Origin of the sequence: Photorhabdus akhurstii (assembly GCF_018448925.1) — a bacterium.
In the GTDB taxonomy this organism is placed as follows: Bacteria; Pseudomonadota; Gammaproteobacteria; order Enterobacterales; family Enterobacteriaceae; genus Photorhabdus; species Photorhabdus akhurstii.
Genome location: NZ_RCWE01000013.1, coordinates 57,672 through 115,342, shown reverse-complemented (window position 1 = coordinate 115,342; position 57,671 = coordinate 57,672). Strand labels below are relative to the sequence as shown.

Genomic DNA, 57,671 nt, shown 5'->3' with positions numbered 1-57,671 from the left:
AGAAGCGGCAAAATGTTCCACCTCAAATTGCCACTTCCCCTGATGAATATTCAATATCAGATCCCGGAAATCCAACTCTGCCAGCGTTTCACCAATTAATGGATGTTGATTGAGTAAATCAATAATCGGCTGTCCATACTCCGTACCATGACAACAGTAATAAATCACACTCTTTCGCCGAAATATTCCCTTTACCTTAGCTCTAATAATGATTTTTTCCTTAAGTGAAGTATTCCCCTGCAAACGAAAACAACAACTGACAATATAGGCCAAAAACAACGCTTTCGGCTTTTCACAAACTTCAATCTGCAATCCATCAGGTAACGTCACTTGCAAACTTTCTGCTGATAAACGCTCACAACAGTAAGGCGATAAATTCTGTTCCAACCGGTTTAGCGTTATACCTGCCTGATAACCAGTAGGATAGCGGGGTTTATTCAACCGCCGCCAAATACTGTCAATCAAGGGAACGAAGTGGCTCAAGTTGCACCTCCCGCAATTCACCCTTAGTGAAAGTATGCGAAAGTACCTGCTCAACGGGTACTGGCTTAAACGGATTCACCCGTTGTACACATAGCGTCCAAAACAGGGCATAGCTGGCGGTCAGACCCAATATAATGGCAAATGGAATATACACATCACCGGGATTCATTCCCGGAGGCGTGATGTTAATGATCGCCAAAATAATGCCTACACTAGAGACAATTTGAGGTAATGGGAAAAAGGGTGATTTATAGGCACGATGTAAATCAGGTCTGCGGATACGCAGTAATATCACAGAACATGTCACCAGCAAATAAGCAACGCACCAGGCACATACAGCGGCTAATACCAAAGGCATAATCCGGTTCAAATCACCTTGAATAATAAAGGTATGTAAACAGGGGATCATTACCGCAACCAAAATCCCAAATATTGGCGTTTTAAAACGTGGATGTAGATAAGCAAAAATACGCGGTAATGCGCCATCCAATGCCATACCATAGAGAATACGCGGCACCGCCGCCATCAGGGTATTAATCGTTGCCGCTCCCGCCAGTAATAGCCCAATACCAATCCAATATTTACCAAAATCCCCCATCACCTGACCGGCAAAAGCGGGAATTGCCATTGGCGTTTCTAGCAAGCGAACGTTATTTTCTACATCCACCAGCACATTTTCTACCTGATGGCTGATTGACGCGCCATATAACCCCATGCAAAAAGCCACCCCACACAGGCCGGTTATCATTGCTCGCGGAAGAACTCTGGCGGAATTTTTAATTTCAGGCGCCATTGGCGTCACCAGTTCACAGCCGACAAACATAAACATCGCCATTCCCACCAGACTCAGTACCGCCAAAGGATCGCTCAGATTAAGCCCTTCACCAAACCAACTCTCCAGCGGCACAGAAAACGGCATTAATAATCCACAAATACTGAAAATAACCAAAGTACTCCACATGCAGAATGTCAGCACAATTTCGACTTTACCAAACGCTTCAATACCCAACGCATTAAGTAACCCGAACGTAATCACTAACCCAACACCGACCATCCATGAAGCGTTATAACTTTCCACCATCGTATTAAGGCTGTCAAAATTCACTAATGCCATAACACCGGAGAGAATCGTTTCTGCTGTACCCGCAAAAATATGAACAATCAGATAAGCCGAAAGCGCACCGGTAATCGCCCAGAATCGCCCCATTCCACAAGAGATATAGTCATAGACAGAGCCAGAAGTAGGCAAAATAGCCGCCGCCTCAGCAAATGTCGTCACTTGGGCCTGCATCATGATAAAACTGATCAGCATTGCCAGTACGAAAGTATCACCACCAATCCCAAAACCACTGGTCACAGTCAGAATAACCGGGCTTGCCATAATCACCCCGACAGAACTTGCCAGTGCGGTAGGAAACCCCACCACTCCCTTTTCAATATGCGAAGTCAGTCGTGTTGACATATTCATTTATCTTCCCTCTTAACTTCTAGTCGTAAAAATAATGCTCACGGCGATTCATTTGTGAATTTTTTGTAAACTTTATTGAGGATAAATACACTATAGAAAGTGAAGAGGAATACCGACCATCGTCCTAAAGAACGATACCTAAAGAGGGATTAATAACTGAAAAGATGTAACGAAAAATACCAGAAAACAGAAAAAATCAAAAATAATTACTTAAATATCAATCAATAAAAATAAAATCGCTTAATTAATGCATTAAGAAATTATTTCAGATATATACCAAAAAACCTGTTCTTAGCCAGTGATCATCACGTTGAGAAATTTCATTTATTGCAATCCATATCACGTTATTAATATGTTTGTTTTGTGTTAATTTTGCATTTTAATTAGTATTTGATTAATTTTCAGTATTGATTTATCCAATTAGATATTATTCTAAAGGGAGAACCTTCTTGTCTACTGTACTACCGAATAGCCGTGAAAATGCTTTAATCTACAGTTGCTTAAATACCATTGCACATCTGGTTCCTATCTCGGCCGCAGCATTCTATCTGGTGAATAATGAATTACGCCCCGAAAATTACATCCTGTACGGCATTTCAGACGAAACCCATCAGAATTATCTGGCTCATTTTCAGCATTTAGATCCATTAAGACCGGATAATTACCAACAAGATGATATTAATATGGTTGGCATGGATCAGAAAACACTTACTAAACATAATAAGTATTACCATGAATTTATGCAGCCAAATAATATACAGGACATCGCCGAAATATTTATCCGTCAACACAGCCGAATTATTGCCGGTGTCTCTTTATTACGAGATATTCCATTTACACCAAAAGACTTTAATCGCCTCAGTGCTATTCTGCCATTAATTGAATTAGCCGTCAGAGACTTGCTTCCTGAAACCCCCACTATTTTGACAGCTAAAGAGCAAGAAATTATTAATTTGATAAGGGAAGGATCAAGTAACAAACGTATTGCACAGATACTTAATATTTCCCTGTCTACCGTCAAAACCCACCTGCGCAATATCTTTGCCAAAACCAAAGTGACTAACCGCACTGAATTAGTTTCTAACGGGTTTATTACTCGGCATTTGTGATTTACAGGATTATTTTGTGCAATCCAATCGCCGATTTCTTCAAGGTCGTATTCTGCCAGAGGCGAAATACTCAGTTTCATTTACCCTGACTACCTTCGGCCATATTCTTGTATTTTTGCGTAAGGCGGTCAAAAACATCTCCCGCATCTCTACTTTCACCGCTTTGGATGCCAGCCATTATAGCGCTTTTGAGTGATTCAACTTTTACCTGCTGCTCTCGCTCTTCTAACGCACGAAGACCGGCGCGAATGACTTCGCTTGTATTGTTATAACGACCGCTATCAATCTGATTACGGATAAATGCTTCAAAATAAGGGCTTAGTGCTACACTTGTTGGCATAGTCATTCCTCCAGTGTTTTTAATATCTATTAATAACTATTAGTATAATTTAGAGGCATCATTTCGGCAATATTTTGACAGGCAATTGGACTAGTGGGAGTATTCGATCAAAAACTTATTGTTTCATCGTTTATCCAAACCGTAAGTCTCTGCTTAAATTCCCCTGCCAGTCCGAGTTGAAGTGGCCCATAACTATATACCCGTCATCTTCAAGTTGCCTCTTTATTGGCTACACTCGCTCACCCCGGTCACATAGTTTGCTATGCTCCCGGGGATTCACTCCCTTGCCGTCACGAAGCATCTTGAAATCCATAGGGTATAAAACAAATTAAATAGTTATATCGTCATTAACCATTAACGGTCATCTTTAATTAAGCAATTCTCACGCTTGACGCTTATTCTGATCGCTAAAGAACAAGCACACAGAGACTTAATTATTTCCCGATATTGGTGATTTCACCCCACGCTAACAAAATACAAGGCGAAAAACCCAGAATGAGTCAAATAAAATCACTATTCGCCTCATTTTGTGAGTAGAATAGAGCAGTTATTTGACTCACGGGTGACGCAAATGTGGATATGGGAACAACCGAACTGGCCTGCATTTCATTGGAACACCGATACTATTGCACCATTACTGCGAGATGTGCATTTCAATCAGGGACTGTTATTAGGCAAATCTGATTATGAAGACACCAAGCAGGCAACGCTTGATAGCCTTCTATCTAACATACTCTATTCAAGTGAAATTGAAGGAGAAAGACTGAATGCAGCTTCAATACGTTCATCATTGGCAAACAGATTAGGTATTACGGAAGAAAAACCTTATCCAATCGTAGAGAAGAGTGACGGCATTACAGAGGTCGCCCTTGATGTGATAGAAAATAGCCACTCCGATTTAACCCTTGAACGCATACTCAAGTGGCATCAGTTGATATTCCCCGAAGGCTATACCATGTTCAATCCGATACAAGGAGGAAAATTACGCGAAGGGATGATAGAAGTGGTATCCGGTCGTTTAGATAAGCCAACTGTTCACCTTGAAGCACCACCGCCAGAAAGAGTAGTCGACGAAATACCCCAATTTATAACGTGGTTCAATCAATCCCGAACAGATACTTGTCTCGATCCCATTATTAGAGCAGCAATTGTCCATTTATGGTTTGTAACAATCCATCCTTTAGAAGACGGAAACGGGCGCATTACCCGATTTTTAACAGACCTTGCACTTGCTCAAGCCGAAAACCGCTCAATTCGTTTCTATGCAATGTCGGTAAGTATTTGTCATCATCGTAAAGCGTATTACGAAATCCTTGAAAGTACTCAGCGTGGCGGCTTGGATATTACTGATTGGTTGGTTTGGTTTCTGAAAATACTGAATGAGACCTTAACAAATAAATTGAAAGAAATTAATCAGGTTGTGCAAAAAGCTAAATTTTGGCGCCGGATAGATCAGACTCAACTTACCGCAGAGCAAACCAAGGTGCTAAACCGTATGCTGGACGGCAATTTTGAGCAAGGCATTAGTAGCAGCCAATATCAAAAAGTGGCGAAGGTAAGTCGTGCCACTGCGACCAGACACCTGGCACATTTGGTTGAGCTAGGTTGTTTAGAAAGTACTGGCGCGGGTGGTCGTAGCACTCGTTACCTTATTAATCACGAATATTGAATTATAGTGGTGAACAGTACACAATCAACCTGCCGCCCTGAGAAGCCCTCTCTTGGATAAAATGCCAGTGATGACCTTAGGTTTGACAATGGCCCCTTCAATCAAGGGGCCTTGCTTATTTTGATCCGAATATCAAATCAATAGCGAACCATAACGGATTTCAATTCAGTATAGTGCTCAATAAAAGCGCTACCGAATTCACGACCAATGCCTGAGGATTTGGTACCGCCAAATGGTAATGCCGGATCAAGGAATGTATGCATATTGACCCAAACGGTCCCCGCTTCGATACGCGGGATCATGCGCATGGCTTTGCTGAGATCATTGGTCCACAAACTCGCCGCTAAACCAAATGGAGTGCTGTTCATCAAGCCAATCAGCTCTTCTTCATCGTTATAGCTGAGGAACGTCCCAACAGGACCAAATGTCTCTTCCTTCATCAATGAATCTTCTGGGCTGTTAGCACGAATCACCGTCGGCGCCACAAAGAAGCCCGGCCCGGCCAGAGCATGACCACCGTAAACAATCTCACTGCCTTCTTGACGCGCTTGCTCAAACAGGGACAGGATCTTGTTATAGTGCGCTTTGTTTGCCAACGGCCCCATTTCTGTTGATTCATCCAGAGGAGAGCCAATCTTCATTGTCGCGAGTCTTTCAGACAACAATTTCAACACGTCATCCATATGGCTTGCAGGAATATAGAAACGTTCCGCCGCCGCACAAATCTGCCCTTGATTGAGATAACCGGCCTCTAAAATACCATCGACAATTTTTTCAACCGACATATCCGCTAAAAACGCCGCGCCGTTCTTGCCGCCCAATTCCAGCGTAGCACGAGTCAATCCCTGTTCCATTGCTGATTTACCAACAGCAATACCCGTTGGCACTGAACCGGTGAAAGTCACCTTAGCACACAATGGATGACCTATCAGCGCCGGACCAAGCACCGAACCTGAACCATTAATCACATTAATGACACCATCAGGAATACCCGCTTCCTTGGCTAATTCAGCCACTCTGAGCATGGTCAGCGGAGTGTATTCACTGGGTTTCAATACAATGGTACAGCCACACGTCAGTGCAGCCGCTATTTTCCAGATGGCAACCATGATGGAAAAATTCCACGGAATAATCCCCACCACAACACCGACCGGCTCACGACGGGTAAACGCCGTGTATTGCTCACCTTTAAAAGAGGGCAAAGAGACATTCAGGGTTTCACCGCTGATCTTACTTGACCATCCGGCAAAATAACGCAGGAACTGAGCGGAGGAATCAATTTCCAGCATGCGGGATAGCTGGATGGTTTTACCGGAGCAGAGAGTTTCTAGCTGCGCCAACTCTTCCCGATGCGCCAGTAATAGATCTGCCAGACGATTCAGGCAGTGACCGCGCTCCATCGGCGAAGTCTGTGCCCACACCCCATGAAATGCCGCCTGCGCCGCTTGCATAGCAACATTGACTTCCGCTTCACTACCTTGATTAACCGTTGCAATAACTTCATCAGTCGCAGGGTTTATGACAGAAAGTGTTTCACTCCCCTGACCACTGACTGGCTGACCATTAATATAATGTCCATGATTATGCTGCAAAAAGGCCGTAACTGACTGTAATAAGTTAATATCACTCATTTTTTACCTCTAACAAACAAGTGTTTTTTAACCTTTAATACAAGACAGATAATGCTTCACAAAACGGTCAGCGGTGATTTCCCACAGTACTTCCGTTCCTTTCGGCGCAAACCAGGAATCCCCCGGATGATATTCAACGGTTTCCCCGCTCTTCACATCGGTCAATTTTACCGAACCTTCTGTCACGGTTGCGTGCTCATCAAACGGGTACACCATACTGAACTTGCCACGAGTACAAGCGAAAATACCACATGTCAGGTTATCCGTTGGTTCACCAAATATCATTGCCATACTGGCCTGCGGATCGCCTTCCAACACAGTCGCTCCCAGATTGCTTACGCTACCAATGTCCAATAATTCAGGCAGGGATTTGTTCAGTAAAAATGATTTAATCATAATGTCCTCGTTCCAAATAAAATAATTTATGAATTTTCGATGAATACTAATGATATCAATAAATTAACGACGTCCTTTCCAATATCCAGACGCTTGATGCCAAATCTTGCCCGCAGACACCATTAAATGTCGTAACTTATCTTTACCAATAATATTTACATGAGGAATTGAACTCATCAGGTCATAACGCTCAGATCCTTCGCTCATCCCTTCGGCCAATACTTTACAAACGATATGGCTTGGCGTGACCCCGAAACCGGAATAGCCCTGCACATAGAACACATTATTGTGCTGCGGCAAAGAGCCAATCTGTGGGAACAAGTTCGCACTGCAACACAACGGCCCTCCCCATGCCAGTTCAACTTTCACATCTTTCAGATAAGGGAAAACTTTCAGCATCAAGTGACGATTCCAGGCTTTCAAATCAGATGGGATATGTTCAATGAAAGGGGTTGCACTACCGAACAAGAGACGGTTTTCTTTCGTCACACGGAAGTAATCAATAACCGGACGAATATCACTGTATGCACCGCGAATCGGGCTGATTTTCTCAATCAAATCATCGGGCAATGCCTCCGTCATTAACTGGAAAGCATAAGTGTTGACCACCTTTTTATAAATATATGGCTCCAAGCCACTATTAAGAAAGGCGTTACAGGCCCACAGCATCTTATTAGCGCGAACCGATCCCATCGCGGTACGAACCGTTACTCTGGAACCATATTCAATGTCCAGCACCTCGCTGTTCTCAAAGATTTTTACGCCCAAATCTGTCGCGGCTTTCGCTTCACCTAGCAATAGGTTTAGGGAGTGAACATGACCGCCTCCCATATGCTTCAACGCACAAGTATAAACATCAGAACTGATCACTTTTTTCACATCAGGACCGGTGTAAAGCTCAATATCTTCATCAGGAGAGACTGCCCGAAAATCTTTCAGCCAGCTATGTAATGTCTTTTCCTGTCTCTTATTCATGCCGAGATAGCTATAACCACGGCAGAGATCAGCATCAATATTATATTTTGCAATACGATCACGAATGATGCCTGCACCCAAATTGCTGATCTGAAAGATCGTTTCGAGCCCTCTCTCGCCAATATGGCGTTTGATCACTGCCAGATCATGACCGATACCTGCCATAACCTGACCACCATTACGACCTGTACTGCCATAGCCAAGATAACGACTTTCCAAAATTGCAATCTTGGTGATACCCTTCTCAGCCAATTCAAGGGCAGTATTGATACCAGAAAATCCACCACCGATAATGACGACATCCACATCCAGATCTTCTTGTAATGTGGGAAAACGAAGATCATATTTCTTAGTCGCAGCGTAATAAGTTAATGAATCAAGATGATTGTTCATGCGATAGCCCGATTAGCATCCAACATAATCATCGGATTATCTGTAGCGCAGAGTCACATCACCATGTCCCTTTAGGGATATTTGCAACACAGTGTTAACATTTGTGACTCAGGCAAAATAACGGACGGGAGGCGTCATAAACAGGCTAAAAAGCTCTGCTTGTGATCTGATTTGTAATTTTTGATAAATATTTTTCCGATGGTTTTTCACCGTCCCCGTACTGATAAAAAGTTTCTCGGCAATCTGTGGTGAGCCTTTACCTTGCAATATTAACTCCACAATCTCACATTCTCTCGGAGTCAAAGCATAACGAGTCTGAGTATCCAGATAAACCATTTCAGCAGCAGGCGCTTGCTGCGTCATTTCATCATGTAATCGCGCCACACTACGGATAATTTCCAATGCAACTTTCAGGTTTTTCCGATGCTGTTTCTGGATGAAAAATGGCTGATTTTCCTTACCGAAAAACAGGCCAAGTTGCTTTTGAGGAGAGAGTTTCAATAAAACCCCCGTTTCATCCCGCCAACCGGTCTTACGATAAAAATTCAGATAATAATCAGTATGATAAAATCCTGAAGGAACAAGTTCCCGTAAGGTAAATAGATCCGTGTCAGCCCCACTTATCAGGGCTTGATAGAAAGGGTCTTGCAGATAAGCGCCTTGTTGATAAATCTGGTTTATTACATCACTGTTTTTCTTCTCGGTTTTACTCAAACAACACGGAGCAGAACCTTGTTCAAAGGCATAAACAATAGCGTTATCAAAAGTAATAAATTGTTCCAGCCAAGTCAGTAAATTAGGATAAAATTCACGGGTTGCCACCGATTCAATCACTGCTGATAATCTATCTACATGAATATCCATTCAAGCCCTCGCAATTATTCATAAATTAATAATAAATCCGAAGCAGATATAGCCCGCCAATTCCATAGCGAAACTATATAAGAATCACACTCAAACTGGATGTACAACTTAATTATCGTTTATGTGTTAATCAAATCACAATTATGAAACATTTTACTAATTATTTATGAGAACACTCCCCCAGATCTAAGATTTTGTCACGGAATAGACGTTTTAACTGGATTATCCTCATTTCTTATATCACTTTCTCTGGCAAGGAGTAAAAATGAGCACCAAAAAAATTATTCTTGATTGCGATCCGGGACATGATGACGCCATTGCGATGTTATTAGCACATGGCAACCCTAATATTGAGCTATTAGCCGTCACGACAGTTGTCGGTAATCAGACACTAGATAAAGTCACTCACAATGCACTGGCGATAGCGCATATTGCCGGTATTACCGGCGTGCCCTTTGCCGCAGGCTGTCATCGCCCATTAGTTCGCGATATCGAAACGGCATCGGATATTCACGGCGAATCGGGTCTGGGTGGCGTGAAGTTGCCTAAACACTCTCGAACGTTAGATCCCCGTCACGCGACTGATCTGATCATTGATACCATCATGTCTCATCCGCCAAAAACGGTGACTTTAGTCCCCGTTGGCAGCTTAACCAATATTGCTCTTGCCGTCCGTAAAGCACCGAAGATCGTTGAACGGGTAAAAGAAGTGGTATTAATGGGCGGTGGATATCACACTGCCAATAGAAGCGCAGTAGCGGAATTCAATATCAAAATCGATCCGGAAGCCGCGCATATCGTTTTCAATGAAAAATGGCCGCTGACGATGGTCGGCCTGGATCTGACTCATCAAGCACGCGCCACGCCAGAAATCATCAAAGCAATTTCACGTATTAATACCAACGTGTCTCAATTTGTCGTAGAGCTACTGGAGTACTATGGTGAAAGTTATCAGAAGAAACATGGTTTCAACAGCCCGCCAATACATGATCCTTGCGCCGTCGCCTATGTGATCGACCCTACCGTAATGACAACGCAAAAGGTACCCGTCAATATTGAACTGAATGGCGCCTTAACTGTGGGCATGACCGTAGCGGATTTCCGTCATCCAATACCAGAAGATGGCCACACCCAAGTCGCAGTCAAACTCGATCAACAGCGATTCTGGCAATTGATTATTGATGCGTTGAAAAACATCGGCGATACCTGCGATTCAGAGAGAAATAGCGACAGGTAGGAAGCAATATACCCTATAGATTTCAAGATGCATCGCGACGGCAAGGGAACGAATCCCCGGGAGCATAGATAACTATGTGACCGGGGTGAGTGAGTGCAGCCAACAAAGAGGCAACTTGAAAGATGACGGGTATAAATAATTAAAGCCGTTGCTTTCAATATTAAACGGCTTTTAGCACCGCTCTCAGTCGCGGATATCGACGAGCCAGACGCCAACGCAATCTAAACCCACGGGCATTTTTCCAGATCATTGACCAAATACCGCGATCAAACAATTCATGAACGATCTGTTGTTTTATCGCAGAAGATTCTATCCCATTAATGGTATGCAAAATCCCTAGCCCCTCTTTTGCAATCTGCCAATGACATGCCGGCGCCTGCTTGACTTGCTGCGGATAACGCTGATTAATCTTATTCAGCATCTCCAAAATTTTCATATAGTGATGTGCTGTCCTCACCTTAATATGATCATCAGCAGGGGCATGGGACACCGAGGAGGCGTGAATCAGATAATCATAAAAAGATTCATCAATATATTGCACCCGATTTGCCGTTAACAAGAGTTCTGTCGTCCACGGAATATCCTGATGATGCAACCCCGGTTCAAACTGATAATGATGTTTTGTCAGAAAAGCTCGTTTATAGATATTTAGCCAAGTTACATGCAGGAATTTGCGTGAGCTCAGTGCTTGTTGCAACCATTCTGGCCCACTCAGAACCGCGGTAGAAGAGAGACGCTCAGAAGGAAAAATCTTTCGGGCTGGCCGACCATCATCATAAACATAATGACCGTTACAAGTAGCAATATCCAGATCATTATTCTGAGCAATCTCTAACAACCGGTTATACATACCCGGATAAATGACATCATCAATATCAGGGAAAGCCACATAATCACCTCTGGCCTTCGCTAACCCCGTATTACGGGCAACAGAGACCCCTTGATTCTCCTGAGTGATAATTTCTGTCTTCGGGAATTTATCGGCATATTGCTCAATAATCTGGCGACTATTATCCGTTGAACCATCATCAACCAAAATTAATTCAAAATCAGTTAGCTTTTGCCGAGATAGATTGACAAAAAACTGCGGTAAAAACCGCGCCCCATTATAAATAGGTACGACAATGCTGAGTTTTAGTGATATAGACATAAAATCAATATATTCCTTTAGTACAAAAGTGTTATTTTTATATTGACATTAGCTGGATATTTATCAGAAAAATAATTTCCACAGATAAAGATAAATCTAATAAATATTTATTGCCTTTACATTACACTTAAAAATAAAATAATAATGATTTATAGTGATTTTTATCTTAAATCATTATCATTGATATACACTATATAATCAACCACATCCAGATAATTTATCTTTTAATGCCACATCTATTGCCAATTAATTATTATATAAACATCTCCATTAATAATTTTTACCATCCAAAGTCATCAACAGCCGACATTTTCACCAATATTACTACTGAAACTAATAATAGTTCAACCGCAGTTAAACAATTACTCACTATATTTCACATCAACTAATATAATGATGGTATTGTTTATCTTTGGTTTTAGTAAAAAGCAGATAATAGTATTTGCAATGAAGCTGAGCTGTACTGGTAACGCGCACTATCCTACGTCATACGCAGTATTTTATTGCTTCCAGTGAATTATGTTGGGTTTTACCGGACCCCAGATTTTCATCTTCCACTCCCTAGAAAAGGAATCTAATATTATGAAAAAACAGGAAAAAATAGCCTCGCGGGCAATTATTGCCGCCAGCCTGCTGACACTGATAACGGGCTGTAGCCATATGGAAAAAATCCATATGCCAGAAGAAAATAAACCCGTCCTTTCTACTAAGCTAGACATCCATCAGCCAACATCGATCATTGTTCCTGTCACTATCTCCGGTAAAAAATATCAATTCTTGCTGGATACTGGCGCCAGTTATACCTTCATCGATCATAAGCTGGCAAAAACGCTGACACAAACCACACCAGAATCAAAAATACCGGTTACATTCCACCGTATGCTGTCCGATGGGCTGGTTACAACCAGTGAAAAACGCTTACACAAAGCTGACTTAACATTATGGCAACCCCTGGCGATTACCCTCGGTAATCATACGGTGCCAGGCTCTGATCCCTGGATTGGTATTGACATGAGTCTCTTTAATCAGTCCATTGGTCAGGAACTGGATGGTATTCTCGGAATTGATACTTTTCGTCAGTTAAACTGGGAAATAAATAACCTGAACCACACATTAACAATATGGCGCCATGCGCCTTCAATCTTAAATTATCAACAATGTGAACCTTACAGTGATAGCTACGGCAAATCTCCCGCAATCCAAGTTTCTAATGTCGTTTTTAATATAGATACCGGGGCCGATTACAGCTATGTTTCTCAGGAATTTATTGAATATCTGAAAAAAGAGCACAAAGATAAAATTTCTGAAGGAACCCGTGTCAAATACGCGTCCGCTAGTGGGCTTGATAGTAGTAAAGAATATCTAATTGATGGCTTTTATTTACAGCAATTGCCAGTAGGTCGTCTGAGAATTGGCGAAAATAAAAATGATCTCTACAATCTTGGTATGAGTTTCTTCTCGCGTTTTGATGACTATCTGTTTATTCCAAATAAAATGCTGCTCTGTTTTAACGCCAAAAACTTTACCCGTTATGACAGTCCATTACTCCGCACGATTGCAATCCGTTATTTTAATAACAAAGTAGAGATATTTTACAACGATCCCAAAGATATTGAAAAATTTGGATTAAAGAACGGTGATATTGTATTGGAAGTTAATGGCCAACAAGCCCTTCCCAAGGATATCACCTATCTTCGCAATCAGTTGTCAGAGACACCATCAGGTAAATTGACAATAAAAATTGAACGAAATAACACCCAGAAAATTATTACCATTTAATAAAACCATTTATTGAGGGAGATATAGGTTCTTCCTCAATAAACTTATTCAAACGGGCAGAAGGGATTTGTGGAATCCTCCCTGCTGAAATCAAATAGATCTGTCAGCTCAATCTGTAAACCATTCGCAATAATATTGATGATTTCAAGCGTAGGATTTCTAACCCCACGCTCAATACCACTGATATACGTCCGATCAATTCCACATTTATCGGCAAAAGCTTCCTGAGACATGCCAGACGATTGCCTGAGATACCTAACTCTTTGTCCAAAAAGGGATTTTACAGCATTTGGCTTTTTCATCCGATAAGTATCGAATTATGTTACTTATCAGACCACGGACTATGAGTCACTTTTTATGGTAAGTTATGTTATCATATGTGACTTATAGTCTACTATGTAACGATTTACCTTTTCATATCAAAGTTATCCGTAACACGGAGGATTAATAATGAAAAATCAGGACTGGCACCCAGCAGACATTATCGCCGAACTGAAAAAACGGGGAACATCATTAGCAGCCGTTTCAAGGGAAGCAGGGTTAGCATCATCCACCCTTGCTAATACCCTGCAACGCCGCTGGCCCAAAGGTCAACGACTTATTGCCGAGGCTTTAGATTGCGATCCCGCTGAAATATGGCCTTCGAGGTACACAAAGTAAGTGGCTGTAGATCAAAAATGGAGCAGTTTATCAATGAGATAAACTGCTCCAACCTACTTTATATCATTCGGTAAAAATAATGATTACTTGTAGCTGCTTATATTTATCTTTTCCTATTCGCAACCCATTTTCTTATGCGAATGTAAAAAAATCAGGTTGCCTTTTGTTTTCACGAAAAACACACTTTTGATGTGTACTTAAAGTGTGTTTTTGAGGTTTGCCATGAAGCATAGAATTAACATAACAGTTGATAAAGAAAATTACCTGATCCTGAGTTCAGCCGGTGTAAATATTTCAGGTTTTATTAATGAAATCATTACCAGAGAAGCTCAACGAATCAAAGCTGAAAGTTGGAAAGAAGATAATCGCAAAGGAATGGAGGAAGTTGCTCAATTTATTGAACAATATGGCTCATTTGCTGATGAAAACAGGAACTGGTAAATGCAATTTGTTGTTTATCAATACAAACGAAGCAAAAGCAAATACAGTATATTTGTTGATGTACAACGCGACATCATTGAAGCACCAGGAAGGCGTATGGTTATTCCTTTGGTTGAAGCGGATCATTTTTCAAACAAGGTGAATCGTCATCTATTTCCCATATCTGGTTTTCAGTTTTTTCCATTTGTGCCAATCTGCTGCGTCTGTATGAATATTTTTCTGTAAACAGAAGGGGTCATGCCCGTATTTTTAACAAAGGCCCTGCGCATCACATCGCTGCTTCTGTATCCACAAGCTCCCGGTATTGCCTTGAGCGGGAGCCTGCCTTCCTCAAGTAACGTCCGCGCTTTCTCAATACGTGCATTCTCCAGCCATACTCCTGCTTTCATGTTGAGCTCCTGGCGGAACAGGCGTCCCAAATGCCTGATGCTCAGGTTCATATGTGTAGCCATGTCCTGCAAGCCACTTATGTCCTGTAGGTTTGCCTGCGCCCAGCGTTGCAAATCCTGAAAAGCGGCTCTCCCGGATAGGGACAACTGACTCCTGCGGATAAAGTGCCCCTGACAGACCGGTCGCCTGAAAAACATGACGAGACTTGCTGCCACCTCCATCGCAAGCTCGCGGCCCAGATCCTCTTCAACCAGCCGGAGCGCCAGATCCAGCCCGGATGTCACCCCCGCAGCCGTTCTCAGGGAACCATCAGCCACATAGAGCATGTCCGGTTCAACCATGATTTCGGGAAAACGCATCGCGAGCAGTTCGGCACATTCCCAGTGGGTTGTCACCCGACGCTGCTTCAACAGTCCGGTCTGCGCCAGCAACAGGGCGCCAGTACAGACGGAGCCGTAACGCTGACTACGATGGCACATTTCGATGATTGCAGCACGCTCCTGTTCTGAAAGGGTATGGTTATGCGCATTCGGCGCGCCAGCCACAAGAAACGTGTCTGTCGAGTGGCTGGTTGTATGGCTCAAAATCACATCAGCCACCAGCTTAACGCCTGACGAGGAAGTGATGATGTCTGAATCGGTCGACATCACGCTCAGGGAATAGACCTGCCGGTGCAATATGCGGTTCGCCTCAGCGAACACGTCCAAGGGGCCTGAAACATCGAGCAACTGAACGTCAGGTACGGCCAATATGGTGATGTTGTGAATCATTGCCTTACAGAAGTCTTATTTAATCTTAGTGTCCTGAATCATCGTTATAAGTTAATTCAGGACAGGTGTCATGTGTTTTATGCTTACCTTCACTTAATCAACCGGAGACAGCATTATGAGTTTTTCAGTTAACGGAGTGAGTATTCCTGATACCCAAATAACCCGTGACGCAACCACGTTCATCCGCGATACGGAATCTGATCTGCTTTTTCATCATTCGAGTCGGGTTTACTATTGGGGGGCGCTCGCCGGCCAGCGTCTTGGGCTTAGTGTGGACCATGAATTGCTCTATGTCGGATGTATGTTCCATGACATTGGCCTGACACATGAGCATTGCAGTTGTGACAAACGATTCGAGGTTGACGGCGCGAATGCGGCGAAACATTTTCTGCAAGGATACGGCATCGCTCAGGCTGATATTGATAAAGTCTGGACGGCGATTGCCTTGCATACCACGCCGGGCATTCCAGAGTTTATGGCGCCCGAAATTGCGCTTGTCACCGCTGGCGTAGAAATGGACGTGTTGGGCATCAATTACGAAGCGTTCAGCGACAGTGAGCGCACTGCTGTTGTACAGCAACATCCACGCACTGATGGCTTCAAGGAAGATATCATTCAAGCTTTTTATGACGGCATCAAGGATAGGTCCCAGACAATATTTGGTAGCTTCAATGTGGATATCATACAGGATAAAAAGCCCGGACTTGTTCCCCTCAATTATTGCAACGTGATCCGCAATTCCCGCTGGAAAGGCTGAGTGTCCTACTGTGGCAGCCGAAGGATAACCTGCCAAAGTGCAGGTTATCCATTTTGAGTCTAAGAAGCAGGCACAGAGAAGAGCTGTCTAACCCTTTTTCTCCGCGTCAAAATCAAACAGATCTTTCAATTCGATCTGTAAACCACTTGCTATAACATTGATAACTTCAAGCGTGGGATTCCTGACGCCACGTTCGATGCCACTGATATAAGTGCGATCAAGCCCACATTTATCGGCAAAAGCTTCCTGAGACATACCAGATGCCATTCTGATATATCTAACTCTTTGTCCAAAAATGGATTTTATCGTGTCAGGTTTTTTCATTCGATAAGTATCGAACGATGTTACTTATCAAACCACGGACTATAAGTCACGTTTTCCTGTAACTCGTGTTACTAATATGACTTACAGCAAAAACACGATGAATTATGTTTTAATAACCAAGTGATCTGTCATTGGGAGGATTAAAAAGTTCAACATCATGGCACAAAAGGCATATATAGCTTCTCTTATCATTCACTTCCTTGATCCCTATAGACACTACCGCCTTTGTCTGGAAAAGTACCAAACAAACATAACGTTACAAACCAAAAACATGAAAAAACTTTAGATATATTAATTTATCAATAAATTTTAGTCACAGATATTATCTTAATTTTTATTTATTAAGCACGATTTTTGCGCGTATAAGCCGCTAATACAGTACGTTCTGACTGCTCCAGATAGCTTTTTAACTCGGAGGCCGCACTTTCTGGTTCACCTTTCTCAAGTAACGCCAAAATATGGGCATTCTGATCAATATAGGGAACATAAAAAAGTTCGGGATCGTTCAGATAACCAAAAGCCAGACGCAATTCCGCAGAAATATGCCCATAGAATGTTATCAACCGTTCACTGTCAGTCAGTTCAACAATAGCTGAATGAAATGCCATATTTGCGGTTCCAACACCGATCCAGTCCTGAGTATCACGATACCGTTTAGCCATTTCGATTGCACCACGCATATGTTCAACCGCAGGATGCATAGGATAAGATTGCGCCAATGCCTGACATTCAATAAGCCGCCGAACGCGATAAATATCGATAATAGAAGCGATACTCGGTGTGGCAACGAAAACACCACGGTTAGGTTCATATCGCAGTAACCCTTCCTGAGTCAGCACACGAAAAACCTCACGTAATGTATTACGCGATATTTCAAGTTGTTCGCTCAAAGCCGCTTCTGATAGTCGTTGACCGGGTGATAACTCTCCAATAATCAGTTTTTGCCGGATAGTATCTGTAACTTTTTCACTTAACGTCTTAGGAGAGGAATTATCTTTTTTCATAATAATTAATTGAAAGAGCGGACCAAATGTAGCAAACCTGACCACAAGTTCCCGGTTGCAAAGATAAGAATGGCAGGCATCTTCACACATTCACCTACTGCCAGCAAGCATAGAGATTCCTCCCCACAGACTGTTTTCTACGCCAGAATGATTATTGCCTCACAATAGTGCATTAAACGCACCATCATAGAGCATCACTAGGGTAAAAAGTGATCTACATTCCATTTTTATAATTAAAAAATAATTTTATTTGCCTATTCTTTCGCCTCATTCTATTTATTGTTCAACAATACAAAAACAATTATTTAACAATAAGTGCAAATTATCCAACGATGGTACGCATATTGCTTGGATATCAATTTATCTACCGCACAGGAATTCAACCTATGACGACACAGCAAGCAACCGCGATCTTTTTCCACCGAGGTGACACAACATGCAACAGATTGTGAATCTATGGCCGTTGATTGGCATCGCGGTCATTGTCGTGGGTTTTTTACTTAGGTTTAACCCAGTATTGGTGGTGATTGTCGCAGGGATCATCACCGGGTTGGCAGCACATATGCCGATCACAACGATTCTGGAAAAGCTAGGTTCCGGCTTCCTTAATACTCGAAATTTGCCACTAATTTTGCTGTTGCCGCTGGCAACTATCGGCCTTTTAGAACGGCACGGTTTAAAAGAACAAGCTCAAACCTGGATTAGCAATATTAAAACAGCAACCGCCGGACGGTTGCTGATCATCTATCTGTTCATTCGTGAAGTAACCGCTGCGCTAGGGCTGACCAGCTTAGGAGGACACCCACAAATGGTGCGTCCCTTGCTGGCGCCAATGGTAGAAGGGGCTACGGAAAACCGTCATCATGACCTGCCTGACGATGTACGCTACCGTTTGAGGGCCATGTCAGCAGCAACCGACAATGTTGGACTGTTCTTCGGTGAGGATATCTTCGTCGCCTTTGGTGCAATCATCTTTATGCATAACTTTATGCTGGAGTCTGGGGGCATCCAAACAGAACCGCTACATATCGCTATGTGGGGAATCCCTACCGCCATCTGCGCCTTCCTGATCCACGCGTTCCGCTTGTCCCGTCTTGACCGCCAGATCGCTACCAGACTGGCAGCACTGAATAGCATGGACAAAAATCGAAGTAAGGTGGAGTAATGTTTCAGCAACAATATCTTTATTGGCTGGCAGGCGTGATCCTGTTGGCCGTAGCAATAATGTCCTGGCGTGATCACACCAACCCTCGCCGCCTGACCACCAGCCTGTTCTGGGCGTTATATGGCATCGTATTTTTGGTAGGCGACTGGACTTACCGCTTAATAGCACTATGGGCAGATAACGAAGCCGAGGCCCAAAAGATGCTACATATCGGTGTCGGGCTGATCGTTGTATTGATGGCACTGACGGCGGGTTTTGGCGGTGTGCGATTGGGTAGCTACCATCAACGCACACCTCAGCAACGGCAGAAAAGTGCCTCCCGCTTGGGGAATCGTCTATTTCTTCCCGCACTGGCAATCCCTATCGTCACAGTGATCGGCGTATTACTGTTTAACCACGTCCCTGGGTTACAACTGGTACTGTTCGGTACCGGCAATCATGCCACGCTGGTGACGCTGTTTTCCATGACAATGGGCTGCTTAGTTGGATATGGCGTTGCACTGAAAATGACGCGTGAAAATGTAACTCAATCAACCCAAGAGGCGCGTCGCTTACTGGATTCCATCGGTTGGGCGTTTATCCTGCCACAGATATTGGCTACGCTAGGACTATTATTCACCGTCGCAGGTGTCGGTACCGCAATTTCTCACCTGACAGAACACTATTTAGCAGTGGATAACCGATTTATCGCGGTGGCGACATACATACTCGGCATGGCGCTATTGACGATGATAATGGGCAACGCCTTCGCCGCGTTCCCGATTGTCACCGCCGGGATCGGCATTCCCATTCTGGTACTGCAACATGGCGGTAATCCGGCGGTCATGGCCGCCATCGGCATGTTCTCAGGCTATTGCGGTACACTGATGACCCCAATGGCTGCAAACTTCAATATCGTTCCTGCCGCACTACTGGAATTACCAAATCGCAATGCGGTCATTAAAGCACAAATCCCCACTGGAATAGCTCTACTGATTGCCAATGTTTTTCTGCTCTATTTTTTGATGTTTTTGTAAGGAGAGATCCCATGAAAACCGTTCTAATTACCGCTTTTGAACCTTCTTATTGAGGTTATCACGATGAAATTTATTGATTTAAACAGCGATCTTGGCGAAAGCTTTGGTCAATGGAAAATGGGCGACGATAACGCCATGCTGAGTATTGTCACCAGCGCCAATGTAGCGTGTGGATTTCATGCTGGTGATCCTGCCGGGATACTTCAAACCTTAAAATCTGCCCACAAAAATCAGGTAGTGATCGGCGCTCATGTATCTTATCCCGATCTGGTCGGATTTGGTCGCCGTAATATGGACATCTCTAGTGATGAACTGATCGCGGATGTTATTTACCAGATTGGCGCGTTGAAAGGTCTGGCGGCAGCGGCAGGAACCACCGTAAGTTATGTTAAACCGCACGGCGCACTGTATAACACCATTGCCCATGATGAATACCAAGCCCTTGCTGTTATTACGGCGATTCGTGAAGTAGATAACAATTTAGCGCTGGTTGGATTAGCCGGCTCAAAAATATTGGATTTAGCGAGGGAAAACGGTTTGCGTACCGTCGCGGAAGCCTTTGCTGACAGAGCTTATACTCCACAAGGCACGCTAGTTTCCCGCCGAGAAAAAGGGTCTGTGCTTCATGACGCTAATATCGTTGCCCGACGTATGTTGCAATTAGTGACCGAAGGGGGAGTTGAAGCCATTGATGGCAGTTTTACCCGTATTCAAGCGGACTCCATCTGTGTTCATGGTGACAGTCCAGACGCGGTAGAAATGGCACGTCAGGTGAAACTCACCCTGCAACAAGCCGGGATCACCGTACGCTCCTTTATTTAAATGCCCAGGAGTGCCTAGTGCGTTTTTTACCTGTTAATTTAGATACCATTATTGTCGAGCTTCATGATCTGAATGAAACGCTGGCGCTATTTGATTCACTTAACGCCCGCCCTATTGCAGGCGTAGAAGAAATTATTCCAGCGGCCAGAACACTGTTGATTCGATTTCGTTCCAATGCTATTTCCACAGTCAAACTTGCCAAAGAAATCAATGGTCGCAATCTGAATACACTGAATAGGACAACAGGGAAACTCGTTGAAATTCCGGTGTATTACAATGGTGATGATCTGGTCGAAGTGGCAGAAATTCTCGGCATCACCACACAGGAAGTTATCAAGCGACATACAGAAAGTGAATACACCGTTGCTTTTACCGGATTTGCTCCCGGATTTGCCTATTTAGTCGCAAATTCAGACTGTTTACATGTCCCTCGCCGAATGACGCCAAGAGCCAGCATCCCCGCGGGATCAGTTGGTCTGGCTGGAGAATTCAGTGGGATATACCCTCAAGCCAGTCCGGGAGGATGGCAAATCATCGGTACCACGCCAGAGCGCATGTGGGATCTCTCACGTTCTCCCTCTTCCCTGTTGCAACCCGGTTTCCGGGTACGTTTCAGAGATCAAGGCAAAGGGACAACAATCACTAACCCCGTCCCCCCTATTACGCCTATAGAGGACATTTTATCTTCGCAGGTTGATAAACACGCCTCACTGAAAATCCTAACCACTGGAATACAAACACTTTTTCAGGATTTAGGGCGTTCAGAACAGGCTAGTTTAGGGATTTCTGCCGCCGGTGCGCTGGATAAAACAGCGCTGAAAAGCGCCAACCGAATCGTCGGTAATCCTTCGGACAATGCATGTCTGGAAATTGTGCAAGGAGGATTAAGCTTTATCTCTCATGGCAATGTCATTATTGCTGTCACAGGCGCTGACTGCCCAATCACTGTTCAAACAGCATCTGGCCGAAAGTTTCAGGTTGATGGCTATCAGCCTGTTGATCTGAGTGACGGTGATAAAGTGACGCTAGGAACGCCCAAAGCGGGAGTGCGTTCTTATTTAGCGGTGCGTGGCGGCTTTGCCAAACAACCTATTCTCTCCAGCCTCTCTTACGATACACTGGCACACATTGGCCCCAGTCCAATCGCTATAGGCGATACTTTGGATATTCTGACTCTCACACAGGGTTCCGCTGTATCAATGGATGAAAGCCCGGCTTTCAATATGCCCGCCACTGACGATATCGTTACACTGGACATTATTCTAGGACCGCGCACTGACTGGTTCACCGCAGAAGCGCTATCCCTGCTAAAAAGCCAACTTTGGCAGGTTACACCACAATCTAACCGAGTCGGTATTCGTCTGTATGGCGACACACCATTATCGCGCCTTAACCATAAAGAGTTACCGAGTGAGGGAACGACCACCGGCGCAATTCAGGTTCCTGCCAGTGGCCAACCGGTTCTGTTTTTAGCAGATCACCCTTTGACCGGCGGCTACCCAGTCATTGGTTCCGTTGCCAGCTATCATCTCGATCTTGCGGGACAAATTCCTGTCAATGCCCGTATCCGTTTCAACCCAATCACTGAATTTCACGAAATAAAAGAGAGCGATTGCCGCTCATGAGTACCGCAATGACTATGAATATTAAAAACCATCCCATGAAAAAAGTTTTGATTGCTAACCGCGGTGAAATCGCCGTCCGTATCATCCGTGCCTGCCGGGATTATGGTTTACAATCTATCTCTGTCTACGCTGATTCGGACATCAATGCACAACATGTACAACTGGCTGATGAGGCTTATAGTTTAGGTGGAAACAGCCCCGCTGATACCTACCTTAATATTCCCCTATTATTAGATATTGCGAAACGTTCAGGTGCCGACATGGTACATCCCGGATACGGATTTCTGGCTGAACGGGCAGAATTTGCCCGTGCCGTTATTAATGCAGGCTTGATCTGGATTGGCCCTGAACCAGAAACCATTGATATTCTGGGTGACAAAGTTAAAGCACGCAAAATTGCCCAACAGGTAGGCGCGCCACAGGTTTCAGGCACAGAAGAACCGGTGAAAAACGCGGAGGAAGCTCTGGCGTTCGCGGAACAATATGGCCTGCCAATTGCAATTAAAGCAGCATATGGCGGTGGTGGACGTGGCATGAAAGTGGCGTGGCGGCTTGATGAAGTCACCGAACTCTACAATTCGGCTGTTCGTGAAGCAACAGCGGCCTTTGGGCGTGGAGAATGTTTCATTGAACAATTTCTAGACAAACCTCGCCATATTGAAGCGCAAATTCTGGCTGATAAACATGGCAATGTGGTGGTACTTGGTACACGCGATTGTTCACTGCAACGACGTAACCAAAAATTGGTAGAAGAAGCGCCGGCCCCATTTTTGACCGAACATCAGCGCCAGCGTATTCATCAAGCAGCACAGGATATTTGCACCGCAGCCCGTTACATCGGAGCTGGTACCGTGGAGTTTCTCCTCAGTGTCGACGGCACGATCTCCTTTCTGGAAGTCAATACTCGCTTGCAGGTCGAACATCCGGTCACTGAAGAAACCACAGGGATCGACATTGTGGTAGAACAATTCCGAATTGCCGAAGGTAAACCTTTATCATTGACCTCAACACCGCTCCCTTTAGGCCACTCTTTTGAATTCCGCATTAACGCAGAGGATGCGGGTAAAGGATTTTTGCCGACGCCCGGAACGGTGACGATCTTTTCTCCCCCTTCCGGCCCAGGCATAAGGTTGGATTCTGGTGTTGCAGCAGGTTCCACCATCCCTGACACCTTTGATTCGCTGATGGCTAAGCTGATTGTCACCGGAACAACCCGCCAACAAGCTATTGCCCGTGCGCGACGTGCATTACAGGAATTCAGGATTGAAGGTGTTGCATCAGTATTGCCTTTTCATCAAGCAGTAATGGAACATCCTGATTTTATTTCCGATGACACATTTAACGTCCATACACGTTGGATCGAAACTGACTTTATCAATGACATAAAAATATCTCCGCGTCAGGAAAACCATTATCCAGAACAGGTAACACGTACTTTTATTGAAATTAATGGCCATCGGCATGAACTGGGACTACCTGCCGAATTATTAAAAGGGCTTTCATTGCTTGATTCTGGGCAAAATTCCATCACTGAGAACCAAGGTAGTAAAGCTGAAAAGATAATAACAGCGCCTAATTCCGTCTCAGCACCAATATCCGGCGTTTTACAATGCTGGTATGTGCAGGAAGGTGATGAAGTTAAACAAGGTGATGTCATTGCTGTCATGGAGGCAATGAAAATGGAAACGCAACTTACCGCCCATCGTCCTGGGAAAATCATTATCTATGCAGAAGAAGGCGGTTATCAACAGGCAGGAAATGTACTGGCAAGTATTAACGATGATTAATAATAATGATAATCGCCAAATTAATCACAATTAATTAGCTCATTTGACACATAAATTCACATTACCCAACACAACATCAAATTGTGCGGATAATTTCCGCACAACTTTAATGAAGAGGTTAAATCTAAAATGCAATCAATATAGTGAAAAAGAAGATAATCACCCCCTTTATGAATAGGAGAAAATAACTATTAAAGGCAATTTTTTAATCATTTCGTTAAGATTGACAATAGGACAAATAAGTCATCACACAATTTAACACCTGTTTATTTGTTGTACTCCACAAATTACCAACAAAACTCTTTTTTTATCTGAAAGAAATGTTTACTAAATGTTTTTAATATCATGTTTTTCAATTTAAAATTGAGAGATTATTAAATCCAATAATAAATGAAAAAATATAAGAACCAAATAAAGAATAAAAAACCGTAATTTACCCATAATTATAAAGTGATAAAAGCCATATATATTTATCTAGTTAATGACAAATGGCATGATAATTTGTGACTATTTTCACATATATTTAAACAATAAGAAATCATTAACTCATTATAAATTATCGGTCATAAATAGTGTAGAGGTTTATTTTCCACACTTGACAACACCAATAAATCACACACAATAAAAATACAATAAAAACATATAGTTATAAATATTTTCATATCACTAAGATACAAGTAAAACTTAATAGGAATAAATCAATAAAAATGCCATAGTCCATACACTACACGTATTGATATTCCCAATAAATATATTAAATTCAGACTATTATTTTATTCTAACCATATAAATATTATTTCATCAAAAGATAATATTACTCATTTAATAATTACTCATATCCATATGATAATTATGCACATATATACATCTATTTGAATAGTATATATACTTACTATTACAACAATATCATAATATTAAATAATTTAATTGTTTTACATTTCCTTTACAATTATCAACATAACTTAAAACTATAATAAATCCATATATGTTTTTACAAACACATTTTATATAGATTAGCATCACAATTTCAACATTACTCAACAAAACAACAACTCAAATAATTGCAATTACCATTAAACATAATACTATATTAATAGTAAAATAAAACTTTTATTTACAATATTTTCCTGATGGTCCAAAAGAAGACTAAGTTAAAAAACAAATTCAGAAGCATTGATTAAAAAGAAAAAATATTCGTTACTTTAAATTATAATAATAGTGACAGCTAAGTAACCCAGGAGAATAATGTGATAACAAACGATTACAAGTTGATAACCGCGCCAAACAGTGTACCAGTGAAAATGTGGACTCATGGTGTACCGGTAGAAGCGGAAGCGCGTGAGCAACTGTTGAATACAGCAAAAATGCCATTCATATTCAGTCACTTAGCTGTTATGCCTGATGTACATCTTGGTAAAGGTTCAACCATCGGCAGTGTCATTCCAACTCGTGGGGCGATTATTCCAGCCGCAGTAGGAGTAGATATCGGCTGTGGCATGATGGCAGTATGTACCTCATTGCATGCCAAAGATTTACCGGACAACCTATATGCTATCCGTCATGCTATTGAAATTGCCGTACCACACGGACGCACAGCAAACCGTAGTGATAAGGATAAAGGCGCTTGGCAGCAACCGCCAAAAACCGTCGATCACCATTGGAGCGTGTTGCAGACCGGATTTAAACGGTTAACCGATAAATATCCACAATTACTGAAAACTAATAACCAACAGCACTTAGGGACACTAGGTACCGGTAATCATTTCATTGAGCTGTGTTTGGATGAATCTGACCGGGTATGGGTAATGCTGCATAGTGGATCACGCGGTGTAGGAAATGCCATTGGCAATCTATTTATCACTCTCGCCCAACAGGACATGAAACAGCATATCGCTAACCTGCCTGACCGTAACCTGGCCTATTTTGAGGAAGGCAGCCGTCACTTTGCCGACTATATAGAAGCGGTCGGTTGGGCGCAAAACTTCGCCCGCCATAATCGCGAAGTCATGATGCAGCATACATTGGCAGCACTGGCGACGGTAATAACAAAGCCGTTCACTGCCATAATGGAAGCGGTAAATTGTCACCACAATTATGTGCAACAAGAGCAACACTTCGGCCAAAACGTGTTAGTCACACGTAAAGGTGCGGTCGCAGCACACCAAGGCGTCATGGGCATCATTCCTGGCTCAATGGGTGCGAAAAGCTTTATTGTACGTGGTCTGGGAAATGAACAGAGTTTTTGTTCATGCAGTCACGGCGCTGGCCGAGTATTAAGCCGCACAGCAGCGAAAAAACGCTTCACAATAGAGGATCAGAAGCGTGCCACGGCACACGTGGAATGCCGCAAGGACAGCGACGTCATCGATGAAATTCCGATGGCCTACAAAGACATTGAGGCCGTAATGGCCGCTCAGTCTTCACTAGTAGAAATCGTTCACACCCTGCGTCAAGTGGTTTGCGTAAAAGGATAATCAAGATGAAAGAAAAATTTGGTATCAGTGACATCATGAAACAACACATATGCCAAAAACTGGCGCAACTTGAGACAGAGCTGCAAATACGAATACTCTACGCCTGTGAATCAGGTAGCCGCGGTTGGGGATTTGCCTCAACAAACAGTGATTACGATGTACGTTTTATTTATGTACATGCGCCATCATGGTACTTACGCGTCGATCCCTCTCGGGATGTCATTGAACTACCGATCAGCAACGAGCTGGATATCTGTGGTTGGGAACTGCGTAAAACTTTAGGGTTGCTGAAACGAGCCAACCCAACACTGATGGAGTGGGCAGACTCACCGGTAATTTACTACGAAGACGTGGAGTTTATGGCAGCGCTACGCGCCCTATTACCAGACTATTTTTCCAACAATAGAGCGCGATATCACTATCTGTCGATGGCAAAGAAAAACTTTCGTAGTTACCTGCAAGGCGAGAAAATTCGGCTGAAAAAATACCTTTATATACTACGTCCATTGCTGGCGGTACGTTGGATCGAAGCTGGTAAAGGTGTGCCACCGATGCGCTTCGACACCCTGCTAGCCGGAACTGTTACAGACACGGCGCTGATGCAAGAGATACAGACTCTACTTGCCATCAAGCGTAACGCTGACGAAACGGAGTATAGTCCACGTTTTAAACGCATTCATAACTTTATCTGCCGCGAATTGGATGATTCAGTTACCCGCTGCGAACTCAAAGACAAAAAACATCTCCCAGATACCGAATTGGATCTACTTCTGATGCACACAGTACTTCACAATAATCATAAAGAAGAAGGAGAATACCTGTTAAAAAACGGATAAAAAATCATACACATATGACATTTCAGCGATAAAGTTGGATGTCTACAAAAAGCCAGAAAGCAGGGTCTTCCACCCTGCTCCAGAAATAAATATATCAATTTTCTATTTTAGACCGGAGGATTTATACAGTAGAAACAGATGGTTATAGAATAATTAACCTAAAATAATATGAGGCACAAATCGTGATGTATCCTTCGTGATCCTGCCAACATCTTCCCTGACCGATAGACCCGCTGGCATGTCATCAACAAGCCAACTACCGATAAGAACATGGCTATCACCAAACTTTGGCAATGGGGTGTACTGCTGCGCAATGTAACCTTCCTCACCGTAAGGACCCTCTACTTCTTCAACCACTTTGCCATCTTTATGAATACTAATATTCGCTCCCTCACGGCTGAATATCGGCTTCATAACGTAATGAGTTAAGCGCTTGGCTTGCGGATCATCGGCAAAATAAGCTTCAAGCAGATTTGGGTGTCCTGGAAACATCTCCCAAAGCAATGGCAAAATTGACTTATTCGAGGTGATGCATTTCCACATTGGCTCAAACCAGTTAACACCCGCCGTAACCAAGTGTTGAGCGTATTCCTCACGAAACATGAACTCCCACGGATACAGCTTGAATATAGAATCGATAATCTTGTTATTACTATCCGTAAACTTACCACACTCGCTGAGTCCAATATCTTCAATATAGACAAACTCGGTATGAATACCGGCATCTTTGGCGCAATCAGCCAGGTAATCAACCGAACCTTTGTCTTCTTCTGTGCCCTTACCGCAGGCAAAATGAAGCGTGTTGAATGGCAAAAAGGGTTTCAGTTCACAGAAGCGATTAACAAGCAACTCCTGTAGTAAGTTGAACTGATCAGCAGCATGAGGCAATTCACCACGGTTAACTTTATCTTCCAACCATAGCCAGCTAAAAAAACCATGTTCATAAATAGAGGTCGGCGTATCTGAGTTAATTTCCAATAACTTCGCCGGGTTTTTACCATCATAAGCAAAATCAAGACGACTATAGAGGCTTGGATCTCTGCGTTTCCAAGATGCGCGAACCAGTGACCACATCGCTTCTGGAATTTGGAATCTAGCCATCAACTCATCGCTGTTAACCACTTGCTCTACTGCTTGCAGGCTCAACCGGTGGATTTCCGCTGTCGGAGCTTCAATATGTTCTTCAATCTGCTTGAGAGTAAACTGGTAATAACGGTCTTCCGTCCAGTACGGTTCATTATCGATTGTATGAAAACCAAACCCAAATTCTTTTGCTCGCACTTTCCAATCATAACGAGGCGTAGTTGGGATCTGAAGCATGACATTAACCCTTTGATAATGCTTATTTGAATCTTGGAAAAAATCATCGCACAAACGCTTAATTCAGCAATCATGCCTCGATGCGAGATACTGATAACAAAAAGCCTGCGAATAAAATGTCAGCGCCGGTTAACCACCCCAACTGTATTTAGCGGAAGATGTTGAACCGAAACCACCAGAAGACTTGGTAGTGACGATTGGCTTGCTATCATAACCAGAATAACGGGAATCGCTGCTTTTAAACCTCTGTTCCTTTTCACGTATCAAGCGTTCTCGATACATTCTCTCCCTGTGTTTACGTTCTGAATAATCGCCGATTTCATCAACGATCCCAGATGCAATATAAGCAGTTGATCGGGGATTCAGTACAGGATTTATACCTGTAACTACATTTCCAGAATTTGCATACAAAGCGCCATGTGTATTTGCTGTAGTCTGAGAAGCTTCTTTCTCAATTGGCAGACGAACCGTCTCCAACGGCTGCAAATAACGTCGGTTCATCTCGTACTGGATATTGCCAATATCAGAATAGGTACCAATGACCTTGCCATCAGCAAAAAAAAGCTTACCGTACAGGTCGCTATAGCCTGATGTTGAAGTAAATAGCGGCTGGTAAAACACGTTGCGATACTTTTCAGCCATATCATATCGGCTAAACTGTTCCGGCTTCACCTCCGCCATCATAAAGGCGGCCATCTTCGGTCGATAACCTACAGCCCCCGGCATTGCTTCACACTCACCATACTCAAGCTCACACATGGCTTTCTTACGAAATTTCTGCGACGTACGTTCCGCTTCACGTAATGCCGCTTGATATGTGGTTTCACACTGAGCCGCGATCGTATTCTTTGGATTATTCTGACAAGACGCCAGATCCTTATAGACATTGATTGACAGTTCATCCGCCGATTGACCGCAACCCACGAGTGAACCCATACTGAGCACCAATGACGTGAATGAGAACCCACGCCAATATTTACGTTTACTCTCAATGTTGATGGCAGTGCTGCGCATTCTGCGCTTTTTGTTCCCGTTCGTCATACGATCCCCAAATCAGTAAGTCATGCAAGCTGCGTTTAAAAGACCAACAGAAATTGACACCGACGCCAGCACAACCGCGGCAGGGACCTCATTATTCTCGATGCGAGACACAATCTTTGGCATCATAAATATGCGAACCATAAAGAAGCCAACAATCTGAGCCAACAACGCAACAACACTCCACATCACGAAATCAATAACCCCCACAGAGTTGCTTGCCGCACTCGCAATGGCGATGCTGTAACCAACCAGCGCGCCACCAAGCGATATCGCAGCGGCACTATTCTTCTCTTGCTTGATAAGTTTCCACTCATCGTGCGGAGTAATTATTGTGTAGATAAACTTGAAAACGATGAAAAAAACCAGCGCCAACCCAAAACACAAACCAAAATTGCCTACACCATGCATAAATTGCGTGAAAGCCTGTTCTTCATTTTCCAATGTGATCATTTATGCCACCACTTTAAAATCAGTTTGGTTAAGTTGAATACCGGTGCTCAGTACCATCAATCTATCCAGGTTACTCCCTACAACTTTTTCTTCTCCCACAACTTGAAGTTCTTCTGTTCGGTTATGAGCAACCTGACGCGTATACACCATCACAAACTGATCAGTTTCAGTTATATTCCCCTCTTTAGTGTAAGTTTTCTCGGTAACAGCTACAGGCTTAACATTGTCCCACAACCGCGAGAACTGGGTGCCGTCGAGATCATATTCTCCATTTGGCGTGACGATACCGTTTTTAATGAGAGTATCCCACTGAACTTGCGAATCTATCGGTTTAGTTTCATAAAAGTACCACAGGCTCACTTCCTTCACGCCATCATCCCCCTCCCCTTCTTGAAGTACTTGAAGATAACCTTCGTCATCGGTGTAATAACGAACCAAACGTACGTTATCACCTAAGTCGACAACACCAACGGAACATATAAGCTGAGTTGAAGCCGCATTTTCGATCGTTAGGTCAGATTCAATCAGTTTTAGCATCAACGGGTCTATCTCAAATACACCACCGATACGCAAACCTAATACTTCCGGCACCTTTGGCGCCACAGGCGCAACTGTCTTGCTCCCGAATGCGCTCTTAAACGCATCTGCGATTTTAGAAAGCATAGAAACATCTCTTGATAGGAAGATCCCACTTTAAAAAGCAGGATCTTGATTTAACAACTTGGTATTTACTTGCCAAGGATACGAGCAAGTTCATCTTCCGCGGACATAGCGCTTGAAGTTATGCCTGCCTCTTTAAGCTTTTTATCTAGATCGCTAGAAGTCATACTATCGTGAAGCTCTTGCTGAGCTTCGAACTGAGCCGCTTTCTCAGCCTGACGTGACTTGATGCGTTCAAGGGAATCAAGGGCGGTAGATGTTTTTGAAGAAGCGCCAACGACAGAGTTATGAGTCGCAGCTTGGGCTTTCTGCACCTGTTCAGTTGCTTTAACCAAATCAACTTGATTCTCAAGCTGAGACACCTTCTTTTTCGCTTCTTGCACATTGTGTCGGTGCGTCGCTTCAGTCTTCTGGAACGATTCAAACAACGCTTGTTCTCTTTCCAGTTCATCACGCAGGGTCGCAACTTTCTGAGCACACTCCAGAGCAAGCCCATTGTCGCCTTTACCCGCGGCAGAGCGAGTATAACCCTCGTACTCGGTGATACTGTTTTTGATATCAGCAACCTTTTTCTCTGCCATTTTTCGCTTAGCAATCATGCTAACCAGGCTTTCATCCGCACGGCGAATTTCTGCTTTTGCTTCTCGGATTTCCTGATCAAGAATCGTCAGTGCGTTGCCATCAGCGACAGATTCTGCCGCATTATTTACCGTTCCTTTAATTGCCTTAAAAAGCTTTTTCCATACATTCATTGATATTTCCCCTACACTGTTATTTTAGGAACTCAGAATACGCATCAAGAAGCTCAGTGATGTTGGTAAACAGCATAGAGACTTCGATGACAACGCTTTCTTGTTTTGATTCTGATGACAATGAACCAAAAGCGGTATAGTAAGATTGACCATCGACTTTAGTTATTCCAACTGAAGTCAGAGGAATCATTTTGTGCGTTTCTAAAATAAACTGATTTAAAGAAGCGGGATCTAAAACATTCTCTTCCGAAAACAGTAATGCCTCCACTGTAATTTGCCTGCCACAAATCGCCAGATGTGCTTTAATTCCGTCTTCGTTAGTAATTGCAAGACATTCACCTATTTGCTCTACAGTCCAGTCGTTACCAGATTCATTAAGAGCTTTAATCACTTGATTTAATTCCAAACTATCTACTCCACTGGTTTGTTTTATCATTAAAATCAGCACATTAAGTTTAAATTATCATCAGATTATACATTTTTCAATAAGTATTACGTTAAAATAGCCCAGTATTAAACCTAAAATACTCATAAGCATGGTAAATACTAAAAACGCATAAAACCTTAAATACAGCATTACTGAACATTATTAAAACCTCATCCATTTGCTAAATGACCTTGTGCTATCTCAATACCTCCTGCACAAAACACCATGAGAGTATTCGCATGAAAAAACTTATCCCGGTGGATGATTAAAATCACGCTTAACTAAGGTTGCTTTATAGCCTTGGAGTATCACAGTAAATAAAATAGAGAATTGCAGGGTAAAATAAAAACTTCCAGTAAAATCAACCGATATTGATAAAAGTATCCATTTTGATTATCAACTCATTTAACCTGCTAATATTGAAACTAAAATCTTTTTCAAACTCCCATTTACCTCCGACATAAAAAAGCTTTTCTACTTAGCGCTTCTTACATTCAACAGAGATTAACCTTATGCATTAACTATCAGATTTAACCTTTATTTACCGTCATAATCTTTTCATCACCATTTAAACTATCTGTTTTCACTTCATTTGAAAACTAAGAGAGCTGCTTTATACAATAAACAGAAAAGCGATAATTATAGATATTAAAAAGGTGATAAAACGTTTATATTTTTACTATTTTACATTGAGATATCTTTTAACGACAGATAGTTAGGTTCACGGACAGTAAAAGCTTATCGGAAAGACTTTACCTGCAATCTGCGGCTCCCTTCATTTTTAAGGGAGCCCGCTTTAATCATTCTTTAATATGAACAGATTTACCATTAAAGGTAACAACCTGCCCGGCTATAGCTTTATAACGTTTACGGGTTTCTATCTGACTATTAACTTCAACCAGACCTTCAGCAATAACCGCTTTAGCGCTAGCGCCGCTTTCACTCCACCCTTGAAACTTCAACAGATCACACAACGCCACATAAGGGTGGCCTTCTAAATAAAAAATTTCCATCAACAACCTTCAATTTTTTCCACATCATGGTATTCCTCGCAGGCTTGCAAGGTATTCTGGATAAGTGTCGCGACCGTCATTGGGCCAACCCCCCCTGGAACCGGAGAGATCCAACTTGCCCGCTCTGATGCAGTTTCAAAATCAACATCTCCGATGACTTTTCCATCTTCCAGACGATTAATTCCGACATCAATAACAATAGCGCCGGGTTTAATCCATTCACCGGGGATAAAGTTGGGTTTACCGACAGCCACAATGAGTAAATCCGCATGCTCCACATGATGACGTAAATCTTTAGTAAAGCGATGAGTCACCGTAGTGGTACAACCAGCTAATAACAACTCCAGGCTCATTGGACGACCAACAATATTTGAAGCGCCGATAACGACAGCATTCAGCCCATAAGTATTGATTCCACAACGCTCAAGCAACGTTGCGATACCGCGCGGCGTACAGGGACGCAACTTTGGCGCACGTTGACACAAACGACCAATATTATAGGGATGGAAGCCATCAACATCCTTATCAGGCTGGATACGTTCCAGAACTTTGACATTATCAATACCGGCAGGTAAAGGGAGCTGAACCAAAATTCCATCAATTTCTGAATCATTATTAAGCTGATCGATAAGATTCAACAACTCTGCTTCACTGGTGGTATCTGGCAGATCATAGGAACGGGAAACAAACCCGACTTCCTCACAGGCACGGCGTTTACTTGCGACATAAATCTGAGAAGCAGGATTTTCGCCGACTAAAACAACGGCAAGACCAGGAGCACGTCTTCCCGCAGCAACACGTTGTTGAACACGCACTGCTACTTCACTTCTGATTGTCTGCGCAATCGTTTTCCCGTCAATAATTTTTGCTGGCATGTACGAATAAATCCATAAATCAAACATTGGGATACTGCCTATTTTGTCAGAACATGAACGTGCTGTCAGTTTTATTGATAATCAGAAAATAGCCAGATGAAGACTTATAAGCAGAAAAGCCATTGACTCAATGGGTTGTCACCGTATAATCTCTCCCCGCATCAGAGCATTACTGATGCAGCACATCTCTCAAGATGCGCCCTTAGCTCAGCTGGATAGAGCAACGGCCTTCTAAGCCGTAGGTCACAGGTTCGAATCCTGTAGGGCGTGCCATATCAACCTCTCTCATCGTCTAGCAAATCCCATAAAACCCCAGTAAATACGCAAAGTTAAGCTCTCCTTTGCTTATACTTACCGGAATACCATCGAATTGAGAGAATCAGAATGGACTGAATTCGATTTTGATAAAGATATCTGGCAAATACCCGCTGAACGAATGAAAATGCGTCACCCTCACATCGTCCCGCTATCAAATCAGGTTAAAGCCATTCTTATCAAGCTGCACAAGATTACAGGGCGCAGGAAATACGTTTTCCCCGGTCATAACGATGCGGGTAAGCCAATGAGTGAAACTGCTATTAATCAGGTTATTAAGCGTATTGGCTATGATGATTCGTAGTAACCTGAACCTGAATATTGGTACTGCTATCGAATGGCTGCCAAAACCGACAAGGGATAACCTGCCAGAAGAGTGATTTTTTCTTAATGTAGGCATTTTTCAAAGAAATACAAAAAAGTGTTTACCACTATTCAACCCTGTTCACTTTTTTTGGTTTGAGGTGCACAGTTTTATCACTAATTCTTTTATAGGGAGAAGCAAGCAAAAGGTTTTCTCTGGTGGGTATTTTTCAGTCCTCCGAGTTAAGCAAACCAAAATTAGTCTGCCATATCAAGTTGCTATGAGCAAAATACAGGACAGGATTGCCTATCAGTGTTGGAAGCAGTCCAAAATGACCCAGAGATGACGACTAAACTTGTAGCGATTCAAAATGATGAGAACGTCTTTACTCGTTATAATACCGGGCTGATTATGGGCCGATGGCCATTCAAAAACGTATTAAAAGTGGAGTTTCACAATGACAAGTACCCAACAACGCGCCGAACTACAGCGTCAAATCTGGCAAATTGCCAACGATGTGAGAGGTTCAGTTGATGGCTGGGATTTCAAACAGTATGTACTAGGTACGCTGTTTTATCGCTTTATAAGTGAAAACTTTGCAAACTACATTAAAGGCGGTGATGAGAGTATCAACTATGCTGAGCTTTCAGATGATATTATCACTGACGATATTAAAGATGATGCTATTAAAACCAAAGGCTATTTTATTTACCCAAGCCAGCTGTTTGTTAATATTGCCGCAAATGCTAATAAAAATGACAATTTAAACAAAGACTTAAATTCCATTTTCGTCGCTATTGAAAGCTCAGCCAACGGCTACCCATCTGAAGCCGAGATCAAGGGGCTTTTTGCCGATTTTGACACTACCAGTAACCGTTTAGGTAATACCGTTAAAGATAAAAACACCCGTTTAGCCGCAGTCTTGAAAGGCGTGGAAGGGCTTCAATTTGGTCAGTTTGAAAATAACAAGATTGATCTGTTTGGTGATGCTTACGAGTTTTTAATCTCTAACTACGCTGCTAATGCAGGTAAATCAGGCGGTGAATTTTTCACACCACAACACGTTTCTAGGCTAATCGCTCAGCTCGCTATGCATGGGCAAACCAGCGTGAATAAAATATATGATCCAGCCGCTGGTTCGGGCTCACTGCTATTACAAGCCAAAAAACACTTCGATGCCCACATTATTGAAGACGGTTTCTTTGGTCAGGAGATTAACCATACCACCTATAACCTTGCGCGTATGAATATGTTTTTACACAACATTAACTACGACAAGTTTAATATTATGTTGGGCAACACCTTAACCGAACCGCATTTTGGTGATGACAAACCGTTCGATGCCATCGTCTCTAATCCACCGTATTCAGTAAAATGGATTGGCAGTGATGATCCAACGCTAATCAACGATGAACGCTTTGCTCCCGCTGGTGTATTAGCGCCGAAGTCCAAAGCCGACTTTGCCTTTGTTCTGCACGCATTGAGTTACTTATCCAGCAAAGGCCGCGCGGCAATTGTTTGCTTCCCGGGTATTTTTTACCGTGGTGGAGCTGAGCAAAAGATCCGCCAATATCTGGTAGATAACAACTATGTTGAAACCGTGATCTCATTAGCACCTAACCTGTTTTTTGGCACGACTATTGCTGTAAATATTCTTGTGCTGTCTAAACACAAAATTGATACCAAAACCCAGTTTATTGATGCAAGCACTCTGTTTAAAAAAGAAACCAATAACAACATACTTACCGAAAATCATATCGAACAAATTATGCAGGTATTTGATAGCAAAGATGATATTGAACATTTTGCTAAATCGGTCAGTTTTGAAGCCATCGCCGCTAACGATTACAACCTGTCGGTGAGTAGTTATGTCGAAGTTAAAGATAACCGCGAAATAATTGATATTACAAAACTCAATGCTGAATTAAAGACTACCGTTAAAAAAATCGACCAACTGCGGGCGGATATTGATGCCATTGTTGCTGAGATTGAAGGAACGGAGAATAAGGCATGAGCAACATGAGCTTTATGGAAAAACTGCTTGATGGCGTTGAGGTGGAATGGATGGCCTTGGGTATGGTAACGAAATATGAACAACCGACAAAATATCTTGTTAAATCAAATAACTACAGTGATGACTTTGAAATTCCAGTATTAACAGCGGGTAAGACTTTTATCCTTGGATATACAGATGAAACGGATGGTATTTATAAAGCGTCAGAAACTCCTGTTATTATTTTTGATGATTTTACAACGGCAAATAAGTGGGTTGATTTTGATTTTAAAGCCAAATCATCAGCGATGAAAATGATTTCATCAGCAGATGAGTTTAAGTCCCTATCTAAATACATTTATTATTGGTTGAATACATTGCCTAGTGAATTAGTTGACGGTGATCACAAACGTCAATGGATTAGCAATTTTTCAAACAAGAAAATCCCCATTCCCCCCCTCAATATTCAAACCGAAATCGTCCGCATTTTGGACGCCTTTACTGAACTTACCTCTGAGCTTACCTCTGAGCTTACCGCCCGCAAAAAGCAATACAACTATTATCGAGACCATTTGTTAAGTTTTGAAGGAAGTGAGGTGGAGTGGAAGACTTTGGGGGAAATTGGTGAATTTATTCGTGGCAAACGTTTTACTAAAGCTGATTATGTGGAACACGGTATAAGCGTTATCCACTACGGTGAAATTTATACACAGTATGGTGTATCAACCAGTCATGTGCTTTCAAAAGTTAGCCCTGAAATGGCAACGACTTTACGCTATGCAGAGCCGGGGGACGTTGTGATAACCGATGTTGGAGAAACAGTTGAGGATGTAGGCAAAGCTGTTGCGTGGATCGGAAATGAAAAAGTAGCTATTCATGATCACTGTTATGCTTTCCGTCATGCGATGAATCCGAAATTTGTTTCCTATTGTATGCAAACAACTCCATTTATTGCTGAGAAAGCAAAATATGTTGCTCGAACCAAAGTCAACACATTGTTGATTAATGGGTTTGCAAAAATATCTATCCCAGTTCCACCCATTGAAGAACAGAATCGTCTTGTCGGTATTCTAGATAAATTCGACGCTTTAACTAACTCCATTAGCGAAGGCTTGCCGCGTGAAATTAAATTACGTCAAAAGCAATACGAATATTATCGCGATCTGCTATTGAGTTTTCCTAAGCCAGAGGTAGCGGCGTAATATGAGCAAAACGCTGATAGAAATAGCACAACAGCTAAAAGATGCCAACAAGAAAGTGCAGTTGATCTATGCCTTTAATGGTACGGGTAAAACCCGGCTTTCGCGGGAATTTAAACAGCTTGTTGCTCCTAAAAATGATAATGATGAAGGTGGCAACAATGAAGAACTATCATTGACGCGTATTAATTTTTTGTATTACAACGCCTTTACCGAAGACTTGTTTTACTGGGATAACGACTTATCTGAGAATACCGAGCCTAAACTCAAAATCCAGCCAAATTCATTTACAGATTGGGTGCTGAAAGATCAGGGGCAAGACCAAAATATCATTGCTAACTTTCAACGCTATACGGATGAAAAATTAACTCCACATTTTAGTGAAAATGGTTCGGAGGTTACATTTTCTTTCGAACGTGGCAATGAAGCACTAACTGAAAATGTTAAAATATCAAAAGGCGAAGAAAGCAACTTTATCTGGAGCATATTTTACACACTGATTGAGCAAGTAATCAGCGTGCTGAATGTTGCTGAACCTGGTGAGCGAGAAACAGATCAGTTTAATCAATTGCAATACGTCTTTATTGATGATCCTGTGAGTTCGTTAGATGAAAACCATTTGATTGAGTTGGCAGTACATCTTGCTCAACTTATTAAATCTAACGAGTCTAGCGTTAAATTCATCATCACGACGCATAACCCTCTTTTCTATAACGTGCTACACAATGAGCTAAACAGCGATGATAAAAGCTATAAAAAGAAATGGTTTGAGAAATACAGGCTGACAAAGCATGAAGATGGCACATATCAGTTAGCAATCCAACCGAATGATTCACCATTCTCATATCATCTTTATCTGAAGTCAGAACTCGAAAAAGCCATCGAAAGCGGTCAAGTAAGCAAGTATCACTTCAACTTTTTAAGAAATATATTAGAAAAAACCTCTACTTTTCTTGGCTATAAAAAGTGGGGTGATTTATTGCCAAAAACCGATGATGGCAGGCCCAATCCTTATGAGGCTAGGATTATTAATATCTCTAGTCATTCAAAACATGCAGGTGAAGAGGTCGCCGAGCTTACGGAAGATGACAAGCGTGTTTTGCGCTATCTGGTTAATGAAATTAACACTATGTACCGCTTCCAACAGGCAGAAAATTAGAGTGAATCGAATTTATAGGTGAAGTATGAACGAATACAAAACTATTGCTGAATCAAATAACTTTATCGTACTGGATAAATACACCAAGGAATTGCAGCTAAATGAAACCTACCAAAGCGAAGGTGATTTAGAACGGGAATTGATCGACGATTTAGTCAACCAAGGTTATGAATATGTTTCTGGCTTAAACACGCCCCAAAACATGCTGGCCAATGTGCGTGAGCAATTGCAGATACTGAATAATGTTGATTTTTCAGCAAATGAGTGGCAACGCTTTGTTGAACAGTACTTAGATAAGCCCAACGATAACAGCATAGATAAAACTCGTAAGATTCATAATGATTATATCTACGACTTTGTTTTCGATGATGGACATATTGAGAACATCTATCTAGTCGATAAGAAAAACATTGCCCGTAATAAAGTACAAATCATTAAACAATTCAAGCAAACAGGGGCGCAAGCGAATCGATACGATGTAACCATTTTGGTTAATGGCCTGCCATTGGTACAAGTTGAGCTTAAAAAGCGCGGAGTTGCTATCCGTGAAGCCTTTAACCAAGTGCATCGTTATAGTAAAGAAAGCTTTAATACAGAAAACTCTCTGTTTAAATACTTACAACTTTTTGTGATTTCAAACGGTACAGACACTCGCTATTTTGCCAATACTACCAAGCGTGATAAAAACAGTTTTGATTTCACCATGAATTGGGCCAAATCTGATAATACGCTGATTAAAGACCTAAAAGATTTCACAGCTACATTTTTTCAGAAAAATACCTTGCTGAATGTGTTAATTCATTATTCTGTATTTGATGTTAGCAATACTTTATTAGTGATGCGCCCCTATCAAATAGCGGCTACTGAACGTATTTTGTGGAAAATTAAAAGTGCGTATCAGGCTAAAAATTGGAGTAATACTGAAAGTGGCGGCTACATTTGGCATACCACGGGGTCGGGCAAAACCCTAACTAGTTTTAAAGCGGCGCGTTTGGCTACTGAGTTGGATTTTATCGATAAAGTGTTTTTTGTGGTCGATCGTAAAGATCTGGATTACCAAACCATGAAAGAATATCAACGTTTTTCACCTGACAGTGTTAATGGTTCGGAGAGTACCGCAGGGCTAAAACGGAATATTGAAAAAGATGACAATAAAATTATTGTTACTACCATTCAGAAATTTAATAACTTAATAAAAAGTGAAAGCGATTTACCAATATACAATAAGCAAGTAGTGTTTATTTTTGATGAGGCACACCGCAGCCAGTTTGGTGAAGCACAAAAAAACCTAAAGAAGAAATTTAAAAAGTATTATCAATTTGGTTTTACAGGCACGCCAATTTTCCCGCAAAATGCTTTAGGAGCAGACACCACCAGTAGTGTATTTGGCCGAGAATTACATTCGTATGTGATTACCGATGCCATTCGTGATGAAAAAGTATTGAAGTTTAAAGTTGATTATAACGATGTAAGACCACAGTTTAAGTCCATTGAAACCGAACAAGACGAGAAAAAGTTAACAGCGGCAGAAAACAAGCAAGCTTTTTTACATCCCGTTCGTATTCGTGCAATTTCCCAGTATATTTTAAATAACTTCAGGCAAAAAACACATCGTCTCCAAGCCGGCGGCAAGGGGTTTAATGCCATGTTTGCTGTCAGTAGCGTGGATGCCGCCAAAGCTTATTATGAAGCGTTCAAGCATTTACAAAAAGAGACTGAAGAAAATAAAGCAAATAAAAAACCGCTTAATGTCGCCACTATCTTCTCTTTCGCCGCTAATGAAGAGCAAGATGCTATTGGTGAGCTTATTGATGAAAGTTTTGAGCTCACCGCAATGGACAGCAGTGCCAAAGAATTTTTAAGCGCGGCCATTGATGATTATAATGCAGCGTTCAAAATGAATTTTGGTGTAGATAGTAAAGGTTTCCAAAACTACTATAAAGACCTTGCTCTGCGGGTGAAAAATCAAGAAGTAGATTTACTGATTGTTGTTGGCATGTTCTTAACAGGATTTGATGCGCCGACATTGAATACTTTATTTGTCGATAAAAATCTGCGTTACCACGGCCTAATGCAAGCTTTTTCACGCACTAACCGTATTTATGACGCCACGAAGACCTTTGGCAATATCGTCACCTTCCGTGATTTAGAACAAGCCACAGTTGACGCTATCACTTTGTTTGGTGATAAAAACACCAAAAACGTGGTGCTGGAAAAAAGCTATAAAGAATACATGGAAGGCTTTACTGATTTAGTCACCGGCGAAGCACGTCGCGGATTTTTAGAGGTAGTGACAGAGCTACAAAGACGCTTTCCTAACCCTGATGATATTATTAAAGAGCAAGATAAAAAGGATTTTGCCAAACTATTTGGTGAATATTTACGTGCGGAGAATGTACTGCAAAACTATGATGAGTTTGCAGGATTAAAGGCTCTACAACATGTAGATATTAGTAATCCGGAGGCTGTTGAGGCATTTAAGGCTAAATACTACCTGAGTGATGAAGATATCGCCACGATGCAAGCGATTGAGATGCCAACTGAGCGTACTATTCAAGATTACCGCTCTACCTATAATGATACGCGTGATTGGTTACGCCGTGAAAAGTCGTCTAACGAGAAAGATAAATCTACTATTGACTGGGATGATGTCGTCTTTGAAGTGGACTTGCTCAAATCGCAGGAAATTAATTTAGATTACATTCTTGAGTTGATTTTTGAAAACAATAAAAAGAATAAAAATAAGGCAGAATTAATTGATGAAGTTCGCCGTTTAATTCGTTCCAGCCTTGGCAATCGAGCAAAAGAAAGTTTAATTGTTGACTTCATTAATCAAACTAACTTAGACGAAATTATCGACAAGGCCAGTATTATTGATGAATTTTTCAAATTTGCTCAAGCTGAACAAAAACGTGAAGCAGAAGAGTTAATTAGCTCGGAGAAATTAAATGAAGATGCGGCTAAGCGCTATATTACAGCATCATTAAAACGAGAATATGCAAGTGAAAACGGCACAGAACTCAATTCCACTCTACCTAAGTTAAGTCCACTTAACCCGGAATACAGAACGAAAAAACAGGCTGTTTTCCAGAAAATTGCTGCATTTGTTGAGAAGTTTAAGGGAGTAGGTGGGCAAATATAGGTGTGAGCTAATATACAACAGTCGATCTACTACTAGCTATCATAAGCTACTTACTAACCATCCAGACACCTTGACGTTTAGATGGTTGGTACGCTATTTTTCCCTCTTCATCTGTATCATTATCTCACCTTTCCTCGGCTCACAAATTGATGAGTCTCAATCCCATCTCTTGCAAGGATTACCCACCGGGTGGCGAAATAAAACTCCCGTAGCCTGAAAGGGAGAGCAAGATTGCAGTACATTTGCGCACCTTTGGAAGCAGATATTGTCAGTAGAACAATCTTAAAAAGTTCGGCGATGAAGGTTTATTAAACTAAAAATTACCCCAGAAGGATGTTTTGATATTACCACTAGGGTGCATTGAATATTAAGTCATGCACTTACTTTGTATATCAGCATCAGATCGTAATTTCATTTGTCTTTTACCTAATGGAATTGAGCTACGTCTTGATCTCATTTCACTTTATACGTGCAGGGTGGCTTTCACTCATACAGCTTACACCTCTAACTATCTCTGGTTGAAATATTCAGTGGATGGTTTCTCTACACCCAAACAATTAACTTATTGCAGCTACCTGACACTTAGCCTTGCAGCGTTTTGCTGTGCCTGTTAGCATTTTAACGCTCGCACTACTTTTGCTAACCGTTCGCAGAACTTAAGGCGTCACATTTGTAGGTTTACCGCTGAAAGTGACGCCGCAGCAAAAGGGCAACATGATTCTTACAGGCTCACGCCTACATCAAGCGGATATAATTGCTGTATTACGTAAGCGTGGAACAACCTTAGCGGCTGTTTCTCGTGAAGCGGGAGTCAGTTCATCTACATTAGCCAATACACTCAGTCGGCCTTGGCCTAAAGGTGAATAGATAATTACAGATTATCTCGGAATCCCCCTCTCAGAAATCTGGCCGAATCGATATTTCGATATGGATGGTCAACTTATTGAACGGGCGGCCCGAAAAGTTTCGATTAAATAGTGCTAATATCAGTGAAATCAGCCATGAGATAAAGTATCATTCATAATTATTATATTATGATCACGGCTGATATGAAATATGTGGGATATATTTTCGTACTGCGTCGCGTATTTTTCTATACATGGGAGTCAAATGTGTTTTCTATATTCTGTAAGCAATTCCTTTTATGATGGTGTAAAAGGACCAATATGATCCTTTTTATATACTTTTCTATTCAATTATGATATTTATTATAAGAATTAAATTTTAACCTTCCTTTCTTTCTGAAAGTATTTCATCAAATTTCTCTTCTATCAGTTTCTTTAGACACATATTAATTTTATTTTCTATTGTTCTTTTTGCATCAGCGTTTGTAGTATTATCCACTTTAACTCTTGAACAAGAAAAAATAAATTCACTATTTTCTATTTTTCCATTTCGTTTACTTAGAGTGCTAAACGAAAAAGAAACTTTGCATTTTCCTGAATTTTGACCAAATGAAAATTCGAACTCTATATCCATTTTCTGAATGTGAAAATAAATATAATATTTTTCATCTGAAATGAGGAATATATCATTAAGTCGTTCTCCATCTATTTTTACTCTCTTTACTGTTTTATCCATCCATGATATTTTTGGGTCGTTAGGTATTGATGGTCCATTAGGATCAAGGTTTATTTCTATATTGTCAACAGTACCAATAGATAAATTCTTTGGCTTTCCTGCTGTTAATCTTTTAAAAAAACGTACTCTTTCTTCATTTGTAAATGAGTTAAATGTAATTATATTTGGAGATTCTGATTTAACAATATTTAAATTATGTAATTTTTTTGATATTTGTGAGGTTATTTTTTTGTTTATCTTTTCAGTTTCTTTAGATGAATGAGTAGTTAAGAGATCAAGTTTTAATTTATTCCCTACATGTTCAATAGTTATATCTCCTGAAAAATTAAGCTCTCTTTCAATCCAATCTTTGCTATAATCCTTTCTATTAACTTTGTAGTTGATCCTTATTTTATTTTTGTCTTCAACTACTACATCAGGATAATCAACAAACAAAATGTTATCCATGCCGAAGATTAATTTATTTCCATTTTCTTGATCTTCAAATATATCTTTAAGAGGGGTAATCCAATCTACATCATCTGCTAATAATTCATGAGAAAGTGTTTTATTTTTAGGAATAGATTCTCTGCTTACACTTGTTTCTATCAGATGAGAAAATTCGTCAGGCGTAAGTAGCGTAGATGATAAAAGCGGTATAGTAATCGATTTTCCTGAATCACCAATAAAAATACCCTTTTTCTTCATGGTGTTATGTATTTCACCATAAGAGATATGATCACTATTCAGGAGAACTCTTAGCTCATTTCCTGCTAATATATTTGATTTAATATCGAATTTATTTCCCACAATATTACTCCAGTAAACTAAGAATTGAGCGACTAAATGAAAATGGAATTATAGATTCATTTCTATTTGAGAAGTTCATTCTTGCTATTTTGGCATCTTGTTCATGTTTTGTTGGATTGTAATCAGGCATTCCAATTGTTATTTTAGGGACTAATCCGTTTGAAAATTGTAATGCGTATGATATTAACTTTTTGTAAGCATCGGAACTAAATGTCTGATTAGCATAAAAAACCAAGCTTAACCCATTATCTTCTTCGACAGTGAAAGGTATTATATCTGATGCAATTAACTCTAAAGGTAGATTGTTCCCAGTACGGTTTTCTTCAACTAGAATAGAAGAGCCTATTTTAGGATAGAAAAATTTTATTTTATTACTATCAAACTTACGATTAATATCATCTATTGTCTTTAGAAGAAATGACGCTCTAGCATTATCAATCACATAAATTGGTGTTTTTATATTTTGTTCTATGCGTGTTGTTGCTAAAGTTGATATTATATCGGATTCGATATTAGTATTATCATTATGAAGCCAAATAAGTAGACCTGAGTGAACTTTGTTCTTTCTGGCACTATTTGCTGTGCTTAGTTCTTTTAGCTCAGGGCTGTATTTAGCACAATCAATGGTTTTTTGTAATTCGTTAATATATTCTTTAAATTTATTTTTCAATGTCCCTTCTGCGGGATATTTATGTATATTATTTTTGACTGATATATGTACAATGTTAGTCGTTTCATCATGGAATGGGCTATGATAAATATATATCTGATCTTCTCCATGAGTTGCTCTTTTTCTTCCTGACTCTGTTAAGTGTCCAGGGCTATTACACTTAATCGATACATTGTTTAATGACTCCTTCCAACCAATGCTGGATAGAATTTTATTGGTGATTTTTTCTCCTATTTCACCTGATTTTTTGGAATTTTCACCCATTTTATTATCCCTTTATGCTGATGTCGATAAGAGCCTGTAGTCCAGAACTAGTTTTTTTTACTGAAATATTTTCAATATGATGATTTTTATTAGTAATTAATAAACTAATACCATCATCAATTTTAGTTTTGCTGGTTATTTTTCTTGCATAGTTTCTTAAAATATGTGAGTCAATATTTATATCATCGGATAAATCAAACCCAAATTTTTCACTAACGCTAGACAGAACAGTATCAACTTCTTCTGAGTTTAAATAATTTTTTGCTATTTCTTTTATAGATTTCAATGAAATTTGATCAGAGGATTCTATCTTACTATCAATTTCATTGTTAAGATTAAAGGATGCTGATGTTTTTTTTAATTTGGCGGATATGGATTTTAAAATTTCCCCCCCAGCTTTAGCGCAAGAGAATGGTGTTTTTATAGGAACTGATTTTAAAAATGAATCAAACCAATATTTTGTCTTTTGCCCCAAACTATCTATGGCGTATATTATATTCGTGTTTGATAGAATTAATGCACCTTTTTGTATTTTCGCTAATGAAATTCCAGTTTTCTCTTGTGGTTGAAATATACCATTGTTATCTCTTATATCTAAATAATCATCTTTTCTTTCTATTCTTAATGTTGCTATTCCATAGGAAGATTTTTTGTCTAATTTTATATCGGAGAAAAGTATAATAATAAAATCTCCGCCAGATATATTGGGGTGGGTAGATGCACTGTATAAATGTTTTGCAATATTTACTGATTGTTCTTTAAAGTTTTGAGGGTTAGTGAAAATCCGAGAAGAAAACTGATACATCTCGTTAAGTGTTATATCTGATTCATGACAAAATTGAAAACAAGAATCAGTCTTAGAAAGAGGTAATAGGTAATGTTTTAATAATAAATCATCTAGATTGTCACTTGTGTATGCTTCGTTAGCTGAGAACCTAAATCCTTCTTCTCTTATTTTATTACCTACTCTATGAACAATTAATTTTTCTACTTTAGCAGAACTGATATCGATCATTATAGTTCACCATTTCTGATTATCGTGATTTTGATGTTAGTTTAAATCTTAATGATGCATTTAGTATAACAAATTATTTTGTATACAACTAGTTATACGGCATGAAGAACTTACATCACTTTGGGTATTTTTTATGTTATTAAGCAATTGATTATTTCTTGCATTATATTACAGTTGAAGTCTCTTTTGCAGGTCATTCAAATGAAAAAATGTGTTTTCCGATAAAAATTCAGAGATTCAGTCTACCTAATGGAACCATTTAATTATGCTTATTCAGATTCTAGAATGATGGAGTAAATATCGCAGGTTATACATGCTCATGTTCACTAAAGAACATTATTTGTTACTTGTCACGACATGAACCATATGTCAATTGTGTTGAATAAAGAACTAATATGACCTAAGGAGGGAAAGTATTTGGGGCATCTATAAAAATTGAACATAAAATTTAATGTATTATACAATATGTTATGGCTCAATGTTCAATCCTGCAGGGTCTAGCCAAACCAATAAACTATAGTAAATACAATTAATTATGCTATCATTGCGCTCCAGAAGTCGAGTAAAGCCCGCTGAAATCTACATTGTGTAGCAGGCTAATAGGCTACAGCTTTCGCCATACCATAAGCACCATTATCCATGAGCAATATCTGGATAATAGCAACAAGCCAGATATTTTTCCTTTTTTCGATTTGACAACCTCTTTTATATGACAAACACATATATGAGTTTATCCAAGGATAACCAAAACTCTAATAAAGAGTGGGTAATGAACTACTCTCAATAAGAAAGAATCAAATGCAAGATGTAGTTCAATGATTATTTTTATACAAATTACTGCTGTTTCCCTTTCTCACCGATTTAAATAATGAGAAAGCTCCCACTCTTCATATTGCTGATTAATTTCTTTCACTGACATGAGTTTTATCTTGGGAATTGACAAACTTTCGTATATTTCAGTATGACGTTTTTTGTTTTTGGGTACGGCGAAAATAATGTGATGTATCATCTCCCATTTTATGCGTTCTTTAGCCCCAGAAAGACCACCATGTCGGTGACTTTGGAGTAAAGTCCTATTCATATATCGAGACAAGCTTAGCAAAGTAGGGATATCTAATAAAATTAATCCGGTAGCCCGGGAAAGACGCTGAGGAAGCGCTTTTTTATAGTTTCCATCTATAACCCATTTATCTTCATTTATTACTTTATCGTGTAATGTAATAAATTCATCATAAAGGCGCGGTTGCCAATCTGAATCAGCTAAATGAAAAAGTTGGTCCAAATGCGTGGCTTTCAGATTGAGTTTTTCCGAAATTGCATTAGCCAGTGTGGATTTCCCGCTATTTGATGGTCCTATGATACATATTCTGCTACCAAGATCTGAGAGTTTCATTGCGGCTCCATTTATAAATATACCCTCTTATCAGCTACATAAGAATGACCAGAGCTAGTAATTCGAAAGGGCGAAAATTTTATCAGCTATTTCTGTCGAAAGAACATCTGGGTGGCCTCAACTTTTGGTGCAAGCTGCTTGTCTGTAGGTAACTTATGTATGTAATCCCCTGCTGTTCTGGTCGGCTTGCAGTCAGGTAAGCTGTATTAGCTCAGGCTTGATCTGACAGTTACCGGTTATTTATACAAGCGTCTGTCAGATTAAATCCGGTTCAGATCCTTCTCCGCCCAGATTCGCTTTCCATCCAGTAACGTTTCCGTCGGAGTACGCTCACAGCACATTTTTCCCTAATGTGTCCGCTCATTATCATAATACGTCAGCCAGATATCAAGAACCGCTTTCAGGTTGCAAGATTGCTATAAAGTTTTTTACGGAACGTCACCTGATAAAATCCCTGTAGAATCGTTTTATGGAAGCGTTCATTTCATAGATATCATTCGGTTGTCGCGACAGTTCTTTCGTTCTTGTGCGGTCAATATCATTAATTGTCAAGTAAAGCTGATAATAATGCTGTTCAACCCGGTCACAGAATTCTGTTCCGCGATCAGTCAGTATTCTCAATACGGAGAGGCCCTGATATTGATAAAACGGCAAAACACCATCGTTAGCAGGTCTGCCACCGTAATCGACGTTTTGCTGGTATAAAACTTACAGTGTTCCACTTTGGAATACGTATCGACAAAAGTCTGCTGGTAAATACGTCCCCCCCTTTTCAGGTTCCCGACGTAGAATGTATCCTTCGACCCCAAATAGCCAGGATGAGCCGTTTCAACTTCGCCATTAGCTTCATCATCATGCGCTTTCCTTTCCAGCGCCGCGACTTGCGCCTCATTGAGTTCAATGCTTTCTCTGGCCACTCTCCACAAGTGCTTTCAGGCATTTTCTGAAGTTCTCTAGGTCATGTCTCAACCACACAGAACGAACACTACTACCCGAGATGAAAATGCCTTTTTTGCGCAATTCGTTACTGGTCCGATGCTGTCCGTGAGCAGGAAACTCAATGGCATAGTCGATAACAATCTGTTCTGTTGCCACATCGGTCCTGTTTTTAAGGTTAGGACCACGACGATTGCGATTGATTAATGCTTCGACGCCTCCTTCCTCAACCAAATTCAGCAAACCCGCTTTGTGTTTGATGATAGGATTATTAGTATGATACATGGGAGTTACCTCTTGTGTTTTGTATAAGGATTCGACATCCATATCAAAACCGGTAACTCTCAACCTTTCAAGGTCCAGTGCCAGATCAAGTCGCCGCTAATACAAATTAAGCCAGAAGCAGGTATACTGAAACGACAAAGTCCCTCGGGAATTGGCCCGTCAGTCTCCCTCGGTAATCACACTAATACCTTTTATGCCACTTGTATCGATTTCACAATTTTTATCTCCTGCACAAAGCCATTCTTCAATACAATCCTTTATAATAGATAAATCAATTTTTTTCTTTCCCTTCAAAGCACACTCCCAAATAACAAGAACTTTATAACCACTATCATTCAGTTTATTAACTGTATAATTAAATCTTTTTGCGTTTTTATGTAATTTATCATACCAGTAATCTTTTCTTGTCTCAGGCCATCTAAATAGATAACATAAGTGTCTGTGCCAAAAGCAGCCATTTACGAATATCACTGACTTATAATTTTCACATACAAAATCGGGTCTCCCGCACAATTCATCACTGTGAGGTATATAATCAACATCCATTAAACACAATATGTCAGATATAATCCTTTCTGGTTTTGTATTTTGAGAGCGTATTGCTCTCATATTTTTAGAGCGCTGCTGTTTAGAAAGAGTATCCATTGTCAATTCTCTTTAATATTTCATAGCATCTTTCTCCACTATGGGAAAAATTGCTTGCCTATACCATCTTAAACAGGACCAAGATTCTTACCTCCTCTTTTCTGAATACCAGGAGAAGATTATGAAGAATGTATAACAAATGCTCAATATAAAATGTTCAGACACAAAACTGAAAAACACGTCACATAGCAATAACAAATTGATATTATTTACTTTATTTTACAACATCACTCCCAATAAGTTTATTTTACATGCACAATTGTCACTCAACGTTTACAAACATTGCAAAACATGTTGCGATACAGCTCAGAGATACCAGAATATTCTACCAGTTGTGCTCACCAATCTATTCCCGAATATGGAAAGCAACTGTTAATATAATCAGTATTCTTGAGTAAGAATTATGGGATTAAAGATGCGGACAATAGAAATGTGTGCTGGTGCGGGAGGTCAGGCTTTGGGACTCCATGAAGCAGGCTTCAAACATAGCATTCTCATTGAGATAGATGAGCACGCATGTGCAACTCTTCATCATAACAACAAAGCCTTAGCACTTAATTGGGGACCAATCCTACAAGATGATCTTCGGCGTTTTGCAGAGGAAGACGCTGTAAAATACCGAGGACAGGTAGAGCTCGTCGCAGGTGGTGTTCCTTGTCCACCGTTTAGCAAGGCTGGCCTCCAGTTAGGGAAAGACGACGAGCGAGATCTGTTCCCTGCCGCACTTCAGGTTGTTCGAGCAGTCAAACCAATCGCAGTAATGATCGAGAACGTAGCAGGGCTGTTGGATAATAAATTTTCGCAATATCGTGATCTTATCCAGAATGAACTTAAGAAACTCGGTTATAAATCAGAATGGCGATTACTGCAAGCCAGCAATTTTGGCGTTCCTCAACTCCGGCCAAGAGCTATTTTGGTAGCAATAGAAGCACCTTATTTTGACAAATTCCGCTGGCCTGAAGCAACGACATCTATTCCTGTCAGTGTAGGCGAAGCTCTCTATGATTTAATGGCTTCCAAAGGATGGAGCGGTGTTGATCACTGGAAAGAGCGAGCCAATTCCATTGCTCCAACGCTGGTTGGAGGCTCAAAAAAACATGGCGGCCCAGATTTAGGTCCCTCTCGTGCTAAGCGTCAATGGCAAGCTCTCGGCGTATATGCTCATCGGGTAGGATCTGACAATGAAATTCCCGGCCCAGACTTTAAAGGTGTTTTATTACGCGATGGCTCCATCAAAGAGGGATATGAGAATATGCCATTACTAAATGTACGTATGGCTGCCCGTATACAAGGTTTTCCGGACGAATGGACATTCGTTGGCTCAAAAACAAATGCTTACAGGCAGGTAGGAAATGCATTTCCACCACCTGTCGCTCAAGCCGTTGGTAAAAGCATTCGAGATGTAATTCTTGCCGTTATACAAGAAAGGAGTAACGCAGCATGAAAGGATTAATTTCCCAGCAACGCGATGAATTTCACCGTATACTCATTGAACAAAGGACTTTGGCCTTTTCAAAGTTCAATAAATACGGAGAAACACGAATAGCGAGCAATGCAGACAGTGGTCAACGTATAAGTGTTCTTCTTTCTAACCTACTCTTTGATAAACTTGCTCATCGTTTAGATATCTATCCGGAGATTTCTGAAAAGAAGAAGGATGGGCAAACAACCGGAAACGAATTTGAAGCAGCCTGTGCCAAATTTTTAAACGATACATTTCCCACGCTGGACACCCTCCGGCCAGGAAAATGGTCTATAGCACAAGTTCATCATCGCAGTGGAGCAATCCTCGGCCAATTTGAACAATATTCCCACCTCTCTGAACTTACTATACTTGCTCAGGAAAACAAAACATTACGCAACTTCCTCGGCGACAGCTATACAGTTGCACCGGATGTAATTATCTCAAGAAAACCAGAACCGGATGAAGACATTAATCAATCTATCGATGTAGTAGATAATCTTAGCAGCAAAAATACAATGCTAAGAGAAGTAAATCATAAAGGAAATCCTCATTCCCTTCTCCACGCAAGTATATCTTGTAAATTTACAATGCGTTCTGACCGTGCTCAGAATACCAGAACAGAAGCTCTAAATTTAATCCGAACCAGAAAAGGGCGAGCACCACACATTACTTCCGTCACAGCGGAACCAATGGCAAGTCGTATTGCGTCTCTGGCTCTTGGAACTGGTGACATGGATTATGTTTATCATTTTGCACTGTATGAATTGCTTGAATGTTGTCAGGAATTGAACTTAGAAGAAAGTTTAGAGCTACTCACAACCATGATAGACGGTAAGCGGTTAAGAGATATTAGCGACCTCCCTTTAGATCTTGCTATTTAACCTCAGTTTCGCTTAAGGATAACCATATCACAATCTCGTAAATTCAAGCTCGGCTTTTTAGGCTGGAATGTATAAGAAAAGCTCACCACAACCATTGATAACCAGATGAAGTTTAAAGCCATAAAACCAACCCGTACTCGTTTTCCCTCGTTGTACGGCACCCTTAAATACTTGATGACAGGGAATCCGGAAGTTGTGACAAACGGCAATTTTAGTTGAATCAATAAAAGCAATCCCCCGGGTTTCAGCCTTTCGTAACGTAAAAAAGCACATAGAGGAATGAGCGCCCCTTGCTTCAAAATTAACATTTGGGTGTAGCTAACCAACTTGGGAAAATCGGCCTTAAGATATTGTTTTACATACTGAATATAAAACGTTTTAAAATTATGATAATGACTCATGTGGAATAAAATGCGGGTAGTCATCACTTCACTGAAAGAAAAGGGAACTTCACAGTGACATTTGAGCAAGCCATTTTTAATTAACTGTTGATGCCAGAGTGAAATAAATTTTTGGCAAAAGTTATCGACGCAGCAGTAAAGCTCTTCGAAATTAGACATACCTGAAGATCTCCACGATTTTGTTTTCTTTAGCAAAAACTTTGATCGTGCCTCAGGTACTTAGTTTCCTTCTTAAACAAATCTCAGGTTATTTACTCCTTGCTTAGTAAATTAACCGGCAATGTTGCTCATTGGCTGGTTGAAGAATTGGCCCGAAAAGGAAACAAATAATGACCATCGATTTTACTGATACCAACCAGCAGTCAGCGCAGTTGAAGAAAGCACGCTCTGTTCTTTCCTTGGTTACGAATAATCTACCTAACACCGATGAGAACGAAGAATGCTCATGGGCTATTTCGGTGGCATACAGCATCGTTTTTGATGTTATTGAGGCCCTGGATAAAGCAGTTTCCATCCACTTACAGGAACTTCGAGAGGAGGCAAATAACTATACAGGAAGAAATGCAACACAAATTGACTTTATTTATGTCTTAAATACCTGAGTCTGGTGCCATTCAATAAATCTATCTGCCGGATAATACTGACGATTACGCGGCAGATAAAGGCTTTCGCCATCTCTGGCCCAGAACAATTGCTCAACAACCGGACTACGATTGACTCCATCAGAGATCTTAATTTTCAGATTCTCGTCTATGCCAATTGCACCTCTATCAAAAGCGGAATGATGAAGTGTGCAAAGTGCCAAACCATTCTCCACAAGGCAAGGGCCACCGAACTGTTTCCATTTGATGTGGGCGGCTTCCAGACCGACCAGTGAGCCATCCAGACGTAAATCATAGCCACAAACGGCGCAGCGGTAGTGATAAGCGCGTAAAACCATACCACGAAAACGTGGATCACGGCTATTTAGCCCCTTGTTAATATCAAAACCTAGTCGCTCAGCCAGGCTTACCTGAACGCTTTCAGGGAAATGTTCATTAAGGATCTGTTGTGCCAGTTCATCAACAAGTGCAGGCTGACAGCGCAATAACTGAAAACTGGCTGAATCAAAACCTCCGGCAACCTGATGCTCAATAAGTTCTTGTTTTGGTGGCTCTTTGCTTCTCGGACGTGGTGTGCAATGTTCTGCATTTTCCAGTTCCCAGAAGCCATCTCCCCGTAAACGCCAGAAAGGCATTGAAGGATAGTGTTTTTTGCGACTGGGGCCAAAATCGGTGAGTAATTGTAATAGTGGTTGATGAATTTCATCACCGTAATTAAATAGTTGCTCATGCCCTTTTTTGTACTCAGACAACACATACAATAGCAGTAATGGCTTATGTGGTGCGCGTTGATCGCCTTTACGCCAGACGGTGAGTTTTGATATCGCTGTTTGCAGTGCTGCGGGTGAAGTCATAACTATTAGCTAAATTGGTGAATGAACTGCGATCATGCTCGCAAAAGTGAATGAGTTCAATACATAGTTGATGCTGAGTATTGAACAGTCTGTTCAGATAGGAAAAGAAAAGACCAAAATAGGTCAATTATTTATGAAGGCCTTTTTTATAAATTAATTACATTTCACATATTATCCTTCAATTACAGCATTAGAAATTTACCCCTGAGGAAGCATTGAAGTCACTCTTATTCCAGTAGACATTTCTGGCTTATTTGTGAATAACTCCCAAGAATCTCGTTGCTTAACCGATACTTTGCCAGCCAGTAGAGCTATGTTGGATATTATGGAACTCGCAATGAATAGTGCAAAGTTAGGTTATTTCCCCGCAACCCGCCTTTTCCTGAAAGAACATCTATGCCCATCACGAATCACTGTTTTCCACTTATCTCAAGTAAGCTATTTTAAAAACACGTATTAATGTTAAAATTTTTGTACCATTTCTACAGATGCGAAATCATATTCTTAATAAACTATTACAAAGATATCTTCGCTGACAACTCGCTTGACTTTATTAATCTGTATTCGTAAACACATAGCACTGTCTATTCCAAAAGGAGAGATTATGAAATCACGAGCCGCTGTTGCATTCGGACCGGACCGCCCCCTTGAAATTATTGAAATCGATGTAGCCCCGCCCCAAGCCGGTGAAGTGCTGGTCAAAATCAGTCATACCGGCGTATGTCATACGGATGCCTTCACCCTGTCAGGAGATGATCCGGAGGGCGTTTTTCCTGTCATACTCGGGCATGAAGGCGCCGGCGTAGTCGTTGAAGTTGGTGAAGGCGTCACCAGCGTCAAACCCGGTGACCACGTTATCCCTCTTTATACCGCAGAATGCGGAGAGTGCCTGTTCTGCAAATCAGGAAAAACCAACCTGTGTGTCGCCGTGCGGGCAACTCAAGGAAAAGGCGTAATGCCGGACGGCACAAGCCGTTTTTCCTACAAAGGGCAGCCTATTTATCATTATATGGGATGCTCCACATTCAGCGAATACACAGTCGTAGCCGAAGTATCACTGGCAAAAATCAACCCGGAAGCAAACCATGAAGAGGTGTGCCTGCTGGGTTGCGGTGTCACTACCGGCATCGGTGCCGTGCATAATACAGCTAAAGTACAGTCCGGTGATTCCGTTGCCGTCTTTGGACTCGGCGGCATTGGCCTTGCCGTAATACAAGGCGCTCGTCAGGCAAAAGCTGGCAGGATCATTGCCATTGATACAAATCCGGCAAAATTTGAGCTGGCAAGACAGTTCGGCGCAACCGACTGCCTGAATCCGAATGATTACGACAAACCTATTCAACAGGTCATTATTGAGATGACGGAATGGGGAGTGGATCATACCTTCGAGTGTATTGGTAATGTCAATGTGATGCGTGCGGCGCTCGAAAGCGCACACCGTGGTTGGGGGCAATCAGTGATTATTGGTGTGGCTGGTGCAGGACAGGAAATATCAACCCGACCATTCCAACTAGTCACCGGTCGTTCGTGGCGAGGTACCGCCTTTGGTGGTGTTAAAGGCCGCAGTCAGTTGCCTAAAATGGTAGAAGAGGCAATGAAAGGTGAAATTGAGTTAAAGCCCTTTGTGACTCACACCTTGCCGCTCGAACGCATTAATGAAGCATTCGATCTGATGCATGAGGGCAAATCCATTCGCACAGTTATCCATTACTAAGCTGTTCTAAGGGAGTTAAAAACCATGCAGTAATAGGCAGTTTTTAACAAAACAGGAAACGATAACCCCCAGGTTCACCGTGAGATAAGTGAACCTGTATGTTTTACAGAGAGGAAAAAGAATGGAGAGGATTGAACGCCACGCTTGTTTTGGGGGATGGCAGGATGTTTATCAGCATGAATCGGCCGTGCTTGGCTGTACCATGAATTTTGCAGTCTACCTTCCTCCTCAAGCTGAACATCAGAAATTACCGGTGCTGTATTGGCTCTCGGGCTTAACATGTAATGAACAGAATTTCATCACTAAAGCAGGAGCTCAACGCTACGCTGCCGAACAAGGTATTATCCTCGTCGCCCCAGATACCAGCCCTCGCGGTGAGAAAGTTGCAGATGATGACACCTATGATTTGGGTCAGGGAGCCGGTTTCTACCTCAACGCAACACAGGAACCTTGGGCGCCGCACTATCGCATGTATGATTATGTGGTGTCAGAGCTACTGGCACTGATCGAAACACACTTCCCAGTAACAGGCGCGCGGGCCATTAGTGGTCACTCTATGGGCGGTCATGGCGCACTGATGATCGCGCTACGCAATCCAGATCGTTACCACAGCGTATCGGCCTTTTCACCAATTGTTGCTCCTTCTCAAGTTCCTTGGGGTGAAAAAGCTTTTCGCGCTTATCTGGGCGAAGATCGTGAAACATGGAAAACCTATGACACAATCGAGCTGCTAACCAATAGCGCCAAATCATTGCATATGTTAATTGACATCGGTACCGATGACCCGTTTCTTGAAGAGCAATTACGTCCTGAGCTGTTGAAGGATGTATGCGAAAACACCGGGCATCCCTACACATTGAATCTGCGCACTGGTTATGATCATAGCTATTATTTCGTCGCCAGCTTTATCAGCGAGCATATCGCGTATCATGCCAAGGTATTGAAGGGAATTTGTTCTGATAATCAATAAATTAGATACGAGTTCAGACAAAAAGTCCCACACTAGAGGCATTAAGAAATTTTTTACCCTATTTACCTTAGGTCAATTCTGTAGAGCAGGCCGCTGGTTTGAAGTGAGTTCTCCAGCGGCATCCCATCAACCTCCTGCAACAACTTTATGAAGAATTACTTGAACAACTTAAAATGGCAGAAGAATTAGGAAACAAACTTTTCATCGGTGGCAAAATGGAAAATAGGATTCGTTATGAACAAACTGAATAATTGCCCACATCAGACATTGGAATACAAAACACCTAATGAATTATTTTTAAATCAAAAAATCATCTTATAATATTAGATAAAGTCATTTGCACTAATTATGCAAATGTACAGATTTTAATTAAGCATTAATAGATAAATTATGGTCATAAACTAATTAGATAATCGACTACGGAAAAATCAGGATGGGAAAACACCCAATGAATTATTAAATAAATACGAAATTATTTACTCACGATGTAATTATTTCGCAATTACCATGATAAACAACCAAACATTATAAATTGAAATTACCACCAATTAAAACAATAAAGCTGTTATTATACAAAAAAATATCTCATTGTATTATAAAGAAAAAGCACGAGCCAAATTAAATATCTAACGAAAGTAAATTATTTATTCTTCGTAATCATCAAGATAATTTTTATTTTTTCATAGAATACATATGATAATTATTTGTTATAGTAGCTTTAATGTGTTATTTATTTCATTCGTAAGATTTATTTTTATTTAACACATCTTAGATTACTTATATAGTTGGATAGCTAAGGAGACTGTAATGACATTGCAAGAAATTGGCAAGATGAGTCTTAAAAATTCAGGTGGATTTGTTGCCAGAATCCAATTTAGTTATATGGATGGAGATGGTGAAAAGCATTTAAGTCAGCAAGGTAATAATATTACTCTTGGATTAACAGATACTGTTGACCCTGGCGATCTTGGAGTTCCTGATGGCTCAATAG

At 41.2% G+C, this 57,671-nt stretch carries 50 protein-coding genes, 1 tRNA gene and 6 pseudogenes (2 of these 57 cut by a window edge); 28 read left to right on the top strand and 29 right to left on the bottom strand.

Annotated elements, in window-relative coordinates:
- Both EAE93_RS15130 and EAE93_RS15125 read right to left on the bottom strand, forming a co-directional pair.
- Positions 1–483 carry the 5' portion of a DUF3156 family protein gene (locus EAE93_RS15130; RefSeq protein WP_036811708.1) on the bottom strand. It extends 114 nt beyond the left edge of the window, so only the first 483 of its 597 coding nucleotides appear in the window; it begins with the start codon at positions 481–483; its stop codon lies off the left edge, out of view.
- Positions 458–1,951 carry an APC family permease gene (locus EAE93_RS15125; RefSeq protein WP_036811706.1) on the bottom strand — a complete coding sequence of 498 codons (1,494 nt, stop codon included), beginning with the start codon at positions 1,949–1,951 and terminating at the stop codon, positions 458–460. The genes EAE93_RS15130 and EAE93_RS15125 overlap by 26 nt, the downstream gene beginning before the upstream one ends.
- A gap of 449 nt (positions 1,952–2,400) precedes the next feature.
- Between EAE93_RS15125 and EAE93_RS15120 the strand changes: the two genes are divergently transcribed.
- A complete protein-coding gene (locus EAE93_RS15120) occupies positions 2,401–3,060 on the top strand; it encodes a response regulator transcription factor (protein WP_040148928.1) in 660 nt (219 codons plus the stop codon).
- 2 nt (positions 3,061–3,062) lie between these two features.
- On the opposite strand, the pseudogene EAE93_RS24635 reads toward EAE93_RS15120, so the two are convergent.
- Both EAE93_RS24635 and EAE93_RS15115 read right to left on the bottom strand, forming a co-directional pair.
- A pseudogene (locus tag EAE93_RS24635) lies at positions 3,063–3,140 on the bottom strand (type II toxin-antitoxin system RelE/ParE family toxin); the annotation flags it as partial.
- The gene (locus tag EAE93_RS15115; RefSeq protein ID WP_040148927.1) at positions 3,137–3,400 is read right to left on the bottom strand and encodes a type II toxin-antitoxin system ParD family antitoxin; all 264 of its coding nucleotides are present in this window, start codon (positions 3,398–3,400) and stop codon (positions 3,137–3,139) included. The pseudogene EAE93_RS24635 and the gene EAE93_RS15115, both read right to left, overlap by 4 nt.
- A 571-nt stretch (positions 3,401–3,971) precedes the next feature.
- Here EAE93_RS15115 and EAE93_RS15110 point away from each other — a divergent pair.
- Positions 3,972–5,069, top strand: a complete 1,098-nt coding sequence (locus EAE93_RS15110; protein WP_036811704.1) for a Fic family protein — start codon at positions 3,972–3,974, stop codon at positions 5,067–5,069.
- Positions 5,070–5,206: 137 nt separating this feature from the next.
- On the opposite strand, the gene EAE93_RS15105 is transcribed toward EAE93_RS15110, so the two are convergent.
- The 4 genes from EAE93_RS15105 to EAE93_RS15090 form a co-directional block, all read right to left on the bottom strand.
- Positions 5,207–6,700 carry an aldehyde dehydrogenase family protein gene (locus EAE93_RS15105; protein ID WP_214040012.1) on the bottom strand — a complete coding sequence of 498 codons (1,494 nt, stop codon included), beginning with the start codon at positions 6,698–6,700 and terminating at the stop codon, positions 5,207–5,209.
- 27 nt (positions 6,701–6,727) lie between these two features.
- Positions 6,728–7,096 (bottom strand): cupin domain-containing protein, encoded by a 369-nt coding sequence (locus tag EAE93_RS15100; RefSeq protein WP_036811702.1) that lies wholly within the window; start codon positions 7,094–7,096, stop codon positions 6,728–6,730.
- Between the two features lie 63 nt (positions 7,097–7,159).
- On the bottom strand, positions 7,160–8,464 hold the full coding sequence (locus EAE93_RS15095; protein ID WP_214040011.1) for an NAD(P)/FAD-dependent oxidoreductase: 1,305 nt from the start codon (positions 8,462–8,464) through the stop codon (positions 7,160–7,162).
- A gap of 108 nt (positions 8,465–8,572) precedes the next feature.
- A complete protein-coding gene (locus EAE93_RS15090) occupies positions 8,573–9,328 on the bottom strand; it encodes a response regulator transcription factor (RefSeq protein WP_036811698.1) in 756 nt (251 codons plus the stop codon).
- A gap of 265 nt (positions 9,329–9,593) precedes the next feature.
- On the opposite strand from EAE93_RS15090, the gene uriH reads away from it, so the two are divergent.
- Positions 9,594–10,565 carry a uridine-preferring nucleoside hydrolase UriH gene (uriH, locus tag EAE93_RS15085; protein WP_036811695.1) on the top strand — a complete coding sequence of 324 codons (972 nt, stop codon included), beginning with the start codon at positions 9,594–9,596 and terminating at the stop codon, positions 10,563–10,565.
- Between the two features lie 160 nt (positions 10,566–10,725).
- Here uriH and EAE93_RS15080 read toward each other — a convergent pair whose 3' ends face one another.
- The gene (locus EAE93_RS15080) at positions 10,726–11,715 is read right to left on the bottom strand and encodes a glycosyltransferase (protein ID WP_214040010.1); all 990 of its coding nucleotides are present in this window, start codon (positions 11,713–11,715) and stop codon (positions 10,726–10,728) included.
- A 582-nt stretch (positions 11,716–12,297) separates the two neighbouring features.
- Between EAE93_RS15080 and EAE93_RS15075 the strand changes: the two genes are divergently transcribed.
- Positions 12,298–13,494 (top strand): aspartyl protease family protein, encoded by a 1,197-nt coding sequence (locus tag EAE93_RS15075; RefSeq protein ID WP_214040009.1) that lies wholly within the window; start codon positions 12,298–12,300, stop codon positions 13,492–13,494.
- A 44-nt stretch (positions 13,495–13,538) separates the two neighbouring features.
- Here EAE93_RS15075 and EAE93_RS15070 read toward each other — a convergent pair whose 3' ends face one another.
- Entirely contained in the window at positions 13,539–13,796 is a 258-nt protein-coding gene (locus tag EAE93_RS15070; RefSeq protein ID WP_071647114.1) for a helix-turn-helix domain-containing protein, read from the bottom strand.
- A 148-nt stretch (positions 13,797–13,944) separates the two neighbouring features.
- Here EAE93_RS15070 and xreR2 point away from each other — a divergent pair, with 148 nt between their 5' ends.
- The 3 genes and pseudogenes from xreR2 to EAE93_RS15055 form a co-directional block, all read left to right on the top strand.
- Entirely contained in the window at positions 13,945–14,154 is a 210-nt protein-coding gene (gene xreR2 / locus EAE93_RS15065; RefSeq protein ID WP_036811682.1) for a cell morphology transcriptional regulator XreR2, read from the top strand.
- 222 nt (positions 14,155–14,376) lie between these two features.
- On the top strand, positions 14,377–14,595 hold the full coding sequence (gene ccdA, locus EAE93_RS15060) for a type II toxin-antitoxin system antitoxin CcdA (RefSeq protein ID WP_110085895.1): 219 nt from the start codon (positions 14,377–14,379) through the stop codon (positions 14,593–14,595).
- A pseudogene (locus EAE93_RS15055) lies at positions 14,596–14,757 on the top strand (CcdB family protein); the annotation flags it as partial.
- Positions 14,758–14,765: 8 nt separating this feature from the next.
- On the opposite strand, the gene EAE93_RS15050 reads toward EAE93_RS15055, so the two are convergent.
- Positions 14,766–15,755, bottom strand: coding sequence for a GlxA family transcriptional regulator (locus EAE93_RS15050; RefSeq protein WP_214040007.1), 990 nt, complete (start codon positions 15,753–15,755; stop codon positions 14,766–14,768).
- A 115-nt stretch (positions 15,756–15,870) separates the two neighbouring features.
- On the opposite strand from EAE93_RS15050, the gene EAE93_RS15045 reads away from it, so the two are divergent.
- Positions 15,871–16,512, top strand: a complete 642-nt coding sequence (locus EAE93_RS15045) for an HD domain-containing protein (RefSeq protein ID WP_214040006.1) — start codon at positions 15,871–15,873, stop codon at positions 16,510–16,512.
- An 87-nt stretch (positions 16,513–16,599) separates the two neighbouring features.
- Here the strand turns inward: EAE93_RS15045 and xreR1 are convergent, their stop codons facing one another.
- Positions 16,600–16,836, bottom strand: a complete 237-nt coding sequence (xreR1, locus tag EAE93_RS15040; protein ID WP_071647112.1) for a cell morphology transcriptional regulator XreR1 — start codon at positions 16,834–16,836, stop codon at positions 16,600–16,602.
- Between the two features lie 341 nt (positions 16,837–17,177).
- Positions 17,178–17,840, bottom strand: a complete 663-nt coding sequence (locus EAE93_RS15035) for a GntR family transcriptional regulator (RefSeq protein ID WP_214040005.1) — start codon at positions 17,838–17,840, stop codon at positions 17,178–17,180.
- Positions 17,841–18,276: 436 nt separating this feature from the next.
- Between EAE93_RS15035 and EAE93_RS15030 the strand changes: the two genes are divergently transcribed.
- The 7 genes from EAE93_RS15030 (at position 18,277) to EAE93_RS15000 (ending at position 27,565) form a co-directional block, all read left to right on the top strand.
- On the top strand, positions 18,277–19,005 hold the full coding sequence (locus EAE93_RS15030) for a DUF969 domain-containing protein (protein WP_214040004.1): 729 nt from the start codon (positions 18,277–18,279) through the stop codon (positions 19,003–19,005).
- Positions 19,005–20,021, top strand: a complete 1,017-nt coding sequence (locus tag EAE93_RS15025) for a DUF979 domain-containing protein (protein WP_214040003.1) — start codon at positions 19,005–19,007, stop codon at positions 20,019–20,021. Before EAE93_RS15030 ends, EAE93_RS15025 begins: the two co-directional genes overlap by 1 nt.
- Before the next feature lie 63 nt (positions 20,022–20,084).
- A complete protein-coding gene (locus EAE93_RS15020; protein ID WP_036811667.1) occupies positions 20,085–20,843 on the top strand; it encodes a LamB/YcsF family protein in 759 nt (252 codons plus the stop codon).
- A gap of 17 nt (positions 20,844–20,860) precedes the next feature.
- Positions 20,861–22,468 (top strand): 5-oxoprolinase subunit B/C family protein, encoded by a 1,608-nt coding sequence (locus tag EAE93_RS15015; RefSeq protein WP_214040002.1) that lies wholly within the window; start codon positions 20,861–20,863, stop codon positions 22,466–22,468.
- A 14-nt stretch (positions 22,469–22,482) separates the two neighbouring features.
- Positions 22,483–24,255: an acetyl/propionyl/methylcrotonyl-CoA carboxylase subunit alpha gene (locus EAE93_RS15010; protein ID WP_415186295.1), complete on the top strand. Its 1,773-nt coding sequence runs from the start codon at positions 22,483–22,485 to the stop codon at positions 24,253–24,255.
- Positions 24,256–25,556: 1,301 nt separating this feature from the next.
- The gene (locus EAE93_RS15005; RefSeq protein WP_181148295.1) at positions 25,557–26,729 is read left to right on the top strand and encodes an RtcB family protein; all 1,173 of its coding nucleotides are present in this window, start codon (positions 25,557–25,559) and stop codon (positions 26,727–26,729) included.
- Positions 26,730–26,734: 5 nt separating this feature from the next.
- The gene (locus EAE93_RS15000) at positions 26,735–27,565 is read left to right on the top strand and encodes a nucleotidyltransferase domain-containing protein (protein WP_214040000.1); all 831 of its coding nucleotides are present in this window, start codon (positions 26,735–26,737) and stop codon (positions 27,563–27,565) included.
- 153 nt (positions 27,566–27,718) lie between these two features.
- On the opposite strand, the gene EAE93_RS14995 is transcribed toward EAE93_RS15000, so the two are convergent.
- From EAE93_RS14995 to folD, 8 genes are all read right to left on the bottom strand, one after another.
- On the bottom strand, positions 27,719–28,885 hold the full coding sequence (locus EAE93_RS14995; protein WP_214039999.1) for a glutathionylspermidine synthase family protein: 1,167 nt from the start codon (positions 28,883–28,885) through the stop codon (positions 27,719–27,721).
- Positions 28,886–29,014: 129 nt separating this feature from the next.
- The gene (locus tag EAE93_RS14990; protein WP_110085900.1) at positions 29,015–29,926 is read right to left on the bottom strand and encodes a DUF1190 domain-containing protein; all 912 of its coding nucleotides are present in this window, start codon (positions 29,924–29,926) and stop codon (positions 29,015–29,017) included.
- A gap of 12 nt (positions 29,927–29,938) precedes the next feature.
- The gene (locus tag EAE93_RS14985) at positions 29,939–30,376 is read right to left on the bottom strand and encodes a DUF350 domain-containing protein (RefSeq protein ID WP_110085901.1); all 438 of its coding nucleotides are present in this window, start codon (positions 30,374–30,376) and stop codon (positions 29,939–29,941) included.
- On the bottom strand, positions 30,377–31,039 hold the full coding sequence (locus EAE93_RS14980; RefSeq protein ID WP_036811653.1) for a YjfK family protein: 663 nt from the start codon (positions 31,037–31,039) through the stop codon (positions 30,377–30,379).
- 65 nt (positions 31,040–31,104) lie between these two features.
- A complete protein-coding gene (locus EAE93_RS14975) occupies positions 31,105–31,788 on the bottom strand; it encodes a PspA/IM30 family protein (RefSeq protein WP_036811651.1) in 684 nt (227 codons plus the stop codon).
- A 19-nt stretch (positions 31,789–31,807) separates the two neighbouring features.
- Positions 31,808–32,224 (bottom strand): DUF2170 family protein, encoded by a 417-nt coding sequence (locus EAE93_RS14970; protein WP_036811640.1) that lies wholly within the window; start codon positions 32,222–32,224, stop codon positions 31,808–31,810.
- A 791-nt stretch (positions 32,225–33,015) separates the two neighbouring features.
- Complete coding sequence (gene ybcJ, locus EAE93_RS14965; protein WP_036811637.1) at positions 33,016–33,228, bottom strand: ribosome-associated protein YbcJ; 213 nt, start codon at positions 33,226–33,228, stop codon at positions 33,016–33,018.
- Positions 33,228–34,103 carry a bifunctional methylenetetrahydrofolate dehydrogenase/methenyltetrahydrofolate cyclohydrolase FolD gene (gene folD, locus EAE93_RS14960; RefSeq protein ID WP_112896680.1) on the bottom strand — a complete coding sequence of 292 codons (876 nt, stop codon included), beginning with the start codon at positions 34,101–34,103 and terminating at the stop codon, positions 33,228–33,230. Before folD ends, ybcJ begins: the two co-directional genes overlap by 1 nt.
- Before the next feature lie 196 nt (positions 34,104–34,299).
- Here folD and EAE93_RS14955 point away from each other — a divergent pair.
- From EAE93_RS14955 to EAE93_RS14925, 7 genes and pseudogenes are all read left to right on the top strand, one after another.
- Positions 34,300–34,376, top strand: a tRNA-Arg gene (locus EAE93_RS14955).
- 88 nt (positions 34,377–34,464) lie between these two features.
- Positions 34,465–34,710: pseudogene (locus EAE93_RS14950) on the top strand (tyrosine-type recombinase/integrase); the annotation flags it as partial.
- Between the two features lie 469 nt (positions 34,711–35,179).
- The gene (locus EAE93_RS14945) at positions 35,180–36,736 is read left to right on the top strand and encodes a type I restriction-modification system subunit M (protein ID WP_214039998.1); all 1,557 of its coding nucleotides are present in this window, start codon (positions 35,180–35,182) and stop codon (positions 36,734–36,736) included.
- A complete protein-coding gene (locus tag EAE93_RS14940) occupies positions 36,733–37,917 on the top strand; it encodes a restriction endonuclease subunit S (protein ID WP_214039997.1) in 1,185 nt (394 codons plus the stop codon). Before EAE93_RS14945 ends, EAE93_RS14940 begins: the two co-directional genes overlap by 4 nt.
- A gap of 1 nt (position 37,918) precedes the next feature.
- Positions 37,919–39,073 (top strand): AAA family ATPase, encoded by a 1,155-nt coding sequence (locus EAE93_RS14935; protein ID WP_214039996.1) that lies wholly within the window; start codon positions 37,919–37,921, stop codon positions 39,071–39,073.
- A 25-nt stretch (positions 39,074–39,098) separates the two neighbouring features.
- On the top strand, positions 39,099–42,215 hold the full coding sequence (locus tag EAE93_RS14930) for a type I restriction endonuclease subunit R (RefSeq protein ID WP_214039995.1): 3,117 nt from the start codon (positions 39,099–39,101) through the stop codon (positions 42,213–42,215).
- A 714-nt stretch (positions 42,216–42,929) separates the two neighbouring features.
- A pseudogene (locus EAE93_RS14925) lies at positions 42,930–43,193 on the top strand (helix-turn-helix domain-containing protein).
- Positions 43,194–43,439: 246 nt separating this feature from the next.
- Here the strand turns inward: EAE93_RS14925 and gapS4b are convergent.
- The 6 genes and pseudogenes from gapS4b to EAE93_RS14895 form a co-directional block, all read right to left on the bottom strand.
- Positions 43,440–44,585, bottom strand: coding sequence for a GapS4b family protein (gene gapS4b / locus EAE93_RS14920; protein WP_110085906.1), 1,146 nt, complete (start codon positions 44,583–44,585; stop codon positions 43,440–43,442).
- A 4-nt stretch (positions 44,586–44,589) separates the two neighbouring features.
- Positions 44,590–45,519, bottom strand: a complete 930-nt coding sequence (gene gapS4a / locus EAE93_RS14915) for a GapS4a family protein (RefSeq protein WP_110085907.1) — start codon at positions 45,517–45,519, stop codon at positions 44,590–44,592.
- Positions 45,520–45,523: 4 nt separating this feature from the next.
- Positions 45,524–46,534 carry a nucleoid-associated protein gene (locus tag EAE93_RS14910; protein WP_214039994.1) on the bottom strand — a complete coding sequence of 337 codons (1,011 nt, stop codon included), beginning with the start codon at positions 46,532–46,534 and terminating at the stop codon, positions 45,524–45,526.
- 853 nt (positions 46,535–47,387) lie between these two features.
- Positions 47,388–47,927, bottom strand: coding sequence for a GTPase (locus tag EAE93_RS14905; protein ID WP_110085910.1), 540 nt, complete (start codon positions 47,925–47,927; stop codon positions 47,388–47,390).
- A 260-nt stretch (positions 47,928–48,187) separates the two neighbouring features.
- Positions 48,188–49,148 (bottom strand): annotated as a pseudogene (locus EAE93_RS14900) (transposase family protein).
- A 159-nt stretch (positions 49,149–49,307) separates the two neighbouring features.
- The gene (locus EAE93_RS14895) at positions 49,308–49,793 is read right to left on the bottom strand and encodes a very short patch repair endonuclease (protein ID WP_105397546.1); all 486 of its coding nucleotides are present in this window, start codon (positions 49,791–49,793) and stop codon (positions 49,308–49,310) included.
- 415 nt (positions 49,794–50,208) lie between these two features.
- Between EAE93_RS14895 and EAE93_RS14890 the strand changes: the two genes are divergently transcribed.
- Positions 50,209–51,237 (top strand): DNA cytosine methyltransferase, encoded by a 1,029-nt coding sequence (locus EAE93_RS14890; RefSeq protein WP_250151041.1) that lies wholly within the window; start codon positions 50,209–50,211, stop codon positions 51,235–51,237.
- Positions 51,234–52,139, top strand: coding sequence for an NgoMIV family type II restriction endonuclease (locus EAE93_RS14885; protein WP_105397544.1), 906 nt, complete (start codon positions 51,234–51,236; stop codon positions 52,137–52,139). The genes EAE93_RS14890 and EAE93_RS14885 overlap by 4 nt, the downstream gene beginning before the upstream one ends.
- 78 nt (positions 52,140–52,217) lie before the next feature.
- Here the strand turns inward: EAE93_RS14885 and EAE93_RS25595 are convergent.
- Positions 52,218–52,699, bottom strand: a pseudogene (locus EAE93_RS25595) (transposase); the annotation flags it as partial.
- 170 nt (positions 52,700–52,869) lie between these two features.
- Between EAE93_RS25595 and EAE93_RS14875 the strand changes: the two are divergent.
- On the top strand, positions 52,870–53,142 hold the full coding sequence (locus tag EAE93_RS14875) for a hypothetical protein (RefSeq protein ID WP_105397542.1): 273 nt from the start codon (positions 52,870–52,872) through the stop codon (positions 53,140–53,142).
- Here the strand turns inward: EAE93_RS14875 and EAE93_RS14870 are convergent.
- Positions 53,124–53,996 (bottom strand): phosphorothioated DNA-binding restriction endonuclease, encoded by an 873-nt coding sequence (locus tag EAE93_RS14870; protein ID WP_105397541.1) that lies wholly within the window; start codon positions 53,994–53,996, stop codon positions 53,124–53,126. The two genes, EAE93_RS14875 and EAE93_RS14870, sit on opposite strands and share 19 nt — an antisense overlap.
- Positions 53,997–54,600: 604 nt before the next feature.
- On the opposite strand from EAE93_RS14870, the gene EAE93_RS14865 reads away from it, so the two are divergent.
- From EAE93_RS14865 to EAE93_RS14855, 3 genes are all read left to right on the top strand, one after another.
- The gene (locus EAE93_RS14865; protein WP_110090867.1) at positions 54,601–55,710 is read left to right on the top strand and encodes an S-(hydroxymethyl)glutathione dehydrogenase/class III alcohol dehydrogenase; all 1,110 of its coding nucleotides are present in this window, start codon (positions 54,601–54,603) and stop codon (positions 55,708–55,710) included.
- A 121-nt stretch (positions 55,711–55,831) separates the two neighbouring features.
- A complete protein-coding gene (gene fghA, locus EAE93_RS14860) occupies positions 55,832–56,680 on the top strand; it encodes an S-formylglutathione hydrolase (RefSeq protein WP_214039993.1) in 849 nt (282 codons plus the stop codon).
- 807 nt (positions 56,681–57,487) lie between these two features.
- Positions 57,488–57,671, top strand: partial view of a hypothetical protein gene (locus EAE93_RS14855; RefSeq protein ID WP_036811608.1) — the 5' portion only. It continues 146 nt past the right edge of the window; 184 of the gene's 330 nt are visible here — the first part of the coding sequence; its start codon is at positions 57,488–57,490; the stop codon falls past the right edge of the window.

Bases quoted from the DNA above. Each gene is read 5' to 3' on its own strand.
- EAE93_RS15125 (WP_036811706.1), bottom strand. From the start codon at position 1,951: ATGAATATGTCAACACGACTGACTTCGCATATTGAAAAGGGAGTGGTG.
- EAE93_RS15115 (WP_040148927.1), bottom strand. From the start codon at position 3,400: ATGCCAACAAGTGTAGCACTAAGCCCTTATTTTGAAGCATTTATCCGT.
- EAE93_RS15110 (WP_036811704.1), top strand. From the start codon at position 3,972: ATGTGGATATGGGAACAACCGAACTGGCCTGCATTTCATTGGAACACC.
- EAE93_RS15105 (WP_214040012.1), bottom strand. From the start codon at position 6,700: ATGAGTGATATTAACTTATTACAGTCAGTTACGGCCTTTTTGCAGCAT.
- EAE93_RS15100 (WP_036811702.1), bottom strand. From the start codon at position 7,096: ATGATTAAATCATTTTTACTGAACAAATCCCTGCCTGAATTATTGGAC.
- EAE93_RS15095 (WP_214040011.1), bottom strand. From the start codon at position 8,464: ATGAACAATCATCTTGATTCATTAACTTATTACGCTGCGACTAAGAAA.
- EAE93_RS15090 (WP_036811698.1), bottom strand. From the start codon at position 9,328: ATGGATATTCATGTAGATAGATTATCAGCAGTGATTGAATCGGTGGCA.
- uriH (WP_036811695.1), top strand. From the start codon at position 9,594: ATGAGCACCAAAAAAATTATTCTTGATTGCGATCCGGGACATGATGAC.
- EAE93_RS15080 (WP_214040010.1), bottom strand. From the start codon at position 11,715: ATGTCTATATCACTAAAACTCAGCATTGTCGTACCTATTTATAATGGG.
- EAE93_RS15075 (WP_214040009.1), top strand. From the start codon at position 12,298: ATGAAAAAACAGGAAAAAATAGCCTCGCGGGCAATTATTGCCGCCAGC.
- EAE93_RS15070 (WP_071647114.1), bottom strand. From the start codon at position 13,796: ATGAAAAAGCCAAATGCTGTAAAATCCCTTTTTGGACAAAGAGTTAGG.
- xreR2 (WP_036811682.1), top strand. From the start codon at position 13,945: ATGAAAAATCAGGACTGGCACCCAGCAGACATTATCGCCGAACTGAAA.
- ccdA (WP_110085895.1), top strand. From the start codon at position 14,377: ATGAAGCATAGAATTAACATAACAGTTGATAAAGAAAATTACCTGATC.
- EAE93_RS15050 (WP_214040007.1), bottom strand. From the start codon at position 15,755: ATGATTCACAACATCACCATATTGGCCGTACCTGACGTTCAGTTGCTC.
- EAE93_RS15045 (WP_214040006.1), top strand. From the start codon at position 15,871: ATGAGTTTTTCAGTTAACGGAGTGAGTATTCCTGATACCCAAATAACC.
- xreR1 (WP_071647112.1), bottom strand. From the start codon at position 16,836: ATGAAAAAACCTGACACGATAAAATCCATTTTTGGACAAAGAGTTAGA.
- EAE93_RS15035 (WP_214040005.1), bottom strand. From the start codon at position 17,840: ATGAAAAAAGATAATTCCTCTCCTAAGACGTTAAGTGAAAAAGTTACA.
- EAE93_RS15030 (WP_214040004.1), top strand. From the start codon at position 18,277: ATGCAACAGATTGTGAATCTATGGCCGTTGATTGGCATCGCGGTCATT.
- EAE93_RS15025 (WP_214040003.1), top strand. From the start codon at position 19,005: ATGTTTCAGCAACAATATCTTTATTGGCTGGCAGGCGTGATCCTGTTG.
- EAE93_RS15020 (WP_036811667.1), top strand. From the start codon at position 20,085: ATGAAATTTATTGATTTAAACAGCGATCTTGGCGAAAGCTTTGGTCAA.
- EAE93_RS15010 (WP_415186295.1), top strand. From the start codon at position 22,483: ATGAATATTAAAAACCATCCCATGAAAAAAGTTTTGATTGCTAACCGC.
- EAE93_RS15005 (WP_181148295.1), top strand. From the start codon at position 25,557: ATGTGGACTCATGGTGTACCGGTAGAAGCGGAAGCGCGTGAGCAACTG.
- EAE93_RS15000 (WP_214040000.1), top strand. From the start codon at position 26,735: ATGAAAGAAAAATTTGGTATCAGTGACATCATGAAACAACACATATGC.
- EAE93_RS14995 (WP_214039999.1), bottom strand. From the start codon at position 28,885: ATGCTTCAGATCCCAACTACGCCTCGTTATGATTGGAAAGTGCGAGCA.
- EAE93_RS14990 (WP_110085900.1), bottom strand. From the start codon at position 29,926: ATGACGAACGGGAACAAAAAGCGCAGAATGCGCAGCACTGCCATCAAC.
- EAE93_RS14985 (WP_110085901.1), bottom strand. From the start codon at position 30,376: ATGATCACATTGGAAAATGAAGAACAGGCTTTCACGCAATTTATGCAT.
- EAE93_RS14980 (WP_036811653.1), bottom strand. From the start codon at position 31,039: ATGCTTTCTAAAATCGCAGATGCGTTTAAGAGCGCATTCGGGAGCAAG.
- EAE93_RS14975 (WP_036811651.1), bottom strand. From the start codon at position 31,788: ATGAATGTATGGAAAAAGCTTTTTAAGGCAATTAAAGGAACGGTAAAT.
- EAE93_RS14970 (WP_036811640.1), bottom strand. From the start codon at position 32,224: ATGATAAAACAAACCAGTGGAGTAGATAGTTTGGAATTAAATCAAGTG.
- ybcJ (WP_036811637.1), bottom strand. From the start codon at position 33,228: ATGGAAATTTTTTATTTAGAAGGCCACCCTTATGTGGCGTTGTGTGAT.
- folD (WP_112896680.1), bottom strand. From the start codon at position 34,103: ATGCCAGCAAAAATTATTGACGGGAAAACGATTGCGCAGACAATCAGA.
- EAE93_RS14945 (WP_214039998.1), top strand. From the start codon at position 35,180: ATGACAAGTACCCAACAACGCGCCGAACTACAGCGTCAAATCTGGCAA.
- EAE93_RS14940 (WP_214039997.1), top strand. From the start codon at position 36,733: ATGAGCAACATGAGCTTTATGGAAAAACTGCTTGATGGCGTTGAGGTG.
- EAE93_RS14935 (WP_214039996.1), top strand. From the start codon at position 37,919: ATGAGCAAAACGCTGATAGAAATAGCACAACAGCTAAAAGATGCCAAC.
- EAE93_RS14930 (WP_214039995.1), top strand. From the start codon at position 39,099: ATGAACGAATACAAAACTATTGCTGAATCAAATAACTTTATCGTACTG.
- gapS4a (WP_110085907.1), bottom strand. From the start codon at position 45,519: ATGGGTGAAAATTCCAAAAAATCAGGTGAAATAGGAGAAAAAATCACC.
- EAE93_RS14910 (WP_214039994.1), bottom strand. From the start codon at position 46,534: ATGATCGATATCAGTTCTGCTAAAGTAGAAAAATTAATTGTTCATAGA.
- EAE93_RS14905 (WP_110085910.1), bottom strand. From the start codon at position 47,927: ATGAAACTCTCAGATCTTGGTAGCAGAATATGTATCATAGGACCATCA.
- EAE93_RS14895 (WP_105397546.1), bottom strand. From the start codon at position 49,793: ATGGATACTCTTTCTAAACAGCAGCGCTCTAAAAATATGAGAGCAATA.
- EAE93_RS14890 (WP_250151041.1), top strand. From the start codon at position 50,209: ATGCGGACAATAGAAATGTGTGCTGGTGCGGGAGGTCAGGCTTTGGGA.
- EAE93_RS14885 (WP_105397544.1), top strand. From the start codon at position 51,234: ATGAAAGGATTAATTTCCCAGCAACGCGATGAATTTCACCGTATACTC.
- EAE93_RS14875 (WP_105397542.1), top strand. From the start codon at position 52,870: ATGACCATCGATTTTACTGATACCAACCAGCAGTCAGCGCAGTTGAAG.
- EAE93_RS14870 (WP_105397541.1), bottom strand. From the start codon at position 53,996: ATGACTTCACCCGCAGCACTGCAAACAGCGATATCAAAACTCACCGTC.
- EAE93_RS14865 (WP_110090867.1), top strand. From the start codon at position 54,601: ATGAAATCACGAGCCGCTGTTGCATTCGGACCGGACCGCCCCCTTGAA.
- fghA (WP_214039993.1), top strand. From the start codon at position 55,832: ATGGAGAGGATTGAACGCCACGCTTGTTTTGGGGGATGGCAGGATGTT.